Genomic DNA, 56,412 nt, shown 5'->3' on the forward strand with positions numbered 1-56,412 from the left:
GCGAAGGTCATGTCCACCTTGCTGTTGACCTGGGTCTGGCCCACCCCTTCGAGGTCATATTCGATGGGGTCTTCGACGGTCAGGATGTTGCGATCCCGGGAGTTGATCTCCGAGAGGGCCGCATAGAGGGTGGTGGACTTGCCCGAGCCGGTCGGGCCCGTCACCAGGATGATGCCGTGGGGCTTGCGAATGAGTTCGCTGATGATGTTGCGGTTGGCCAGCGTCATGCCGAGCTGCTTGAGCTCAAGGCGCACGTTGTTCTTGTCGAGCAGTCGCAATACCACCCGTTCGCCGTAGCTGGAGGGCATGGTGGAGACCCGCACGTCGACGGCGCGGCCGCCGATGCGCAGTGAGATGCGGCCATCCTGGGGCACCCGCTTCTCGGCGATGTCCATGCGCGACATGACCTTGATGCGCGACACCAGCAAGGAGGCGAGCTTGCGATGGGGGCGCAGGATCTCCCGCAGCACCCCATCGATGCGAAAACGGATCACCAGGGCCCGCTCGAAGGTCTCGATGTGGATGTCGGACGCCTCTTCTTTTATCGCCTCGCTCAACATGGCATTGATGAGGCGAATGATGGGGGCGTCGTCGTCGGCATCCAGCAGATCCTCGCTCTGGGGCAGCTCTTCGGCCAGGGCAAAGAAGTCCATCTCGTTGCCGAGATCCTCCATCAGCTGGCGCGCCTCGGAGGAGTCACGCTGATAGTGGGCCATCAGGAGCGTCTCGAACTCGTCGTTGCCAAGCTGCTCCACCGCGAAGGCACAGCCCGCCACCCGTCGCACCTCCAGCAGGGTCTGGGGGGAGATCCCCTGACGACAGAGCAGCACCGGGGCACCCTGGCGCTCGGTCAGGATGGCCCCGAAGTTGCGGGCAAACGCGAACGGCAGTTCCGGCAGGGGAGCCGACAGCTCGCTGCCATCGAGCTGGTAGGCGGCCATCAGGGCTTGCTCTGCACGAAGGGCTGCTCCTGCACCTGGGCGCGCACGCCGGTGGCGGTCGCCTGCTGCTGGGCCTGCATTCTCTGGATCTGCTGCTGCACCTCGGGGGACATCATCACGTCCTGGCCATAGGCGGGCAGCACCTGGCGAGCCGGCGAGGTGGCATAGCCCTCTTCCGCAGCCCGGCTCAGCTGTTCGGCCCTGAACAGGGTGTACTTGTTGCTGGAGACCCCGGAGTAGACATTGGCGTCACGCAATATGGTCGGGCGGATGAAGACCATCAGGTTGCGCTTGGCGGTGGAGGTCTTGGAGGAACGGAACAGGTAGCCCAGCACCGGAATGTCCCCGAGCAGGGGCACCTTGGAGATCTGCTCCTGGGTCTGTTCGTCCATCAGGCCGCCCAGCACCACTGTCTCGCCGCTCTTGACCAGCACGGCGTTCTTCACGGTACGGGTATCGAAGGTGGGGCCCAGGTTGGCGGTCCCGGTCGCCTGCTTCTGTGCCACGCTGGAGACTTCCTGCTCGATGTTGAGCAGCACGGAATCTCCTTCGTTGATCTGGGGCGTCACCACCAGCTTGGTCCCCACCGTCTTGCGCTCTATGGTGTTGAACACCTGATCGCTGGTGGTGGAGCTCTGGGAGCCGCTCTGCACCGGCACTTCCTGACCGACGTTGAAGGAGGCCTCCTTGTTGTCCATGGTGACGATGCTCGGGGTGGAGAGGATGTCGTTCTTGCTGTTGGTGGAGAGCGCCGTCACCAGCGCCGCCCAGTCCCCGTGATAGAAGCCTGCCGCCATGCCGCTGAAGCTGCCCGCCAGGGATGACAGACCGTCGGTGTTGCCGTTGTCTTTGTAATCCTTGGCGGCGATGGCCAGGGAGCCGATGGGCAGACCGGTGTCGGTGAACTGGGTGCCGCCGCCATTGGTGTTGGCCCACTGCACCCCGAGGTTCATGCCGTCACCATCCGATATCTCGACGATGATGGCCTCCACCAGCACCTGGGCACGGCGAATGTCGAGCTTGGCGATCACCTGCTCCAGCTCGGCCATCACGTCCGGCTGGGCGGTGATCACCAGGGCATTGGTGGTCTCGTCGGCGGAGATGGCGAGCTGGCCGCCGCCGATGCTGGCGCCGCCCGTGGCCGTGGCAGCCGCCCCGCCCTTCTTGTCGGCGGCGATGCTGGAGCTGACCCCCTTGAGGACGTCCACCAGATCCTTGGCCTTGCCATATTTCAGGTAGAAGACCCGGGTGTTGCCCTGGCTCTGCAGATCCCGGTCGAGCTGGCGCACCATCTGGATAATGCGGGCACGGGCCTTGGGCTCGCCGCTGATGACCACGGAGTTGGTGCGCTCGTCGGCCACCACCTTGGGGGAGAGCAGCAGCGAGGCGTTGGCCCCCTGATTGCTGCCATCCTTGTTGAGGTTGGTCACCAGCCGCACCATCTCGCCGGCGGAGGCGAACTTGAGCTTGATGACGTCCATGTCCTGATCCCCCGCCTTGTCCACCCGGCGAACCACCTCCACCAGGCGGTTGACCACGGCGGCGCGGCCGGTGATGAGCAGCACGTTGGAGGGCTCGTAGTGGACCACGTTGCCGCCGCCGGCGTTGTCGTTGAGCTGACGCAGCAGGGGGGCCAGTTCACGGACCGAAACATTGCGCACCGGCACGACCCGGGTCACCATCTCGTCACCCACGCCGGGGTTGGTGTCATCCACCACGGGGATGGCCGAGGTCTTGGCATCCTTGGAGCGCACCACCTTGAGCACGCCGTTGTTCATGGGCACCACGGCAAAGCCGTAAACGTCGAGCACGCTCAGGAAGAACTGGTAGTACTGATCCTCGTTGAGCAGGTCATAGCTGCGCACGTTGATCTTGCCGCGCACCGATGGCTCTATGATGATGGTTTTGTTCAGGTTCTTGCCGACCGTGTTGATGAACTCCTCGATGTCGGCGTTCTTGAAACTGGCGGAATACTCGGTGGCCCAGGCAGAACCGGCCATCATCAAGGCTGCCGCCATGGTGGCCAGACGCCAGCCCTTCCCTTTATTTGTCATTCTTGGTGCTACTCCAATTCATTATTCTGACAAGCCGACATAGACGTCGTAGAGCTGTCCTTGCCGCTCGACGGTGACGGTCATTTCCGTGGCGCCCGCCACCTGCTGCATCGCCTGCATGGCCTGGGCGTTGTCACGCAGATCCAGGCCGTTGATGCTGACCGCCAGATCGTTGGCGACCAGTCCGAGTTGATTGAACAGTTCCGGATTGCGACCCGGGTTGAGGCGATAGCCGGTCATGCGACCGTCCACCCGGACCGGAGAAATATTGAGGTAATCGGTGATCTTGCCCGGGTTGCCCAGCAGTTCGCTGCGCACGGAGGAGAGTCCCTCCTGGCGGGCCGGTTTGGGCAGGGGCTTGCCATACTCTTCCCCGTCCAGCATCAGGGTCTCGTCACGGCCGTCCCGGGCGATGATGACCCGATCGGCAAACACCTGGCGTATCCTGGCCTGGGTACCGTCGATGTAGTCCCCGATGCCGTAAGAGTTCTGTGTCCCGTTGTGGGCGATGATGGCGATGGACTTGGCGGGATCCGAGCTTGCCAGCACCCCGTTGAGCTGGGCGTTGAGCTGGGTTTTCGGGGCATCCGCCGCCACCGTCTCTGCCGCCTTGTCCGCCTGGGGTTGCAGCGCCTTGCCAAAGAGAGAGAGGCGGCTGAGGTTGCCCAGATCGAGGCGATCGCCGCCACTCCCCTGCACCGAGGTGACCGAGGGTTGCCAGGGGGTCAGGGGTGCGGGCTGGGCCAGTTCGTACAGGCGCCAGGTGAGCACGGCACACTGCTGGGCCAGCAACAGCAGCAGAAGCCAGAACAGGGGCTGGCTGAAACGGGAAAGTGGCATGGCCTTGCAGCGAGCCAGAAGGGAAGTCAACAAATCATCCCTGAACGGTAGCGTCATCTTTCTCAAAATTGTCTGGCATCCAAGTCGGTTGGCTATTGTGTACGGCAATGGACCCAGAGACAACCGACCGGATGGGACCAAGGGGTGAAAATTCAGTTTCCGTCACACCCGGATGCCCCCTGTTTCTATCCCGGGGCCCGCCTCTGGTATAATCAGGCACCTTTTCAGCCATCCCGGAGCCGATCCATGTCGAATCCAGCACAAAGCAGCACCCAGGTCCGTCTCGACAAGTGGCTGTGGGCCGCCCGCTTTTACAAGACCCGCAGTCTGGCGCGGGATCAGATCGACGGCGGCAAGGTGCACTACAACGGCCAGCGCACCAAGCCGGGCAAGGCGGTCGAGGTCGGCGCCCTGGTGCGATTCTGGCAAGGCCAGGACGAGCGGGAGGTGCGGGTGCTCGAGGTGAGCGAGCAGCGCAAATCCGCCCCGCTGGCCCAGCAACTCTATGAAGAGACAGAGGCCAGCCTGAAGAAACGGGCCGAAAACAGCGAAGCCCGCCGCTTCAACAGCCAGTTTGCCCCAAGCCCGGAGCGCCGACCCGACAAGCAGGAGCGACGCCAGCTTATCCGGGTCAAGCAATCCTAATCCGCGTCTGTGGCCCCTTTATGACGACAGGTGGAGGAATTAGTTCCTAACCACCTGTTTAACAATGTGTTTATTTTTCCCCAAGAACATCCTAGGAAACCATGATGAGTAACCAAGACCTCCTGTATCGCTATCTGTTCGAAGAGTACGAAGTGCGTGGGGAGCTGGTCCAGCTGGATCGTACCTACCGCCACATCATCGGCGCCCAGAACTACCCGGTACAGGTGCAGCACCTGCTGGGCGAGCTGCTGGTTGCCACCAGCCTGCTGACCGCCACCCTCAAGTTCGAAGGCTCCATCACGGTGCAGCTGCAGGGGGACGGTCCGGTGCGTCTGGCCGTCATCAACGGCGACAACAACCAGCAATTGCGCGGCGTTGCACGCTATGAAGGGGAACTGCCGACGGACGGCAAGCTGCAAAGCCTGATTGGCAACGGCCATCTGGTCATCACCATCACCCCGGATCAGGGAGAGCGCTATCAGGGCATCATCGCCCTGGAGGCCGACACCCTGGCGGCCTGTCTGGAGCACTACTTCGCCCAGTCCGAACAACTGGCCACCCGCCTCTGGATCCGCACCGGCCACCACGAGGGCGAGCCCCGTGCGGCGGGCATCCTGCTGCAGGAGCTGCCGGCCCAGAGCGAGGATCACAGCGAAGATTTCGACCACCTGGTCCAGCTCACCACCACCATCAAGGACGAAGAGCTGTTCGGTCTGGACGCGGAAGAGATCCTCTACCGCCTCTACCACCAGGACAAGGTACGGGTGTTCGATCCCCAGGCCATCGAGTTCCGCTGCACCTGCTCCCGCGCCCGTTGCGAAGGGGCCTTGCTGCAGATAGACAAGGAGGAAGCGGTATCCATGGTGCAGGAGCTCGGCAAGATCGACATGCACTGCGATTACTGCGGCGCCCACTACGAATTCGACGGGATAGACATCGAAACCCTGTTCAGCAGGGCTCCCGGTAATGATGCAAACCAGTTACACTAATCAAAGGCGGGCAAAACCCGCCTTTAACTTAAATAACAAAAAAATACCCTATTTTATAAAGTTTGATGGCGATCGCTAAAAACTACCACCTAGGTGGTAGCATGAACGTCAGATAGAACCCTACACACCTCTGAACCCAGGAGAATACAATGACAATCGTGGTAGAACCCACCCTGGCCCAACAACTGAAGCTGGACCAATACGGTATCAAAAACAGCCAGGAAATCGTTCGCAACCCCTCCTATGAGCAGCTTTTCGCTGAAGAGACCCGCTCAGACCTTGAGGGCTTCGAGCGTGGCGTCGTCACCGAGCTTGGCGCCGTCAACGTCAACACCGGCATCTTCACCGGCCGCTCCCCTAAAGATAAATATATCGTCAAAGATGCCACTACCCAGGATACTGTGTGGTGGTCTGACCAGGGTAAAAACGATAACAAGGCGATTACCCCGGAAGTGTGGTCACATCTGAAAGGGCTGGTCACCAAACAGCTCTCCGGCAAGCGTCTGTTCGTGGTGGACGGCTTCTGCGGCGCCAACCCGGACACCCGCCTGGCGGTGCGCATCATCACCGAGGTGGCCTGGCAGGCGCACTTCGTGAAGAACATGTTCATCCGCCCGAGCGAAGAGGAGCTGAAGGCCTTCAAACCGGACTTCGTGGTGATGAACGGTGCCAAGTGCACCAACCCGAACTGGAAGGAGCAGGGTCTCAACTCCGAGAACTTCGTCGCCTTCAACATGACCGAGAAGATGCAACTCATCGGCGGCACCTGGTACGGTGGCGAGATGAAGAAGGGCATGTTCTCCATGATGAACTACTTCCTGCCCCTGCGCGGCATCGCCTCCATGCACTGCTCCGCCAACGTGGGCAAGGATGGGGACGTGGCCATCTTCTTCGGCCTCTCCGGCACCGGCAAGACCACCCTCTCCACCGATCCCAAGCGTCAGCTGATCGGTGATGACGAGCACGGCTGGGATGATCACGGCGTGTTCAACTTCGAAGGGGGCTGCTACGCCAAGACCATCAAGCTCTCCGAAGAGGCCGAGCCGGACATCTACCACGCCATCCGCCGCGATGCGCTGCTGGAGAACGTGACCGTGGCCGCCGATGGCACCATCGACTTCGACGACGGTTCCCGCACCGAGAATACCCGTGTCTCCTACCCCATCTATCACATCGACAACATCGTCAAGCCGGTCTCCAAGGCGGGTCACGCCACCAAGGTGATCTTCCTGACCGCAGACGCCTTCGGTGTGCTGCCCCCGGTCGCCAAGCTGACCAAGGAGCAGACCAAGTACCACTTCCTGTCCGGCTTTACCGCCAAGCTGGCCGGTACCGAGCGCGGCATCACAGAGCCGACCCCGACCTTCTCCTCCTGCTTCGGCGCGGCTTTCCTCAGCCTGCACCCGACCAAGTACGGCCAGGAGCTGGTGAAACGGATGGAAGCGGCAGGGGCTGAAGCCTATCTGGTCAACACCGGCTGGAACGGCACCGGCAAGCGGATCTCCATCAAGGATACCCGTGGCATCATCGACGCCATCCTGGATGGTTCCATCGAGAAGGCGCCGACCAAGGTACTGCCGGTGTTCAACCTGGAAGTGCCGACCGAGCTGCCGGGCGTCAACCCCGCCATCCTGGATCCGCGAGACACTTACGCCGACCAGGCCGAGTGGGATGCCAAGGCGGCCGATCTGGCCGGGCGCTTCATCAAGAACTTCGAGCGCTTCACCGACAACGACGAAGGCAAACGCCTGGTCGCGGCGGGCCCGCAGTTGTAAGAAACGCGCCTCGCGTCTCGCAATCCCGTACCGGTCAGCCCTGCTGGCCGGTATTTTTTTGGCCGATGCGCGGCATATGGCTCCCGCCAAGCCTTGCCTTGACGGCCCTTGCGCGTTAGATTCAGCCAAACTTTATACAATATACAATTTTGCAACCTGCCCGTGACCCCAGCATGACCCCACCTTACAAGACCCGAACCCAGATGGTGATGGAGAACCTCCGCGGCCGGATATTGCGTGGCGAGTTTGCAGCGGGCGCCCCCCTGCGCCAGGACGCCATCGCCAAGGAGCTGGCGGTGAGCCGCATCCCGGTGCGGGAGGCCCTGATGCAACTGGAAGCCCAGGGGCTGGTGAAGTTCGAGGCCCATCGCGGCGCCGTGGTGACCATGCTGGATGCCTCGGCCATCGAGGAGCTCTTTTATTTGCGGGCACTGCTCGAAGCCGATACCCTGTTCCACGCCGTCGACCTGATGACGGAGGAGACCTTCGCCCAGGCGCAAGCCATCCTCGCCCAGTTTGATCTGGCGCTGGAGTCTGGCACCCAGATCGAACACTGGGCCGAGTTGAATCACCGCTTTCACGCCACCCTCTACCAGGCAGCCAATCGCCCCCAGGCACTGGAACTGATCGCCCAGATCAATCTGAGCTGCGACCGCTATGTGCGTTTCGAACTGCTGTTCGCCCAGGGCGGCGTGGACAAGGCCGAGCGGGAGCACGCCCGACTCCTTGAACTGTGCCGCGCCCGGCGCAAGCACGAAGCAGTGGTACTGCTCAAGCAACACATCGAGGCGGCAGGCCAATCGATCAGACAGATCCTGGCAAGCGGCCACCATCAATGAACACTCACATCACCACAAGCTGGCAATAACGACATGAACCATTTCGAGATTATTGAAACCCGCGTCGCCCAGGTCAGGGCCACACTGGCCACGCTGGAGCTGGACGCCTTCATCGTTCCCCACGACGACGAGCATCTGGGGGAGTACATTCCCGCCTATGCCGAGCGGCTGGACTGGATCACGGGTTTCAACGGCTCCGCCGGGCTCGCCATCATCATGGCGCATCGGGCGGCCCTGTTCATCGACGGTCGTTATACCGTGCAGGCGCGCATGCAGGCGCCGGCCGAGCTGTTCGAGTTTCTCCACCTCAATGAAGACCCCCACGTACAGTGGCTGGCGGAGCAGTTGCCCTCAGGCTCCCGGGTCGGTTTCGATGCCCGCCTGCACAGCCTGGCCTGGTATCAGAACGCCAACGCCGTGCTGACCGAGCGCGGCATCGAGCTGGTGCGCATCGACGAGAACCCCATCGATCTGCACTGGAGCGATCGTCCCGCTCCGACCAAGAGCCCTGTCATCCTCTACAGCGAGGAGCTGGCGGGCCAGTCCAGCCAGGCCAAGCGCGAAATGCTGGCCAGCGATCTGCGCAAGCGCGGGCTGGATGCGGTGCTGCTGACCCAGGCCGAGCCCATCAACTGGCTGCTCAACCTGCGTGGTCGCGACGTGGAACGCCTGCCGGTGGTGCTGGGCTTTGCGGTGCTCTACGCCAACACCACCATGGATTTCTTCGTCGATACCGACAAGATCGACTGCTTCGCCTTCAGTCAGCACGTGGGGCAGGATGTCTCCGTCTACCCCATCGACAAGCTGGGTGACGTGTTGCAGCGCATCGGCGAGGATCAGCAGAAGGTGCTGGCCGACCCCAACACCGCCAACGCCTGGACCCAGCTCGTGATGGAAGAGGCGGGCGCCATTCTGGTGGCCGGCCAGGATCCCACCATGCTGCCCAAGGCGTGCAAGAACCCCGTGGAGCTGGCCGGCATGCGTGCCGCCCACCTGCGCGACGGCGTTGCCGTCACCCGCTTCCTGGCCTGGCTGGATCGCCTGATCGCCAGCGGCGAGTTCGACGGTGTGGACGAAGGCACCCTGGCCGACCAGCTGGAAGCCTTCCGCCACGAGCAGGAGCACTATGTGGAGCCGAGCTTCGACACCATCTCGGCACTCGGCCCCAACGCCGCCATGTGCCACTACCGCCACACCAACGGTACCCCGCGGGCCTTCGGCCAGGACAGCATCTATCTGGTGGACTCCGGCGCCCAGTACCTGGACGGCACCACCGACATCACCCGCACCGTCAAGGTGGGTGAGGTGACCGACGAGCACAGGGCCATGTTTACCCGGGTGCTGCAGGGTCATATTGCCCTGGATCAGGCCCGCTTCCCCCGCGGCACTGCCGGCATCCAGCTCGACGTGCTGGCCCGCATGCCCCTGTGGCAGGCCGGTTACAACTACGACCATGGCACCGGCCACGGGGTCGGCCACTTCCTCAGCGTGCACGAAGGCCCGCAGCGCATCGCCCCCAAGGGCAGCCTGGTGGCCCTGCAGCCGGGCATGGTGCTCTCCAACGAACCTGGCTACTACCGGGAAGATGCCTTCGGCATCCGTTGCGAGAACCTGGTGGTGGTCACCGAGCAGGAGCAGATCGGCGAACTGCCGATGCTGGGCTTCGAGCGGCTGACCTATGTACCGTTCGATACCCGCCTCATCGATCGCAGCCTGCTGAGCCCGGCCGAGTTCCGCTGGATCAACGAGTACCACGCCGAGGTCTACCGCCGCCTGAGCCCGCTGCTGGAGGGCGAGGATCTCGCCTGGCTGGAGCAGGCGACCAGCCTCCTCTGATGACACAGGGCCTGCGGGCCCTGTTTCTTTATCTGCGGCATGCCACAAATGCCCCCCTTGCATCGACTCCCCGCCCCTTCTACCCTGTGCCTCCTTTTTGGCTGCCCCGCAGCAGAGACCCGATGAGAGGAGCCCCGATGCACTCGCCCCCCGTATTGCGCCTTGCCACCCACACCGACATGCACGCCATCTGGCAGATAGATGCCGATGTCTTCGGCGAGGATGTCTACCCCGGTTTCTTCTTTCGCCAGGCCATGGATCTGTGGCCCGAACTGCTGGTTGTCGCGGAGCGGGAAGGCCGGCTGCTGGGCTATGCCCTGGGCGGGCTTGGTCAGGATCGGTCGCAGGGCTGGCTGCTCTCCCTCGCGGTGCGCCCCGAAGCGCGCGGCTTCGGCCTGGCCGAGCAAATGATGTTGCAGGTGGAGCAGGGACTGCTGAAACTGGAAGTTGAGCGGGTCAGACTGACCGTTGATCCCGCCAATCCGGCCCAGCGCCTCTACTTCAGGCTGGGTTATCAGCAGTTGGCAGAAGAGAGAGGCTACTTCGGGCCAGGCGAGGATCGCCTGCTGCTGGAAAAAGCCCTGACCTGACCATCCACCACCGGCACGGGAGCCTTCCGGCCACATAATTGGTTACACTTTGCGGGTTTAATGCGCAATCTGGTTGGCGTAAAGTGCAATTCATCACCAGATTAATCCGATGCCCGCCCAGGAGGCCCATCATGTTCAAACGTATTGCTCTCGTCACCCTGCTGGCGGCCACCACCGCCATCACCGGCTGTGCCAACAGCGACGTCTACTCCGGCGATGTCTACACCAAGGATCGCGCCAAGCAGGTACAGACCGTCAGCTATGGCACCATCCTCTCCACCCGCCCCGTCAAGATCCAGGCCGATGAAAACTCGCTGATCGGCACCATTGGCGGTGCCGTGGTCGGCGGCCTGCTCGGCAGCACCATAGGCGGCGGTCGTGGCAGTGACATCGCGGCGGCCGGTGGCGCCATCGCGGGTGCGGCGGCCGGCAAGGCGGCAGGGGACAAACTCAACCAGGTTGACGGGGTCGAGCTCGAGATCAAGAAAGAGAACGGCGAATCCATCGTGGTGGTACAAAAGGCCAGCCCCACCTTTGTGCCTGGCGCCCGGGTCCGCATGACCCAGGGCAACGGCACCATCAACGTGGCCGTGGTGAACTGATAGCGCCGTTCAAGGTGCAACTGCCATAAAAAAGGTGAGCCCGGGCTCACCTTTTTGCGCTCTGCACCACTTAAGATTCACTCCCCCAGATGCAGCCAGGCCGCGATGGACAGCTGCAGGCCCACCAGGTCGGCATGGTGGAACAGGGCATGCAGTGATGCACGATCCCCGGCCACCTGCACCATCAGACGCTGTTGCGCCTGCAGGTCGGCCAGCCAGGAGGGGGGCACCGTCAGCGTGCCTGCCGCCTCGGCAACCAGGGATACCCCCTCGAGCAGGGCATGCAGCGCCCGTTGTTGTTCGCCAGCATCGCCACTCTCGAGCCAGAGCTGCTCATGATGCTGCCAGTGCAGCAGACCCAGGGTAATGCTGACCTTCCGATCTTTGCCCACAATCCTTTGCAGGGGCTGCACGGCCAGTGGCTTGCCAAGCCCAGCCAGCCTGTATCCGCGCTGCGCCTTGGACTGGGCACCCAGCCGCAATCCTCCCAGCGCCGCCAGCTTGCTCGCCAGGGTGAACAGGGCGCGGGCATCGCCGGATTTCAGCTCCAGCTCCAGCTCGTCGATCCCGATACGCCCCAGGGCACCGACAATCTCCCCCTGATCCCAGGCCAGCTCGATCTCGGCATCTCCGAATGCGATCAGCCAGTGGCGGCGCAGGAAATCGGTGCTGAACTGGGCCACCAGACGGCTCTGGAGTTCATCGCGCACCACCAGACTCGGCCAGATATCGGCAGGAAAGGCAGACAGGGTCGGAATGGTTCCCTCCACCGGGGTGTTGTACTCGGGTCTGGCGTGCAATCCGCCCACGACCTGCCCCCGGCACTTGATGGTCTGCTCGGAAAAATCATCGCTGCGACGAATGCGCAACCCCATCTCGAGCCCACGCAAACCCAGATCGGGCGTGTCGAAATAGACGTTGCCAAGAGCGGCTTGATTGGAAGAGATAATCTCTAGTGAATTCAGAAGGTTGGAGAGGGATTCTTGAATATTGCTGGTGACGAAAAACTTTATCTCGATCTCAGTTTGCATAGTCATTCCGGGCTGGCGGGCAACTTTGGGGGGCATGTTCGGGGTCGCGAGGATATAATGCCAGCGACAGTTCACGATTAATTCACGGTTTTATTGATGGCACAGTTCGGTTACCATGCGCCCCTCATAAAATCGTATCGAGTGTTTTTTCACCGACACAGGTTTGGCCATGCCAGTAAATACTATTTTGGGTCTTTTTGCCAAGTCCCCCATCAAGCCGCTGCAGAAGCATATCGTCAAGGTTCACGTGTGCTGCGAACAGCTCATTCCCTTCTTTGATGCCGTTGCCGAAGACCGCTGGGAAGATGCCGAGAAGATCCGGCAACAGATCGCCCAGCTGGAAAAAGAAGCGGACATCCTCAAGCGCGAAATCCGCTTGAAACTCCCCCGCGGCCTGTTCCTGCCGGTCGCTCGTACCGATCTGTTGGAGCTCTTGACCCAGCAGGACAAGATTGCCAACCGTGCCAAGGATATTTCCGGCCGCATGCTTGGCCGCAAGATGGAATTCCCCACCGAGATGCGCGCCGATTTCATGGCCTATCTCAAACGCTGTATCGATGCGACCGCCCAAGCCGAAAAAGCCATCGGAGAACTCGATGAGCTGCTCGAAACCGGCTTTAAAGGACGTGAAGTTGAAATGGTTGCCGAGATGATCCACCAGCTGGATCTCATCGAGGACGATACTGATACCATGCAGATCGGACTGCGCCAACAGCTGCAAGCCGTTGAGCACAAATACAATCCGATCGACGTTATGTTCCTCTACAAGATCCTCGAATGGGTAGGTGACCTGGCTGATCAGGCAGAGCGCGTTGGCGCCCGTCTGGAATTGATGCTGGCTCGTTCGTAATCGACTGACTGGGTAAACACTACTAATGGACATTATCGCAAATTACGGCACCACCCTGGTGCTCGTGGCGGCCTTGTTCGGCTTTTTGATGGCCTGGGGCATTGGTGCGAACGACGTCGCCAACGCCATGGGCACATCGGTCGGCACCAAGTCCCTGACCATCCGTCAGGCGATCATCATCGCCATGATCTTTGAATTTGCCGGTGCCTATCTGGCCGGTGGCGAAGTGACGGCCACCATCCGCAGCGGCATCATCGACAGCAACGCCTTTGCCGACACGCCGGATCTGCTGGTGCTCGGCATGATCGCCTCCCTGCTGGCTGCGGGTCTGTGGCTGATCCTGGCCTCCTATTTCGGCTGGCCCGTCTCCACCACCCACTCCATCATCGGCGCCATCGTGGGCTTCGCCGTGGTGAGCATCGGTCCGGAAGCGGTACAGTGGAACAAGTTTGGCGGCATCGTCGGCTCTTGGATCATCACGCCGGCCATCTCGGGCATCATCGCCTACTTCATGTTCATCAGCGTGCAGAAGCTCATCTTCAACACGGACAACCCCCTGGACAACGCCAAGCGCTATGTCCCCTTCTACATGTTCCTGACGTCCCTGGTCATCTGCCTGGTGACCATCAAGAAGGGGCTGACCCACGTCGGTCTGCACCTGAGCAATGGCGAGGGCGTCCTGCTCTCCGTCGCCATCTCCATCGCGGTGGCGTTTGCCGGCTGGATCTATATCCGCGGCCAGCAGTACAACCCGAAAGATGACAGCAAGATGCACTTCGCCAACGTGGAGAAGGTGTTCGGCATCCTGATGATCATCACCGCCTGTGCCATGGCCTTCGCCCACGGCTCCAACGACGTGGCCAACGCCATCGGTCCGCTCTCTGCAGTCGCCTCCATCGTGGCGGCCGGCGGCGAGATCGGCGGCAGCTCCCACATCGCCTGGTGGATCCTGCCCCTTGGCGGCATCGGCATCGTCATCGGTCTTGCCACCATGGGCGAGAAGGTGATGGCGACCGTCGGCACCGGCATCACCCACCTGACCCCGAGCCGTGGCTTCGCCGCCCAGCTGGCCACCGCCGCCACCGTGGTGATCGCCTCCGGCACCGGTCTGCCCATCTCCACCACCCAGACCCTGGTCGGTGCCGTCATGGGCGTTGGTCTGGCACGGGGCATCGCGGCCCTGAACCTGGGCGTGCTGCGCAACATCGTGGTCTCCTGGGTCATCACCCTGCCCGCGGGCGCCATCCTGGCCATCGCCATCTTCTACGTGTTGCAGGCCTGCTTCTCCTGAGCAGCCTACGCCGCACGACAAAAAGCCCGGGTCATTGACCCGGGCTTTTTTATGCTTCGCCCATATCACGCCGTCGATTGAGCGTCGATCGGCTGCGGCGTTTACTCCTCGATAAAGGTCCACTCATCGCGCACCCGGCTGATGGCATCGAGCCGCCGCTTGGCAAGCTGCTCGCGGATTACCTCCCCTTTGAAGCCTGCCGCCACTATCTCCTTGACCGGCACAGCCTGCGCCGCCTCCAGGGCCTGAGCGACGTAGTCCGGCTGACTGTAGACCTTCTCTTCGAAGCCGGTACGACCGTGGAAGTCGGCGCGACAGGCATCGAGCAGCTGGGCAAAGCGCTCCGGTCTGCGCCAGGCATCGGCCTTGTCGAATACCTTGAGCAGGGTCGCGGGCTTGAGCTCGAAGGCAATGTGGATATGGGTGTGCAGGTCGCTCACCAGCAGAGCCAGATCGCGACACTCGTTCGGCACCCGGAAGCGCTCGCAAAAATCCCGAATGAGCGGCAACCCCTTCTGGCCATGGCCGTGATGGCTCGGCCAGAAGGCGGGCGGAGTCAGCCCTTTGCCAAAGTCGTGGCAGAGGGACGCGAAGCGCACGGTCAGTTCGGGGGAGAGACGACATGCCTGCGCCAGCACCATCATGGTGTGGATGCCGGTGTCGATCTCCGGGTGCCATCTGGCAGGGGCCGGCACCCCGAACAGGGCATCGAGCTCGGGGAAAAGCGCCTTGAGGGCGCCACATTCGCGCAGCACCTCGAAGAAGATCTGGGGTGTCGGCCCCAGCAGCACTTTTTCCAGCTCCTTCCAGACCCGCTCCGGGGTCAGGTGGGCCAGCTCCCCAGCCTCCGTCATCTCGCGCATCAGCCCCAGCGTCTCGGGGGCCACCACGAACCCCTGGGCATGGAAACGGGCGGCGAAGCGCGCCACCCGCAGGATGCGCAGGGGATCCTCGGCAAAGGCCGGCGAGACATGGCGCAGCAACCGCGCCTCCAGATCCTGCACGCCGCCGTAGGGATCGTGCAGTTGCCCGTCCTCATCTTCGGCGATGGCGTTGATGGTGAGATCCCGGCGCAGCAGATCCTGCTCCAGCGTCACCTCGGGGGCGGCATGGCAGACGAAGCCGGTGTAACCCTGCCCCTGCTTGCGCTCGGTGCGCGCCAGGGCGTACTCCTGCTGGGTTTTGGGGTGAAGAAAGACCGGAAAGTCTCGGCCCACCTGGGTGAATCCGAGACCCAGCATCTGCTCCACCGTGGCGCCGACCACCAGGTGATCCCGATCCCCCTGGGGCAATCCCAACAGGCGATCCCGCACCGCCCCTCCGACCAGATAAATCTGCACGCGCACTCTCCCTCGATAAACTTGCCACGATGATACCGCTTTTGGCCAAGAGAGACGATGTGCACCCGTCGCACCAGGCTCGCCATCACTCGGCCGGGCGGCGGCTTCCCGTCATCGTCCCGGGCGACTCAGCCCGTGGTTCGCGCCAGCTCCCCTTATGGTATCCGGGTCTTTGACATCCCTTTTGGGAGGCTTTAACCTGCCGCCCATAACAATGGAATGGATCCTTATGTACACACAGTTCTTCGGTCTGTCGGAGCCCCCGTTCTCCATCTCGCCCAACCCCAAATACCTCTATATGAGCGAGCGTCACGGGGAGGCCCTCGCCCACCTCAACTATGGGTTGCAGGACGGTGGCGGCTTCGTGCTGCTGACCGGGGAAGTGGGTACGGGAAAGACCACCGTCTCCCGCTGTCTGCTGCAGCAATTGCCCGCCGACACCGAGATCGCCTACATCCTCAATCCCTCTCTGACCGAGCGGGATCTGCTGGCCGCCATCTGCGACGAATTCCAGTTGCCCTACGGCGAAGAGGCCAGCCTCAAGCAATTGTTCGACCTTATCCGGGATCATCTGCTGGCAAATCTGGCGGCAGGCAAGCGCAGCGTGGTGCTGGTGGATGAAGCCCAGCACCTGCTGCCCGGCGTGCTGGAGCAGTTGCGACTGCTCACCAATCTGGAGACAGACGAGAAGAAACTGCTGCAGGTGGTGCTCATCGGCCAGCCCGAGCTGCAACAGATGCTGCGCCAGCCCCTGCTGCGCCAGCTGGCCCAACGGATCACCGCCCGCTATCACCTGCTGCCGCTGTCGCGCCAGGATGTGGATGCCTATGTCCGCTTCCGGTTGCAGGTGGCAGGCTGCGTCCAGCCCATCTTCACCCCCAGGGCCATCCAGACCCTGCATCGCCTCTCCGGAGGCATTCCCCGTCTCATCAACCTCATCTGCGACCGCGCCCTCATCGCCGCCTTCGCCCGTGGCAGCCACAAGATAGTGCACGGGGACATCAGCCAGTCCGCGTATGAGGTGAGCGGCATTCGCGACGAGGGAAGCTGGCAATCCGGCCTCACGGTCGCCCTGGTGGGCGCCCTGCTGGTCGCCACCGGCTGGTGGGGCTGGCAATTCTTCGGATTCTTCCCAGCCCGCCCCCTGGTCAAGGTCGAGGTACCGGTCAAGGTGGATGACACGCCGGAGCAGCAAGCCCAGCTGACCCGCGCCATCAATCAGGCGCTAGAGCCGGACGTCGCCATGCAGAATCTCTACAAGGTATGGGGCTACCAGGCCGAGCTGGAGGAGGCAACCTGCGACAATGCCCCCCGTGCGGGCCTGCGCTGCCAGGAGGGAGAAGCCTCCCTGGCGCAATTGCAGGCGCTGCAATACCCGGCCCTCATCAGTCTCACCGACGAGACCGGCGGCCTCTATTACGCCACCCTGGTCAGCCTGGGGGCGGACAAGGCTTCCCTGCTCATCGGCAACCAGAGCTGGCAGGTGGACAGGCAGTGGCTCTCCGACGCCTGGGGCGGCAGCTACACCCTGCTCTGGCGCATGCCCAGGGGCAACGTGCCCCTGATAGCGAGCAATGCCGGGGCTGCCCAGGTGCAGTGGCTGGACAACGCCCTTAGCCGCGCCATGCAGCAACCCGATCGCAAGGTGAGCCGCTTTGATGCCACCCTCAAGAACAAGCTGCAACAGTTCCAGCGCGAGCAGGGACTGACCCCGGACGGCATCGCCGGCAGCAACACCCTGCTGCGGCTGAATGTGGCCTCCGGCGAACCCATGCCCAGGCTGGAGGATGAATCCCTGCGAGCCAGCACGCCGGTCGATCTCGACAGCGTGGCGGATGATGAGACGGATCCCATGGTCGAGGAGGCCTCCTGATGTCCACCCTGCTCAAGGCCCTGCGCCGGGCCGACCAGCCCCAGTTCACCCCCCATATGCCGCTCATGGGTCTGCCCGTGAGCCAGGAAGAGGAGCCCAACCGCCGCTGGATCTGGTGGGCCCTGGTGCCCCTGGCCCTGGTGATGGGCGCCGCCGCCAACTATGGCTGGCACCTCTATCACCTCAAACCCGTGGAACAGCAGGTCGAAGTGAAGGAAGTGGTGACTCCTCCCTTCGTGCGGGTCGAACCCAGGCCCATGATCACCCGGCCGCTGCCGCCCCCCCTGCCGGAGCCAGTGGTCGCTCCAAGACCTGCCGCAAGCCCGGCTGCGACTACCGCAAACCAGGGGGGACAGAGTCTGGCAGAACGGCTGATGGCCGCCCTCAACAACACGCCGCTGGTGGAAGAGAGTGCGCCCCAGGCTCAGGTCCAGACCAGTGCCATCCCCCTCGGCGCCCTGGCCCCGGCCCTGAAACAGCAGGTGCCGTCCCTGACCTATGGTGCCCACAACTACTCCTCCGACCCGGCCAAGCGGGCCGTCGTGCTCAATGGACGGGAGTGGCGCGAGGGCAATGAGATCGCCCCCGGCGTCATCCTGGCAGCCATCGCCCAAGACTACATCGTCCTGCAGGTCGACGGCCAGTATGCCAGCCTCAAGGCGCTGCAAGACTGGCGCGGCTGATCTGCCGGCATCCGGTGGCCCTCCCCCGGGAGGGTCACTGCCCATTCAGAGGGAGCCCGAGAGCTCCCCTTTTTAATCAATAACCTACACTCGACCATTGCCATGCGCCGGGTCGGGGATCGCCCTCCTGATGGCGGGCGGACTTATCATCAGAACATGAGCACACTGTGAGCCACTCAGACAACACCACCTTCGCCACCCGCATTCTGGACTGGTACCAGATCCACGGCCGCAAGACCCTGCCCTGGCAGCAGGACAAAACCCCCTACCGGGTCTGGGTCTCCGAGATCATGCTGCAACAGACCCAGGTTGCCACTGTCATCCCCTATTACGAGCGGTTCATGGCCCGCTTCCCCGACGTGCTGGCCCTGGCCAATGCCACCATCGACGAGGTGCTGCATCACTGGACCGGGCTTGGCTACTACGCGCGCGCGCGCAACCTGCACAAGGCTGCCCAGCAGATCCGCGATCTGCACGGCGGCCTCTTTCCGGAACAACTGGAAGAGGTGATGGCCCTGCCCGGCATCGGTCGCTCCACCGCCGGGGCCGTGCTCTCCCTCTCTCTGGGCCAGCCCCACGCCATCCTGGATGGCAACGTGAAGCGGGTACTCACCCGCTGGCTGGCGCTGGCGGGCTGGCCGGGCCAGAAGCAGGTCGAGCACGATCTCTGGGAGCTGGCGACCCGCCTCACCCCGCGCGTCGGGGTGGCCCAGTACAATCAGGCCATGATGGACATGGGGGCCACCGTCTGCACCCGCAGCAAGCCCGCCTGCGAGCGCTGCCCGGTGCAGGCCGATTGCCAGGGGCTGTCGCAGGGCAACCCCACTGCCTACCCTCACAGCAAGCCGAAGAAGAGCATTCCGGCACGCAACGGCATTATGCTGATCATCCGCCACGGCGATCAGCTGCTGCTGGAGAAGCGTCCGCCGCAAGGGATCTGGGGCGGGCTTTACTGCTTCCCGCAGGTGGAATCCCTCACAGAGGTGACCGGACGACTGCGGGAGTTGGGGCTGGAGGATGCCGCCTATCAGGAGCTCGCTGGATTTCGTCACACTTTCAGTCACTTCCACCTCGATATTCGCCCTTTGCTGATCGAAATAGCTGTTCCGCCCGCCCCCCTGCTCATGGAAGCGGATACCCGACTCTGGTATAACTTACGCCATCCTGCCGAGGTGGGATTGGCGGCGGCCACGGCCCGTCTGCTCGCCTACCCGGACTTACAACCAGACTTGCAACCACAGAGGTCAACATGAGCCGTACCGTATTTTGCCTGCGCCTGAAGAAAGAAGCGCCGGGTCTCGATTTCCAACTCTACCCCGGTGAACTCGGCAAGCGGATCTTCGACAACATCAGCAAGGAAGCCTGGACCGAGTGGCAGAAGAAGCAGGTCATGCTGATCAACGAGAAGAAGCTGAACATGATGAATCTCGAGCACCGCCAGTTGCTGGAAAAAGAGATGGTCAGCTATCTGTTCGACGCGGGTGAAGTCCAGATCGACGGTTACACCCCTCCCAGCCAGTGAGCGGGAATCGAGTCAAAGGGCCAGCGTCCCCCTGAGTCGTCGACATGCCGCAGGGTGACACCAATCCTGGCTCAGGCCAGTCAGTGACGGGCGGCCCCACCGCCCGGTTTGAGGATCTTATGGGTCGTTTTTTTGGGCTGCTGTGCGCCCTGCTGTTTCTCTCTGCCTGTTCATCCACACCCCAGACCAGCGGGAGTGGCGATGATGATCTGGTCAACGGCAAGGACGTGCGCGGTTTTGAACACATGATCAGTGCGCTCTCCCATAACGTGAACGAGATATGGGGGCGCGAGGCGCTGTTCGCGGGCAAGTTTGACTACGTCAAATACACGGATCAGTACAAGAGCCGCGCCCACATCGATTTCTCCAGTGGTCACATCATGGTGGAAACCGTCTCGGGTCTGGATCCCCGCGCCCACCTGCGCCGCGCCATCATCGAAACCCTGCTAACCCCGGACGATCCGGCAGAGGTCGACCTCTATTCCGACCGTGAGATCATGCCAGGTGGCGAGCCCTTCCTCTATGGCCAGGTGCTGGACAACCAGGGACAAGCGATCCGCTCCAGCTGGCGTGCAGAGCGTTATGCCGACTATCTGATCGCCAACGCGATGAAGAAGCGCACTCTCGGGATCCGCAACATCTTCTTCATCGACATTCCCATGGTGGCCAACCACGAAGACAGGCGCGGCTACAAATACGCCAGCATCATCCGCGACGCCTCCCGCAAGTACGGGGTCGCCGAAAGTCTCATCTACGCGGTGATCAAGACCGAGAGCAGCTTCAACCCCTATGCGGTCAGCCACGCCAACGCCTATGGCCTGATGCAGGTGATCCCGGCTACCGCTGGGCGGGATGTCTATGTGAGGGTCAAGGGCAAGGATGGCCAGCCGACCAGGGAAGATCTGTTCAATCCGGCCTACAACATCGATGTGGGGACCGCCTACCTGCACCTGCTGCAGACCGTCTATCTGGCGGATATCCAGGATCCCCAGTCCCGCCGCTATGCGGTGATCTCCGCCTACAACGGTGGTGCGGGAGGGGTGCTCAACACCTTCTCCAACGATCGCAAGGCGGCCCCCGGCATGATCAACCGCCTCTCCCCCGAGGCCGTCTATCAGGTACTGACCGAACAACATCCCAAGGCAGAGGCTCGCCGCTATCTCTACAAGGTCAATCAGGCCGAGAAGGGGTTCAAGCGAACCGTCGCAAGCCGGGCTGGCTGATGGCATGCAAGAAGGGCGCTCCCGGAGCGCCCTTCTCATTTACTGTGGCCTGAAAGCTTACTTGGCGATGAAGCCGCCCTTGCTCAGGGGCGCTGCCCCCACCTTCTCCAGGTGTTCCACCTCGACTTCGGTCTTGTTCCAGCTGTGGTCCACCTCGCCGCGCACGCGGATCAGATCGTCAGGACCCACCTCGGTACCGCGCCACACGTCACCGTCCACCTCCACTTCCACCTCGCCGCTGTCGTCACGGAACAGGTAGTTTTCGCCACCCAGGTGTTTGACCAGCTTGCCTTCCAGGGTCACCCACTGATCATCGGCCACGTCTTTCAACTGGGCGACCGATACCTTGTTCTGCTCCTTGGGGCCGGTGTAGGCCGCCATGGCGAAAGAAGAGACGGACATCAGGGCCACCAGGGCGATTGCTTTTGCGTTGTTCATTTCATGCTCCTGTCTTTGCGGTATGAGGGCATCTTGCCCGGGGGCGCGTGAAACAAACGTGAAGCCTCCCCATTCAGGGAGGAGTGATGTGATCGCAAGCGATTAACTGGCCACGGCATGCTGCAAAAATGTATTCGAATGGATACCTTTTCGTCTGGCCATGCGGGTTCCCAGCCCGCCGCCATCGAGGAACAGTCCGCAGGCCCGTCCTGCCCCATCCATGAGAACAGCTACATGAAAAAATGGCTTTTGTGTTTATTGGGACTCTTCGCCCTCACGGCCCATGCCGCCGAGACGCGCCCCCCCTTCTCCCGCATCGTGATGTTTGGCGACAGCCTCTCCGACACCGGCAAGATGTACGACAAGATGCGTGGTTACCTCCCCTCCAGCCCTCCCTACCATCAGGGCCGTTTCTCCAACGGCCCGGTCTGGCTGGAGCAGCTCAACCAGCACTTCCCGGGCCTCGCCATCGCCAACGAGGCGGAAGGGGGCGCCACTGCCGTGGCCTACAACAAGATCTCCTGGAATCCCAAGTATCAGGTCATCAACAACCTGGACTACGAGGTGACCCAGTTCCTGCAAAAGGATGGCTTCAAGCCCGACGATCTGGTGATCCTCTGGGTCGGTGCCAACGACTACCTTGCCTATGGCTGGAACACCGAGCAGGATGCCAAGCGGGTGCGCGATGCCATCAGCGATGCGGCCAACCGCATGGTATTGAACGGTGCGAGGCAGATTCTGCTGTTCAACCTGCCTGATCTGGGCCAGAACCCCTCGGCCCGCAGCCAGAAGGTGGTCGAGGCAGCCAGCCATGTCTCCGCCTACCACAACCAGCTACTGCTGAACCTGGCACGCCAGCTAGCCCCCACCGGCATGGTGAAATTGTTCGAGATCGACAAGCAGTTTGCCGAGATGCTGCGCGAGCCGCAGAACTTCGGCCTGAGCGACACCGAGAACGCCTGCTACGGCGGCGGCTATGTGTGGAAGCCCTTTGCCTCCCGCAGCGCCGCCACCGACAGTCGACTGGCCCCCTTCAATCCCGAGGAGCGTCTTGCCATCGCCGGCAACCCTCTGCTGGCTCAGGCCGTCGCAACGCCCATGGCGCGCCGCAGTGCGGGCGAGCTGAACTGTGAAGGCAAGATGTTTTGGGACCAGGTCCACCCCACCACAGTGGTACACGCCGCCCTGAGCGAGCGGGCTGCCGCCTTCATCGAACAGGAGTACGAGTTCCTCCCTCGATAACGGAGGCCATCCTGCCAGGGCCGGCGCTTCGCCGGCCCTCTTGCCGACAGGGGCAAGCAACTCCATATGACACCCATCACAGATTCGAGTCACGGTTCCCCGGCGGTCTTCTGTCTCCACTATGATGCAGATGGATATCACAATATGTTTTATATCAGTTGCTTGTAGATCGAGAAAAGCGAGCTACGTTTAAACGTGTTGTGGTCGAACACAGGCCCAACCCACGAGGCGAGGCGACATGAATTCGCGCTCCCCACACACAAGATTGCAGAGGCATCTATGAACAAAACACTGATTACCTTGCTGGTTTCAGGCTTGCTTGCGGCCAACGCCCAGGCAGCCGGACAAGACAACACCTGGTATGGCGGTGCCAAACTGGGTTGGTCCAACTTCTACGGTGTCGATGAGAGCAATTCCATCGCCATCACCGACAAAGACGACGATGAAGTCGGCGCCGGTGCCTTCGCCGGTTACCAGATCAACCAGAATCTGGGTGTCGAACTGGGTTATGACTACCTTGGCAAGCTCAAGTACAGCGGCACCCGCAATGGCGCGGCCTTCAATGACTCCGTGCAAGCCCAGCTGGCCCAGCTCACGCTGAAACTGGGGTTCCCGGTTGCGGACAATCTGGACCTTTACGGCCGTGTCGGGGGCGGCTATGGCTGGACCGACAGCGATCAGCTGGAAAACGACAGCCGCTTCACCTTCGTCGGCGCGCTCGGTGCGGAGTATGCCCTGAGCCTGGATTGGGCAGCCCGCCTCGAATACCAGTACAGCACCCCGTATGGCAGCCGTGACGATACCGGCCTGCGCATGGACAACGGCCTGCTCTCCCTGGCCGCCGTCTACCGCTTCGGTCAGGTTGCACCGGCTCTGCCGGTCGCAGCTCCCGCCCCCGCCCCCGCGCCCGAGCCCGTGATGGTCGACAAGCAGTTCACCCTGAGCTCGGACGTGCTGTTTGACTTCAACAAGGCCACCCTCAAGCCCCAGGCCGGCCAGGCGCTGGATACCCTCTACAGCCAGATTGAAGAGGAAAGGCCTAAAGACGGGTCGGCCACCGTCATCGGCTATACCGACCGCATCGGTTCCGAGGCCTACAACCAGAAGTTGTCCGAGCAGCGTGCCCGGACCGTGGCCGATTACCTGATTGGCAAGGGGCTGCCCGCCGGCAAGGTCAATGTGGAAGGGCGTGGCAAGCAGTCTCCCGTCATCGGCGACAGCTGCACCAGCAAATCCAAGCGCGAGCTGATCGTCTGCCTGGCCCCGGATCGCCGGGTAGAGGTCAAGGTACAGGGCGTCTCGGAAGTACAGCAATAACGACGACCCCAAACAAAACGGGAGGCCATGGCCTCCCGTCTTTTTTTATGCTTCCTCAGATGCGCGTGCGTACATCCGCCGCAATCTGATCGAGCAACAGTTGCCAGCCCTGTCCCAGCTCGTTCACCAGGGCGCCATACCCATCGGCAGGCAGCACCCGCTCCTGCTGGAAGGGAACATCTCTCAACACGACCCCCTCCTCCGTCAGCAGGCGCCAGCGACCGCTCAGCAGGGCGCGGCCGTCGTGCCGCCCCTGGAAACGCTCGACCGAGATGCTCAGCACAGGCCCCTTGCGGGCCCCGTCCTGACGCACCACCCAGCCAGGCAAGCGGCTGGAGAGGCCATTGAGGGTCAACTGGTTCAACTGGGCATCGAGGGAACCTGCCCAGCGATGGTACTCGGCAAAGTGCAGCTCCTTGCCCTCCAACTGATAGACCAGGCTCATCCGGTCAAGCTGACCGGACAGGGCGACGGGGCGCAGCACCAACTGGTGCTGCGGCTGCGCCGTGGTGACACTCGACGGCGCAGTGTCGGCATCCAGCGAATAGTAATGCAGCGTCGTCGGCGCACTGCCACATCCCGCCAGCAGGCCCAGCAAGGCCAGCGTCATCATCCGTTTTTTCATCATTTTCCTCGCTTGGGCTCGGGATCCCGCGGACGAGCGCGGTCAAAGATCAGTGAACTCGGCTGCTCGTTCAGTGAATGGACCAGAGGTTGCAACTCGCTCATCAGCTGGTTGAGGGATTGCACCGACTGGCGCAGTTCCTGATTGGTCTGGGAACCGGCATCATAGGTCTGCAACGTCTCCTGCAACTGCTTGAGGCTCTGGTTGAGGGAGGCCGGCAACTGCTGGGTCGACTGCTGACCAGTAAACTGCTCCAAATTCGCACTCACGGCACTGACATGCTTGAGCGTCTTGTCCAGCGTCATCAGGGTGCTGTTGACCTGAGTGAGGGTGGTGGCCATGTCCATGTCGACGAACTTGTCGAGGATGAGATTCACCTTGCGCTCGATCTGATCCAGCCCGGCCTGGGCGGTCGGGAAGACCTGATAGCCCGCCATCTTGAGCGGCTGATAGACTGGCGCATCCGGATAGAAGTTCAGATCGATCACCTTGCCCCCCGTCAGCAGGCTGGCGGTCTTGAGGCTGGCCCTCAGCCCTTCCTTGAACTGCTTGTTGAACAGGGCCCGCCACTGCTCCTTCTCCGCATTGGCATAACGGTGGGAGAGACGCTGCACCTCGATGCGCGCCAACACCGGGATCTGCCGGCTCTTGAACAGCTGGACGCCCTTGTCGTCGATGAGATAGGGAGCCGAGATGACGGTACCGACCCGGATGCCGCGATATTGTACCGCCGCGCCGGGATGCAGCCCGCCCACATCATTGTCGAACAGGAAGACATAGTCGATGAACTGATCCAGGCTACCGGCCAGCACGCTCTCCTCGTCCTTGAACAGCACGAACTCGTCGTTCTGTTTCACCGGTTCCCCCGGCAACCAGCCGGGAGGCAGCCCCATGGTGATGCCGCCGTTGATCAGGCTCTCCAGCGAGTCCATCTTCACCTTCATCCCCTCGCTGCTCATGGAGACCTCGAAGCCGGGCGTCAACCAGAACCGGGAGTTGCTGCTCACCAGGACGTCATAAGGCGCGTTGATGAAGAGCTGATACTGCATCTCGCTCTTCTCGGGCAGGAAGTTCGCCTCCTCCACCTGACCTATGGTGAAGCCCTGGTAGTTGATGGGCGACCCCACCCCCAGGGCGCTCGCGTCGCTGCTGGTGAGGGAGAGCCGCAGCCCCTTGGCGTCCAGCGACGCCAGCGGCGGCCTGTCCAGCATGGCATATTCACCGCGGGCCCGGCCCTTCTTGCCGGGGGAGAGCTCGATGTAGGCGCCGGAGAGCAGGGTACCGAGGCCGGAGACCCCCTCCCGCCCGACCCTGGGTTTGACCACCCAGAACTGGCTGTCCTTCTTGAGCATGCCGGCGGCGGCATTGGTCAGGCGCGCCCTCAGCACGGCGTGGCTGTAGTCGTCGCTGAGCTCCACCGTCTCGATACGGCCCACCTCCACTTCACGAGAACGGATCACCGTCTTGCCCGCCACTATGCCCTCGGCGGTCGCCACCGTCAGGGTGAAGCTCGGCCCTTGTGAATACCAGTGCTGGAACAGCATCCAGGCGCCGATGAAGAGCGCCAGCAAAGGCACCATCCAGATAGCGGCAGCCGAACTCATGAAATCAGAGCCCGGTTTCCACCTTGTCTTACGCTCACTCACGTTCGCGTTCTCCTTGTTGTAAATCCCAGATCAGGCGGGAATCGAAACTCATGGCAGCCACCATGGTGACCAGTACGACCCCGGCAAAGGCGACGGCCGCAGGGCCAGGGTAGATGGTCATCAGATTGTCGAGCCGGATGAGACCGGCCAGGATGGCCACCACGAAGACGTCGATCATCGACCAGCGCCCCACAAATTCGGTCATGCGATAGAGTTTTAGCTTGCCGAGGGGAGATGTCCCCTGGCCGCGCTGCACCACGTAGCAGAGCCACAGCAGCGCCAGGATCTTCACCAGCGGTACCACCACGCTCGCGAAGAATATGACGGCGGCAATGGGGTAGGAGCCCATGGCCCACAGCAGCACCACCCCGCCCATGATGGTCGAGGGGCTGTCATCCCCCAGGAACACGGTGTCCATGATGGGATACAGGTTGGCTGGGACATAGAGGATCACCGAGGTGATCAGCAGGGCCCAGGTGCGGTTCAGACCACCCGGCTTGCGGCTATGCAGGTGATCCCCGCAGCGAACGCAACTATGGGCATCTTGCTCGTTCAGGGCGCCGCAGATGTGACAGCCCACCAGACCGCACGACAGGGCGCTCTCCTCGGGATCCAGCTCCCTCGCCGCCGTCGGGCCGAACAGCCGCTGCCACAGCCACATCCGATCCAGAGAGGAGATCATCTTGATGAGCAGCAGGGTGTAGCCAACGAAGGCCCAGAACGACAGCCCCATCTTGATGTCGGCCATCCCCATCAGCTTGACCAGAGAGATGAGCACCCCGATGAGGAAGACGTCCACCATCAGCCAGGGCTTGATCCGGCACAGCAGGCGGCCAAGGGAGCGCAGGGCCTTGCTGTGCAGATCCTTGTCCAGGCGCCACAGCACCAGCATGATGGAGCCGATATAGACCAGCGGCAACCCGATCAGGGTAATGCTCAGCACGGCCCCGAGGAACAGGTAGCCTTGATCCACCAGGGTGGTGATGCACTGCAGGAAGGTCATCTCCTGCCCCACCCCCTTGGCCGAGAACGACATGAAGGTAAAGGCGTTGGAGAGCACGAACATGATGATGGCCGCAAAGCCATAGGCGATGGGCCTGCGCTCCTGCTCCGGCAGATGACGAGTCAGGGTATGGCCGCAGCGCGGACAACTGCTCGTCTCCCCCACGGCCAGCTCGGTGGCCGGCACCAGCAGGTCACATTCTTCGCAGGCGGTCGCGTCATGGGTATAGGTGGGTGGATGTTGGTGTGAAACCGGATGCAAGATAAGACCCCAGCATGAGGCCCGCCACGGGGCCAGAGCCGCCAATTATTGCAGCAGCGGCCCCTGCCGACCAGCCCTGTCGTTGTCCATCCTGCCCGGGAGTGAGAATGACTTTGACAAGGCAGTGACCATTTAGCACAATCAAACGCCACTTTTTTTCCGCGGGACAATAATTTATGACAACTGAATCCCCAAGCTACTCCACTATCGAGCAGGCCTTCTCCCTCGGGAACGGGCAAGATTCTGCCCTCAACTGGTTGCGCAAAAACCGTAGCCAGGTCGCCATCTTCCTGGTGAGCGGCATCAAGCTGGAGGGGACCATCAGCGGTTTTGACCAGTACAGCGTGCTGTTGACCGATGCCCATGGCAATCAGCAACTGGTCTACAAGGCCAAGATTTCCACCATTGCCATGCACTCCGGCCGTCCTGCCGTCAGCATCCAGCGGGCCCGCAAGCCACGGGTTTCCATGGCGCCGCGCCCCCATGGCGCCCCCAGCCGTTATGACGACAACCAGGGTGGTGGCAGCGAGCAGTAAATCTCGCCACTGCCCATCCTGACGGTGTCGCTGCGTCAGCCAGTGACACCTGCTCCCCACTCTCATGTTTCGCCTGTCCCGTATGAGAGTGGGGCTTCTCTCCCGAGCAGGTTGTTGACCCGCTCGTCTTCGTCACTCAGTAGGTCAACCCGACCGGTTTTCCCTCTCTGACCATGCAAACCTGCATGCCGGCCGCTTCACCGGCCTGTGCGCCTATGCCCGTGTCCTCGAACACCAGACATTGACCGGGCTCGACCCCCAGGCGTCGCGCCACCAGCAGGAAGGTGTCTGGATGGGGTTTGTGCAGCTCCACGTCGTCGGCGGTAACCACCACGGAGAAATACCGATCCAGCCCTGTGTTGCGCAGCACCGCTTCGGCATTGATACGGGGGGAGCCTGTCCCAATGCCCATGGGGATCCGGCCGTGATAGCGTTCCACCAGATCCAGCATGGCCGGGAAGGGGGTGGCCTTGTGCAGGTTGGCGACATAGTGTTCGGTCTTGCAGCGTGTCACCACCAGGGGATCCAGCGCGATCTGCTGCACTTCGGCCACCAGCAGGGCTATCTTGCGGCTGGGCATGCCTCCCAGCTCATAAAACCAGTCGGCGTCGAACCGAAAGCCAAACTCGCGGGCGGTGTGCTCCCAGGCGGCCAAGTGCAAGGGCATGGAGTCCACCAGAGTGCCGTCGAGGTCGAAAACCAGGCCTTGAAATCCGGATAGGGTCATGGTGCAGGATCTGTCTGTGAAAAATGGGCCCCCATTCTAGCCAGAGCGCGGGCGCATCGCCATGCGCCAGATGGCGAGAAACGCTTGCCACCTCATTTATACAGGGCGGCGTGGATCTGAAAGCCCGCACGTATACAGATCAGCATGGATCTGATGCCGGGCAGGCAGCCTCCACGCAGGTGTCAGCGATAGGCCAGGGTACAGGCCCGCCCTTGGGATTTGGCGTGATAGAGTGCCTGATCCGCCTGCTCGGTCAGGGTTTGCCACTCCTTGTCCGATGACGGGACCAGATAGCTGAACCCGATGCTGACGGTGAGTGTCGCCGCCACCCGGGAGGCCGGATGGGGAATTTGCAAGGCGTCAAGGCCGTGGTGGATCTGCTCCGCCAGCCGCTCCGCTTCTCCCGGCTGCGGTGAACACAGCAGGATGACAAACTCCTCCCCCCCATAGCGGGCCACCAGGTTGGTGCGCCGCCGCTCGGTGTCCTGCAGCAGTGCCGCCACCCGCTGCAGGCACTGATCCCCCTTGCCGTGGCCGAAGTGATCGTTGTAGGACTTGAACTCGTCCACATCGATCATCAGCACCGCCAGCACGCCCTGATGGCGGCGAGCCCGCTCCCACTCCCGTTCCATGGTAATGTCCCATTGGCGGCGGTTGGCGATGCCAGTCAGGGGATCTTCCAGAGACAGCAGAGAGAGGCGCCGGTTGGCCTCCTCCAGCGCCCGGTTGGTATCGGCCAGTTGCCGGGTCCGCTCCTGCACCCTCAGCTCCAGCTCCCGATTGAAGCGCTCAAGCTTCTCCTGGGTGCGCTGGCGGATCAGCAACTGGGAGAGCACGGCGGCATACTGCTTGAAGATCTCGCTCTGATACGCCTTGAGGGGGCGCCGCCAGAGCAGGTTGTCGGCGGCGATCCAGCCGATGGGGGTACTCCCGTCCCAGAGCGACACCATGGCGTTCCAGCCGCGACCCACCTCCTGCTTCTCGTAATAGAGAGGCGTGTCCTCCAGCACCAGGACATAGTCCTTGCGACGCAGCGCCTCCTGCACCGTGGGATGATCCGGAATGGGGCTGATGAAATGGCGCTCGTCGATGAGCTCACCCGCCTCGTTGGTACCCCAGGTACCGTGCATGGTCTTGAATTCACGGTCAGTCAGGAAGATGGCGATGCGATCGAACTGCAACTCCTGGCGGGCCAGTGCCACCGCGTCGTGCAGCAGACGATCCTCACTCTCGCAGCGGGAGAGCTTGACCCCCACCTGATGCAGCGCCTGCAGCATGCTGAGGAAAGAGTCCTGCAGGGCCTGGCTGCGCACGAGGTCTGCCTGGGTGTGGAGCCGCTGATCCCGCTCCAGATCCACCTGTCCCGCGAGTCGCCGACTCTCGAGCTCGGCGGCGAGATAATGCATGAGCAGCTGGATGCTCTGCTGCTGGCGTCTTGGCAGGCGATCGAGACGACGGCGGGTTTCCAGATAGACCACGGCCTCCAGCCCCTTGTGACGCTTGAGGGGGAAGCTGGCGCGCAGGCGCGGGATCTCGGGTTCGACGCTCTCCCTCTCCCAGATGGCACGGGTCGGCGCGATGGGCTCCACCAGCAACTGGCCGAGCGCAAGGGAACGTTCGATGAAGAGGATGGGCAACTCGAGGGAAGAGAGGATGTCAGCGCTCAGGCAGAGCAGACCCTGTTCCGGGCGATAGTGATAGAGCTGGGGCGTCGGAGCACGCAGCCACAGATAGATCTGTTCAGCCTCTGTTTTTTCCCTGACCGCAGACAAGGTCACTTCACAGAGATGTTCAAAACTGGTGAAGTGCTCCGGATCCCATTCTTCCATGCCAAATCATCCTTGGTTGTATCCAAGCGAGTATATCGGCAAAGCCCGGCCATTAATTGACCGGGCAATCAAAAGCGAGATCCAGAGCCCAGTTTTTACAACAGATTCAATGCCTGCATGGCACTGCGGATGCGCTCGCGGGTGGCCTCGGAGAGCGGCATCACCGGCAGACGGCACTCTTCGCTGCACAGACCCAGCAGGGAGACCGCATACTTGGCCCCTGCGGGGCTCGGCTCGGCGAACATGGCCTGGTGCAGCGGAATGAGCTTGTCCTGCAATTCGCGGGCAGCTTGCCACTCACCGGCCAGCGCCAGGTTCTGCACCTCGGCCACCAGCTTGGGGGCCACGTTGGCCGTCACCGAGATGCAACCCTGGCCACCACCGATGTTGTAGGCCACGGCGGTGGCGTCTTCACCGGAGAGCCAGGCAAACGGCTTCTTGATGAGCTGGCGTTCAACCCAGGGGCGGGCCAGATCACCGGTGGCATCCTTCACGCCGGCAATGCGCGGCAACTCGGCCAGACGGGCCAGGGTCGCCGGCTGCACGTCAACGATGGCGCGGGGCGGAATGTTGTAGACGATGATGGGTTTGGTGGTGGCGTCGTGCACCGCCTTGAAGTGGTGGTAGAGCCCTTCCTGATTGGGGCGGTTGTAGTAACCGGCCACATGCAGGGTGGCATCCGCTCCCATCTGCTCGGCATAGCGGGTGTATTCAATGGCTTCAACCGGGTTGTTGGAGCCTGCACCTGCGATCACGGGAATGCGCCCGGCCACCAGCTTGACCACCAGCTCCACTACGCGGCAATGCTCATCGTGGGTCAGGGTCGGGCTCTCCCCGGTCGTGCCGACCGGCACTATGCCATGGGTTCCCTGCTCTATGTGCCACTCAACCAGGCGAGCCAGTGCGGCCTCGTCCAGCTGGCCCTGTCGAAATGGGGTGATCAGGGCAACTATCGAACCTTGAAACATGGGATTTCCTTCTCCTAAACAGATGGATTGGTCAATAAAAAGCCCCGGTACGGGAGTCGCTACCGGGGCTTGAATCGTCTCAGGGATGAGAGGTTACGCGCGCACGCCAGCAGGCCCGATTGTCAGGCTGTGTTTATGCTTTCGTTTCGATACGCATGACCGCATTGCATCATCTCTGGGTAAATAAGGCGTCTGGGCATATTTCGGGAACACGGCATAAATGTCAAGGCGAAAGCGGCCATGTATAATGGCCGCCCAAAAATGCGTGGAGAGACCCAATGAGCCGTCCTGTCAGTGCCGTCAGCCAGATGCTGGAACGTAACCAAGCCCTCTTTGTCGGCAAGCGGCTGTTGGTGTGCGGTGCCCTGGAGGATGATTATCCTCGTCAACTGGCCGAGCTGGCACAAAGCCTGACCGTCTTCACCACGGATTACTGCTATTACCGCAGCCAGCAGGCCGTTCTGGGAGACGCCATCCTGTTCGATCACCAGCTGGGTGGCGCCCCCCGATTCGATGCCCTGCTGCTGCTGATGCCCAAGGCCAAGGCCGAGGCGCAATACCTGCTGGCCATGATGACGCCGCTGCTCGAAAGCGGGGCCGACCTGTTCCTCGCCGGCGAGAACCGGGGCGGCATCAACGGGGCAGACAAGCTGCTGGCACCTTATGGCGAGAAACCGATCAAGCGCGACTCTGCGCGCCGCTGCTCTCTCTACCACGGCATGCTCGACAAACCGGTCGTCCCCTTCGAGCTTGATGCCTGGTTCAGTCGCTATGAGTGCCAGGCGGGCGACACCACCCTGACCGTCATGGCCCTGCCCGGGGTCTTCAGTGCAGACGGCCTGGATCTCGGCACCCAGATGCTGCTGGCGAGCCTCCCCCCCGTAACGGGCAAGCTGCTCGACTTTGGCTGCGGCGCCGGCGTCATCGGTTCCGTGCTGGCCAAGCGCAACCCGGCCCTGGCCGTCACCATGGTGGATATCAATGCCCTGGCACTGGAGTCCAGCCGCCGAACCCTGGCGGTCAACGGTCTGAGCGGGCGTGTTCATGCCTCCGATGTCTATTCCGACATTGCCGAAACATTCCAACAGATTGTCTCGAATCCCCCCTTCCATGCCGGGCTCAAGACCTTCTACGCCGCCACCGAAACCTTCCTGGCAAAGGCTCCTGAGTACCTGACCGCAAATGGCGCCCTGACCATAGTCGCCAATGCCTTCCTGCGATACCAGCCTATACTGGATGCGCACTTCAAACAGACCGAGGTGATCGCGGGCGATACCAAATTCAAGGTGTATCTGAGCAAAGCTTAAAGAAGTGCAACGGTTGTAATAAAACAAGTAGAGAGTGCCAGACGGGATCTGTTAAGGTACCAAGAGAACGTTTACCACCCCTTTAGGGGTGTTTTTTTCGCAGTAACATGAAAACCTTTTCAATATCATGATCTCAGGGAGAGAACGACGATGGCAGGCATACTCACCATGATACTGGCAGGCGGTGAAGGTACCCGACTGCAACCGCTGACCACCACCCGCAGCAAACCCTCCGTACCCTTTGGCGGCAGTTACCGGTTGATCGACTTCGTGCTCAACAACTTCGTCAACGCCGACTTCCTGCGCATCTATGTACTCACCCAGTTCAAGTCCCAGTCCCTTTATCTGCACATGAAGAAGGGCTGGAACATCGTCGGCATCACGGATCGCTTCATCGACCCCATTCCGGCCCAGATGCGAATGGGCAAACGCTGGTATGACGGCACCGCAGACGCCATTTACCAGAACCTGCGCTTCATCGAGATCTCCGACCCCGAGCACGTCTGCATCTTCGGCTCCGATCACATCTACAAGATGGACGTGAGCCAGATGGTGAGCTTCCACAAGCAGAAAGCGGCCGCCCTGACCGTCGCTGCCCTGCGCATGCCCATCGAGGAAGCAAGCGCCTTCGGGGTGATCGAGGTTGATCAGGAAGGGCGCATGATTGGCTTTGAAGAAAAGCCCCGTCACCCGAAACACATCCCCGGCGACCCCACCCAGGCCCTGGTCTCCATGGGCAACTACATCTTCGAGACCGAGGCCCTCTATCGGGAGCTCAAGCGGGATGCCGCCGAGGAGAACTCCAGTCACGATTTCGGCAAGGACATCATTCCCAGCCTGTTCCCCCGTGCCCCCGTCTATGTCTACGACTACAGCACCAACGTGATCCCGGGCGAGAAGCCCAATGTCTACTGGCGCGATGTGGGGACGCTCGACTCTTACTGGCAGGCGCACATGGACCTGGTGGCCGACGATGCCCCCTTCTCTCTCTACAATCGCAAGTGGCCGCTGCACACCCATTACCCGCCCCTGCCCCCCGCCACCTTCATCGATACCGACGACTGCAAGGTCAAGATCGCCAACTCCCTGATCTCCGGTGGCTGCTTCATTCAGGGCAGCCAGATCCAGCGATCCATACTGGGATTTCGCTGCAACATAGGCCCCTGCAGCCACATCAGTGAATCCGTGCTGCTGGGGGATGTGAAAATCGGCGAAGGTTGCTCCATTCGCCGCGCCATCATCGACAAGAACGTTGAAATTGCACCCGGCACCGTGATCGGTGAGAATCTGGACCATGACAGAGAGCGGTTTACCGTATCCGAAGGCGGTATCGTCGTGGTACCTAAGGGAGCAAGAGTTGGCTATTAACCCACTGAAAATCCTGTTTGTAGCCTCGGAGGTTGAGGGGCTGGTGAAGACCGGGGGCCTGGCGGATGTGGCCAAGGCCCTGCCGCAGCATCTCGCCCGTCAGGGGCACGATGTGCGCATCATTATGCCCTTCTACAAGACCATCAAGCGCCGGGACGAGGCCACCCTCCTCGCCTCGCGCTGGCTCCCCACCCCCCAGGATCGCAGTGATATCAGCTATCGCATCCATCAGCTGGAACTGGACGGGATCTGCGTCTATCTGCTCGATTGCCCGCACTATTTCGACCGCCCCCAGCTTTATGCCGAGAACAACCAGGCCTATCCCGACAACGGTGAACGCTTTGCCTTTCTGGCCGCGGCGGCCCTGCATGCGTGCGAACAGCTGGGTTTCGCTCCCGACATCGCCCACTGCAACGACTGGCACACCGGTCTGCTGCCGCTGCTGCTGAAAACCCGTCATGCCCACAACCCCTTCTTCCAGCGCACCCGGTCGGTCATCAGCATTCACAACGCGGCCTTTCAGGGCGTGTTCGATCGCCAGCAGTTCTGGGCCGTGCCGGAAATCCACGACTACGAGCAGCGCATCAACTACGACTATGGTCACATCAATCTGCTCAAGTGCGGTGTGCTCTATGCAGACAAGATCAATGCAGTCAGCCCCAACTACGCCAGCGAGCTGCTGACGCACCTGGGCGCTCACGGCATGGCCAGCGTATTCCAGCAGCGGGCAGCTGACCTGCGTGGCATCCTCAACGGCTGTGACTATCAGGACTGGGATCCCGCCTTCGATCCTCTGTTGCCCGCCACCTATGATGCCGACAACCTGGATGGCAAACACACCTGCAAGCGCATCCTGCAGCAGGAGACGGGGCTCCCCGTCGGCAACCTCCCCATCTATGGCATGGTGTGTCGACTGACCGAGCAGAAAGGTGTACACCTGCTCATCCCGGCGCTGGACAAATTCTTGCAGCACCAGGTTCAGGTAGTGATCGTGGGTTCCGGTGATCCCTCTCTCGCCGCTCAGTTGCAAAGCATTGCCCAGCAGCATCCCGACAAGTTTGCCTTCATCAATGCCTATGACGACCGTCTGGCCCACCTGGTGGAGGCTGGCGCCGACTTCTTCCTGATGCCTTCTCTGTTCGAGCCATGCGGGCTCAACCAGATGTACAGTCTGGCCTATGGCACCCTGCCCCTGGTGCGGGCCGTCGGCGGATTGAAAGATACCGTCGTGGACTGGGATGCTGACCCGGCGCACGCGACCGGTTTCTGCTTCAACGATCCCACTGCCAGCACCTTGCTCGATGCCATGCGCCGCAGCTTGCTCCATTATCTGCAGGAACCGGCACGCTTTGCCCGTGTGCAGCACCACGCCATGAACACCCGCTTCGACTGGGCAGACTCCGTCATCTTGTACGAACAGATGTATCAGGATGCGCTGGCCACCGTCTGACGCCGATTGCTGAAGTTTTGTGCCCTTGGCACGCCTTTATCCGTCAACAGCGAAAAAAGTCCCCTTTGGCTGTTGACGCCCCCCCAAAACTCTATAGAATCCCCCACCGCAGTGATGCGAAGGTGGCGGAATTGGTAGACGCGCTAGCTTCAGGTGTTAGTGTCCCACGGATGTGAGGGTTCGAGTCCCTCTCTTCGCACCATACTGCAACATGCTCTTATCAGACGGCATGTAAATTCAGACTGATAACCCGATGTGCGAAGGTGGCGGAATTGGTAGACGCGCTAGCTTCAGGTGTTAGTGCCCCCCGGGTGTGAGGGTTCGAGTCCCTCTCTTCGCACCATGCTTTTGTCAGACAGCATGTAAATCCAGACTGATAACCCGATGTGCGAAGGTGGCGGAATTGGTAGACGCGCTAGCTTCAGGTGTTAGTGCCCCCCGGGTGTGAGGGTTCGAGTCCCTCTCTTCGCACCATGCTTCTGGCATGTAAAACACAGAAAATGCGCTCCAACCGCATTTAAAAACCAGCTGGAGAAAATCAGTGTGCGAAGGTGGCGGAATTGGTAGACGCGCTAGCTTCAGGTGTTAGTGTCCCACGGATGTGAGGGTTCGAGTCCCTCTCTTCGCACCATCATTCTGCAAAGGCCCGTTACGAGAGTAACGGGCCTTTTGTGTTTTCATGCCCCATGGCTATGCTGTTGAAGATGCTGCGCCACCACGGGGGTTTTCTCATGATCCTGGATACCGATATTCACAACTTCTATGAGCATCTGGTGCTCAAGGAGATAGAAAAACAGGGGTTGGCTCGAACATTGACCCCCTATCAGCTGGCAGACCTCTGCTGCCTGACACTCAACCAGCTTCCTTCCCACTACATCCGCCACGATGTCGACATGATCTACTTCACGACAGACGCCGAACGCAGCGAGATGGAGAAGAAGGTCATCGCCTCCCTGCGCCAGGCCTACGACAAGATCCAGGCCGTCCCCACTCGCCAGGCTTAATGCCAGCCCTGCTGCCAGAGCAGAGTGACGACCCCTGTCATTCCCGCAACCGGCAGCAGGATCAACACCGGTCTCAGCCTGGGTTCCAGCATGACCCAGGCAGCCAGCAAGAACCCCAGGCTCCAGAACCCGTATTCCTTCTCCTGACCCCAGACCAGCACCGCCAGAAGGGCGGCCAAGAGCAGAGCGCGTGCTATCCAGTTCATTGGCATTGGTCCGAAAAAATATTAATGATAACCATTATCATCTTTGGTGTTGCCATCTGCAATCGAACTTGCCTATGGATCTCCGGCTATCAAACGGTGTCGATTGAACAGTGAAAAATGCCGATTAGATCAACTATTTTGTGGGATTTTAAAATTTTAAAGCTGTTTTGCCGAATGAGCAGGGATTTTACACCTCCGCTTTATGGTAGATTGCGCCCTCTTTTGGTAAGCCTCTCGGGATAGACACATCCGCAGGACGAGAGGGGCTGACCTTGGCGAGCAAGAGTTTAGGGAGCGTCTATGCAAAACCAACAACACCACATCCGATTGCCGGGCATGTCGCAAGTATTTGCCTGCCTGGCCATTTTCCTGGCCCTGGCCTTCTCCTTCACCAGCGTGCTGGATCTGCCAATCCAGCTGGCACTGTTCATCGCCTGGTTCGTCATCATGGGACTCGGCATCAAGCTCGGCCACGATTACAAATCCCTGGAGCAGGCGGCAGTCGACGGCGTCGCCAAGGGGATGGGGGCCATCCTGATACTGCTCTCCGTCGGTGCCCTGGTGGGCACCTGGATTGCCGGCGGCATCGTCCCCAGCATCATCTACTTCGGCCTCAAGGTGATACACCCCTCCATCTTCCTGCTGGCGACCCTGATCATCTGCTCTCTCACCTCGCTGGCCACCGGCACCTCCTGGGGCTCGGCGGCCACCGCCGGCATCGCCATGATGGGCATAGGCCACAGCCTGGGGGTACCCGCGCCGCTGGTAGCCGGTGCCGTGCTCTCCGGCGTCTACTTCGGTGACAAGCTCTCCCCGCTCTCCGACTCCGTGGTGCTGGCCTCGACCATGTCCAACGTCGACGTGATGGAACACATCAAGGGGATGCTGCCCATAAGCCTGTTCTCCTACGTCATCACCGCCGCCCTGTTCACCGTGGTCGGCATGCAGTACTCCGGCAACGTCAGCCTGGAGCAGGTCAATCTGGTGATGGACGCCCTCGACAAACAGTTCAACATCACCCCCATGGCCATAGTGCCCGTGGTGCTGGTGCTGGGCCTGTTGGCCAACCGCAAGCCCGCCTTCCCGGTGATCAGCTTCGGCGCCTTGCTGGGTCTTGTCTGGGCCATCGTTTTCCAGGACATGGATCCGGTGAAGGCGATGCACTCCGCCTACAGCCCCTTTGCCATCACCTCAGGCGTCGATTTCATCGACAACATCCTGGGCCGTGGCGGTATGGAGTCCATGCTGGGCTCAGTGGCCGTCATCATCTTCGGCTTGGGCTTCGGCGGTCTGCTGGAGAAGGTCGGCATCCTGGAAGTGATCGCCAGCGCCTTCGAGAAGCGCATCAACAGCGCCGGCAGCCTGACCAGCCACACCATAGGCACCGCCTTCCTGGCCAACGTGTTCGGTTCCGCCATGTATGTATCGCTGATCCTGACCCCCAAGATCATGGCCAAGAACTACGACCGGCTGGGGCTTGCGCGCAAGAACCTCTCTCGCAACGCCGAGTTTGGCGGCACCCTCACCTGCGGCATGGTGCCCTGGAGCGACAACGGCATCTTCATGGCCGGGGTCCTCGGGGTAGCGACCCTCGACTACCTGCCCTACATGTGGCTCAGCTTCACCTGCATCATTGTGACCATCACCCTCGCCTATCTGGGCAAGGGAGTGAACCGTGTACCGGTCACAGAGGCGGTGACAGCCCGCTAATTTCCGTAAAAACAACGACAAAGGCGCCATCACGGCGCCTTTTGTCTGGGTATGATTCGAGGTTAAGCTGGCACTCACCTTGATCGCACGTGGCAGGACGCCCAGATGAACTTCACCTTTCGCCAGATCCGCTATTTCGTGGCGGTGGCCGACAGCTTCTCGGTGAGCCGCGCAGCCGCCGAGCTGCACATCTCCCAGTCGGCGGTCACCAGCGCCATCCGCGAGCTGGAGACCGAGCTCGGCGCCGCCCTGTTCGAGCACAATCCGCGCGGGGTCAGCCTCACCACCCAGGGCCACCAGTTTCTGCTGCACGCCCGTCGCATCCTAAGCGCCATGACCGAAGCCAGCCAGTCCCTCAAGGCGGTAGCCCAGCAGGATCAGGGGCGGCTTACCATAGGCGTAACCACGCTGGTGGCAGGCTACTACCTGTCGGAGGCCCTCGGCCGCTTTCGCCGCGCCTTCCCGGCGGTGCAGATCGAGGTGAAGGAGGATGAGCAGCCCTATCTCGAGCACCAGATCGTCAATGGTGAGGTGGACGTGGGGATCCTGATGACCAACCGCACCATCCGCCAGGAGGCGTTCGATACCGAGCTGCTGACCCGCTCGCCGCTGCGGGTCTGGCTCGCCGCCAACCACCCCCTCTGCGCCGAGTCGACCCTCTCCCTCAAGGCGCTCGGCGAAGAGCCCATGATCTCGCTGACCGCCGACCAGCTGGATCAGATCATCGGCGGCGGCCTGCGCCGCTACGGCATCGCGCCACGCATCGTGCTGCGTACCGCCTCGGTGGAAGCGGTCCGCAGCTTGGTGGCGAGCCAGCTCGGGCTCGCCCTGCTGCCGGATTTTGCCTACCGCCCCTGGTCCCTGGAGCAGGAACGGGTCGAGGCCCGCGCCATCAAGGAGCCGATCCCCGCCATCGACATCGGCCTGGTGTGGCGGCGCGGCTCGCGGCTGGACTGGACCGCCCGCGAGTTCATCGACATCGCCAGGGATCAAAGCCGGCTGCGGGCCCGCCAGCACCTTCCCCGCTGAGTGGAGCCTCCTGCTCCGTCACGGGGTCTCTTGCAGAAATTCAGATTCATCTGCACTCGATATCAATTTTTAAGATACCTCTGGCGTTAAAAATTGAAATTCTCATTGCTCACGGCTTCTCCTACGCTCATGACTGGTTAACAGGATGTTAATTGTCAGCGTGGCATCACAACCGTGCCCGCCCCAGCAAGGAGAGCAAGATGAAACTGACCCCCCTCACCCTGGCCCTGATCGCCCATGCCCGTCAGGAGGATGAAATTGTGCGCCGGGAGGTATTTGGCCCGGTGGTGTCGGTGACCCGCTTCAGCGACGCCGAGCAGGTGGTGCAGTGGGCCAACGACTCGGACTACGGCCTCGCCAGCTCGGTCTGGACCCGGGATCTCGGCCTTGCCAGCAAGGTAGCCAGCCACCTGCAGTACGGCTGCACCTGGATCAACACCCACTTCATGCTCACCTCCGAGATGCCCCACGGCGGCATGAAGATGTCCGGCTACGGCAAGGATCTCTCCCTCTGTGCGCTGGAGGACTACACGGTACCGCGCCATATCATGGTCAAGCTCTAGGCTCCACTCCGTCCCCCTGAAAACAAGATGGCCCCAAGGGGCCATCTTGTTTTGCATCAGGTCTGTGCATCCCTGCTGTGCACCGACGCAGCGTCACCATTCACCCGACCTCGACCCGCATCAACGTCATGACAACCGCCACAGCCAGTGGTGATCCAGAATCAGCAGACCAAACAGCAACATCAGGTGATAGATGGAGAAACGGAAGGTGCGCATCGCCTGGCCGGGCCGATCCCCGTACTTCAACAGCCAACCATGCCAGCAGAATCCGAGGTTCAACCCAAGGCTGCCGACCAGGTAGACAAGCCCCGACATACCGATCAGATAGGGCAGCAGACAGACGAGCGTCAGGATCAGCAGATAGAGCAGGATGGCGGTCTTGGTGAAATCGGTGCCGTGGGTGACGGGCAGCATGGGAATATCGGCACCGGCATAGTCATCGCGCCGGTGGATGGCCAAAGACCAGAAATGGGGCGGCGTCCAGGTAAAGATGATCATCACCAGCAGCCAGGGCTCGGCCGAAAGCTGCCCCGTGATGCTGGTCCAGCCCAAGAGCGGTGGCATGGCTCCCGCCAATCCGCCGATGACGATATTCTGCGGCGTGGCCCGCTTCAGCAGCAGGGTATAGACGACCGCATAGCCGAACAGGCTGGCCAGGGTTAGCCAGGCAGTCAGGGGATTTACGCCCCAATGGAGCAGAACAAACCCCGACAGTGCCAGACAGATCGCGAAACTCATCGCCTGCCCCGGCGTGATCCGTCCCGTGGCGACCGGGCGCCAGCGCGTTCTTGGCATCCGGGCATCGATGCCGCTATCCAGAGAATGGTTCATGGCTGCCGCCCCGGCAGCGAGCAGTCCAATCCCCGACAGGCCCAGTATCATCTTGTCCAGAGAGGCGCGTGTCGGCTCGGCCAGCAGCATGCCCACCCAGGCGGTCAGGAGCAGCAGGGCGACCACCTTTGGTTTGGTCAACTGACAATAATCGTGCACCCGGCGGAGGGCGAAGCGCTGTACCCGCCCTCTCCCATTCATGTCCGGCTCCTGACCATCCCAGGGGATGCCAAGGGGTCGTGATGATGCAAAGAGAGGCTCCCGCGCGCCAGCACACAACAGGCCAGCAGGTGGGCGGCCACCAGATTGTGTGCAAGGGCGTTGGCCAGCGGCAGGGCCAGATGGACGTTCGCCAATCCCAAGGCAATCTGCACGGTCAGCAGACCCAGCAACAACCAGCCAAATCCTCTCAGGGGCGTCCGCTGGCAGAGCAGCGCGAGGGCGAAAGCCCCCACCAGCAAGGCCGTGGTCAGCGCTCCCAGGCGATGGGCGATGTGAATGGTCTGGCGCGCCTCCTTGCCCAGCACGCCGAACTCATAGCTGGCGTGCCCCAGAGGGAGATGAAAGGCTTGCGCCCAATTCAGCTCTGCCTGCCAGTTGCCCTGGCACAAGGGAAACTCCACACACGCCATGGCCGCATAGTTCGCCGACGTCCAGCCCCCCAGCGCGATCTGCAGCAGCAACACGCCACAGGCCATGCTGCCAAGCCAGGAAACGCCCTGGTGTACGGGCGGGGGTGAAGGGAAACCTGCCAATTCGGCCCGATAGAGCCAAAGCAAGGTCAGGATGGCGAAGCCGCCCAGCAGATGAGTGGTCACCACCAGGGGATGCAGGGCCAGGGTCACCGTCCACATACCCAGTGCCGCCTGACCCGCAACCAGCACCAGCAAGATGAGCGAGAGGTGGCGCAGTCGGCCGCCTGTACGCCAGCCCAAGCCGGACAGGAGCACAATCACGCCTCCCAGCACCCCGGCGAAGTAGCGATGCACCATCTCGCTGCGCGCCTTGTGAGGAACAAGCGGGCTGGCCGGATAGCGCTGTGCCGCCAGTTCCGCATGCTCGGCGCGGGGAATGGCAAGGGAACCATAGCAACCTGGCCAATCGGGGCATGCCAGCCCGGCATCCGTCAACCGGGTATAAGCACCGAGCGCGATGACAAGAACTGCCAGCGCAATGGCCACGGAGGCCAGCCTCTTGTGCATCTTCATATGCCGCCTCGTTGACCGTGCAGTAGCCAGAAGATGCGAGTCCCATGTCGGCTGCATCGTCACTGCACCCCACGCTGATATTTGAGCAGTTGCTGCAGATCCGACAGTACCGCCTTGCCAAGCAACGGCCAGGTCGTCGTGCTGCCGGGCACCTCGTAACGCAAGATGGCCAGCCCGCGGGCGTCCACCAGCAGTATATCCCCCTCCCTCATTTCACTGTTTGCCTCGTGAGGTGGCGTCAACTGGACCAGCTCCAGCTTGTCCAGATTACGGCCAAGTGCGGCCTGGATACGTGCCATCAGCGCGGGGACCTGCCGGCATTGCCCCTCGCAGCGAGGGGCCACCAGATAGACCAGTCGCCATTGGTGCTGATGGGCAGGAAGCGGTTGCAACAGGTAGATCTCCTGGTGCAGCCAGTGCCCCTTGCTGCGCGTGCCGGTTTCATACCAGCCCTGGTGAAGAGTCAGAGCCGCCAGCACCACAGGCAGCAGGATCACCGCTGCAAAGAGCGCTGGCACCCGCCAGCGTCGCCATCCGCTCATGGGGAGCACCTCCTCGTCAGCATGACCCCCCCTGACAGAACCACCAGCGCCAAGCCGAGCCATTGCACCGCATAGGCCCGGTGTTTTTCGGGAGGCATGACATTGTGCTGGTAGTGATAGAGGAGTGGGGTTCGTCTTTGATACAACACGGCGTCTGCAAGCGGGGCTCCGATTGCCTGTCGCAGGGTCTCGACCCTGATGGATTGCAGCCGGTTCGGGTAGGGGCCTGGTTCTATGTTCTGTCCCAGCAGGAAGCCACCGGGAGCCATGCGCAGCACACCTTCAAGGGTCATAGCGGCGGGGATGGCGGGATTGGGCAATTGCGACCTGTCGGATGGCGCGGGCACCCATCCCAGGTTGACCAGCAACAGTGAGGATCCCCCCTCTGCGCGTACCGGGATGAGCACGTCATAGCCAACCTCCCCGTTGACGATCTGGTTGTCCAGCAACCAGACATAAGGGCTGACCCACTCGGCTTTCCCTTGCAGAGGCTGGCCATCCAGTGACTCCGGGTGTTGCCAGTCGATCTGGGCCAATGTCCTTGGCCCGGCCTGCTGCATCTTTGCCATCTGCGCCAGCCAGGCCGTTTTTTCCATTCCGCGCTGCCACTGCCAGAACGCCAGCTTGCACAAACCGGCCGTCACCACCAGAGTGAACAACAAGACGAACCAGCGTCTGTGATGCCATGGTCGTCGCTTGTCTCGTGCAGCCGAATCGCGCATATCGAGGAGGATCCCAAGATGTTGATCAAGGTCGTTCTGATACTCATGCTGCTGCTCATCATCGGCCAGCTGTTTCACGCCCTCTGGCTGATGCTCAGTGCAGGCAATACGCAAAAGATGTCGGTACCTCTGGGCCGACGCGTCTTCTTCTCCCTGCTGGTGGTCATCATACTGCTGCTCTCTCTCGCGATGGGCTGGCTGGAGCCCAACCCTCGCCCCTACTGAGCACGGCATCAAAGCAGGTAGACAAAGACGAACAGACAGAGCCAGACCACATCGACGAAGTGCCAGTACCAGGCCGCAGCCTGGAAAGCGAAATGACGCTGTGGGGTGAAATGATCCCTCAACATGATGCGCAGCCAGATGATGGTCAGGAAAAGGGTGCCCAGCAGCACGTGCAGTCCATGGAACCCGGTCAGAATGAAGAAGGTATTGCCATAGATGCCGGAATCCAGCCGCAACCCGAGATCCCGATAGGCATGCAGATACTCATAGCCTTGAAACCACAGGAATGTCAGCCCGAGCACCACGGTGGCCAGCAACATCCCCTTGAGCCGCATGCGTCTGCCGTTTTCCAGACTCATGTGTGCAAACAGCAGGGTCACGGAGGAGCCGAGCAGGATCAAGGTATTGATGAGGGGGATCCCCAGCCAGGGCATGGCCTGGGTCGTGGCCCCGCCGGGCGTCTTGAGCAGGGGCCAGTGAGCGGTGAAATCCGGCCACAGCAGCTGGCCCGTCATCACCCTGTGGCCCGCACCATCCAGCCAGGGCACCGCAAGCTGGCGTGCATAGAACAGCACTCCGAAAAAAGCCAGAAAGAACATCACTTCGGAGAAGATGAACCAGACCATGCCCTGCCTGAAGGATCTGTCCATCTGGGCGCTGTAGAGCCCGGTCATGGACTCCCGGATGATGTGACGGAACCAGCCAAACAACATGAATGCCAGCAGGGCGACACCGGCCATCATCAGATACCGGCCGAAACCGGTCTGCCCACTCGCCACTTCATTGACCAGATGTCCCGCCCCCAACGCCAGGAAAAACAGTGCAATGGCACCAATGATGGGCCAGCGACTCTGGTCCGGGACATAATAGGTCTGGTTCACCTTGGCCATGGTCATTTCCTCTGTGCGAGTGCCGGTGCAGGTACGGACTCCGTGATGTCATAGAGCGAGTAGGAAAGCGTGATGGTATTGATGCTGCCCGGTAGTGCCGGATCGATATAGAACTTGAGCGGCATCAGCTTGCTCTGCCCTGCCCTCAGCTCCTGGCGATTGAAGCAGAAACACTCCACTTTCTTCAGATAGGCTGCGGCGGGACCGGGAGAGACCGACGGGACCGCCTGACCCACCATGGCCCGCTCCGTGGGATTGAACACCCGAAAGTTGACCATCTTCACCTCCCCCGGCCGCACCGACAGCCGAGCCGTCTCACCGCTGAACTCCCACGGCATCCGGGTATCCGCATGAGCAAGAAACTCGATCTGGATGCTCCGCTTGCTGTCGATCACCGCCCGCTCCGTACTGGCCGCTTGATCAGACGTCTTGCCATTGAGGCCGGTGATCCGGCAGAAGACGTCATAAAGCGGCACCAGCGCAAAGGCAAAACCAAACATGACGAGCACGACCAGAGCCAGTTTTCTGAGCAAGGGGGCATGACTGACCTGGGTCATATGACCTCCCTAACGCTCTTCCGACCGGATATCCGGCGGAGTCTGGAAACTGTGATAGGGAGGGGGAGAAGAGAGCGTCCATTCCAGCCCCTCGGCCCCCTCCCATACCCGATCGCTCGCCTTGGCTCCGCCTCTGATGCATTTGACCACGCCCCAGACAAACAGCAGCTGGGACAGGCCGAAGGCGAAGCCCCCCAGGCTGATCAGCATGTTGAAGTCGGCAAATTGCAGGGCGTAATCGGGAATGCGGCGAGGCATGCCCGCCAGCCCGACAAAATGCATGGGGAAAAACAGCACATTGACCGAGACGAGCGAACACCAGAAATGCCATTGGCCGAGCCGCTCGTCATACATGTGCCCCGTCCATTTCGGCAACCAGTAGTAGGCAGCGGCCAGGATCGAGAAGACGGCACCGGTCACCAGCACATAGTGGAAATGGGCCACTACGAAATAGGTGTCGTGATACTGAAAATCAGCCGGTGTCATGGCCAGCATCAGCCCGGAGAAACCGCCAATGGTGAACAGAGTGATGAAGGCGATGGCAAACAGCATGGGGGTCTCGAATGTCAGAGAACCACGCCACATGGTGGCAAGCCAGTTGAACACCTTTACCCCTGTCGGCACCGCGATCAGCATGGTGGTGTACATGAAGAACAGCTCCGCCACCACGGGCAATCCGGTGGTGAACATGTGGTGAGCCCAGACCATGAAGGAGAGCAAGGCGATGCTGCTGGTGGCATAGACCATGGAGCGATAACCGAACAGCTTCTTGCGGGAGAAGGTCGGAATGATGCTGGAGACGATGCCGAAAGCCGGCAATATCATGATGTAGACTTCCGGGTGCCCGAAGAACCAGAAAATGTGCTGAAACAGGACAGGATCCCCCCCACCGGCCGCATCGAAGAAACTGGTCCCGAAATACTTGTCCGTCAGCACCATGGTCACCGCAGCCGCCAGCACCGGCATGACAGCGATGAGCAGAAACGCCGTGATGAGCCAGGTCCAGACAAACAGCGGCATCTGCATCCAGCCCATGCCCGGCGCCCGCAGGTTGAAGATGGTCACGATGACGTTGATGGCCCCCATGATGGAGGAGATCCCCATGATGTGAATGGCAAAGACAAACAGGGCCGTGCTGTTGCCGCTGTACTGGGTGGACAGGGGGGCATAGAAGGTCCAGCCAGAACTGGGGCCGCCTCCCTCCATAAACAGGCTCGACAGGAGGATGAGGAAAGCAAACGGCAGGATCCAGAAGCTCCAGTTGTTCATGCGGGGCAGCGCCATGTCAGGGGCCCCAATCATGATGGGGATCAGCCAGTTGGCGAGGCCGGTGAAGGCGGGCATGACGGCACCAAAGACCATGATGAGGCCGTGTACTGTGGTCATCTGGTTGAAAAACAGGGGTTCCACCAGTTGCAGTCCGGGCTGGAACAGTTCTGCCCGGATCACCATGGCCATGGCGCCACCGGTAAAGAACATGGTGAGGGCAAAGCACAGATAGAGGGTACCGATGTCCTTGTGATTGGTGGTGTAGAGCCAGCGCCTCAGACCGGCCGCCGGCTGGTGGACATGTTCGCTGTGCAGGGTATCCGTGATTCCATCACTCATGCCGACGCCTCACTTGTCCTTGTCCGGATTGGCCGGGTTGAGAAGGGACTGCACCTCGGCTGGCTGCACAAGGTCACCGGTCTTGTTATCCCAGGCATTGCGTTCATAGGTGATGACGGCGGCCAGTTCCTTCGCCGTCAACTGTTTGCCAAAAGGTTGCATCGCCGTACCACTCCGGCCGTGCAACACCGTATCCAGATGCTGGGCACGATGCTCAGCCTGTGTGGTCACCTTGCTGCCATTGAGCGCCGGGAAGATGCCCGGCAATCCGGTACCCGCGGGCTGATGACAGGCCGCACAGTGGCCCAGATAGACTTTCTCCCCCTGCGCCATGGCTTGTGGCAACGTCATGGTCTCCGCTGCCTGCGCCTGTTGCTGTGCCTTGGCAGTTGCCTGCTCGTCTCCCTTTCTGGCAATCCACTTCTCGAACTCCTCTGCGGATTTGGCCACCACAACCACGGGCATGAAACCGTGATCCTTCCCGCACAGCTCGGCGCACTGCCCACGATAGGTGCCCGGCTTGTCGATCCGGGTCCAGGACTCGTTGATGTAGCCAGGATTGGCATCTTTTTTCACGGCGAAGGCGGGAACCCACCAGGAGTGAATGACATCGTCCGAGGTCATCAGGAAACGGATCTTCTTGCCGACCGGCAATACCAGAGGGTTATCCACCTCCAGCAGATAATTGCCGCCCTTGGGGGCATCACCGGAGATCTGCTGTTTGCTGGTCGCCAGCAGGGAATAAAACGCCACCGGATACTCGAGGTATTTGTAATGCCATTTCCATTGCGAGCCCGTGACGAGGACGGTGAGATCGGCCTTGGAGGTATCCTCCATCTTCAACAGGGTCGAGGTTGCCGGTGCCGCCATCGCGATCAGTATCAACACGGGGATGGCCGTCCACAGCAACTCGATGCGGGTGCTTTCGTGAAACTGGGCGGCTTTGGCACCGCGCGATTTTCGATGGTGCACGATGGACCAGAACATGATGCCGAAGACGAGCAGACCGATGACGCAACAGATATAGAAAATCGTCATATGCAGGTCATAGACCTGCTGACTGATGGCGGTGGCTCCGCGCGTCATGTTGAACCGGATCTCATTGGCAAAGGCGCTGCTGCTGATGAACCACATCATCATTCCGGCACCTGCCTGAGCTGCATCGTTTCTCACATTGCACTCCCTGTGCACGTTGGAGAAGATGGCCTGCGTTCAATACACCCAACGCTAACCATCTGAAAATAATGCATTTATTAAAATTCATTTCACATTCAAGTATTAGTCCATATTCAGAAAAAACCAAAATGCAGATAGCCCTGACCAGGCTCATCAGAGCAGTGGCAATAGGCAAAACGCGAGCAGGGAAGAGGGAGAAACGGGTCCCGGGGTGGCCGCGCCTTGAACGGGGAGAGCTTCAGCCATGGTGAGTCGAATCGATGTGCAGAACCCGGGAGGGGCCATGGGTTCCTCCCGGGCTCCGTGGTTTTCTGCCGTGCCAGAGGTGGGGTCAGCCCGCTGGGGCTTGCTGAGCCAGCAGTCTGGCCAGCAGGGAGCGCAATACTTTTATCAGGGCGGGTTTGCCCGCGACACCCTGTCGGGCAGCCAGCTCGGACCAGGACGCATATTGCCAGATGGTGGCGATCAGCAACCGTCGTTCATCCTGACTCAACCCGTCCAGCATCATCACTCGCCGGAGCAGCCAGCGTTGCAGTGTCGCCTGGCACAATTCGAATGGCTTGTGATGGTGGGCAAAACAATCGAGTTCCCGATGCTCGAATTCATCCAGATCCGGCACATGAGTGACAGGTCCGCCTCTGAGGGATAGCCAGACCAGTTCGGTATCCAGCCTCTTGAGTTCACCCGCCAGCAGGGCCGGCAACTGGCTCATGAAACGCTGTCGCCATTGCGCCAGCTCGGCGTGATATTCCGATTGCAGCGGCATCAGCAGCAAAGCTGCATGACTGCCACTGGCCGCATCGCGCTGCAGACCCAAACGCAGCACCTTCAATCCCGCCTTGAGCCAGAATGGCAGCAGATCTGGGCTGGCGGAGAAGGCAGAACCCAGATAATCGACCCCTAATGCCCGGTAATGTGATACCAGCTTGTCCAGCAACCTGGACCCCAGCCCGAGACGATGAAGGGCAGGATGGATGGCGATGCGCATCACCCTGGCATAAGAGCGCTCCCCCGCCGTCACGAAACCGGCGTGGGCCAGCAGCGACTGGGGCAGCAGATGTCCACGAGGGCGCCTTCGTCCGGCCCAGATCGCGTGCGCCAGATCAGGGGGGATATTGCCCTCCCGCGCGACCAGCGCCACCCCGAGCAACTCCTGTCCCTGCTCCATCAGATGAATGTCGAGATCCGGCCCCTCCAGCAAATACCGCAGATCACTGGGGCTGGTCTGGTAGTGAGCCAGTACGAGCAGGCCGAACACCCGATTGAGCAGCGCGTCATCACGGGCCAGCTCATCTTGTCCGACCAGGCGCCAGGTCGGTGATGTCGGGGGATGAGGTGCCGATATGTCGGCATTCAGACCAAGGAGCCGGAAGATCAGAGGCTCCAGCGGATCGCTCAGGCTCCAGCGAATGGGCTCCACCAGGTGCAGCTCCTGCCAATCCGGGGTTTGCTCATCGAGTACCCTCTTGAAGCGCAGATGAAAGCCGCGCCCCGTCCCCTCATAGCCGTGCTCCGTTGTAGCGAAGACAATGCGACTGTGACGGGCCAGCATGGCCTCCAGCAGTGGGGTCGGGATAGCGGCGGCCTCATCCACCAGCAGCAGATCCGCCAGTACGTCTCCTTGAGCCACCCGATCAGGGGACACATAGCTCAGACCGGCCAGCCGCTCAGGCATCTCTGCCAGCGCGCGCTCTGCATGGGCAAAAAGTGTCGCCACTGTAGCATGGGAAGGGGCAGTCACCGCTATCGTCAAGGCCGGATCCCGACTCAGCAAGTCGGCGCTCGCCAGCCCCAGCACGGCGCTCTTGCCACGACCGCGATCGGCGCTCAACACCAGGGGGCGACGGCGATGGCCGTGCAACACGTTGTGGATGGCGGGCAGCGCACGGGCCTGATCCGCGCTTAGCGGCCGGTCCCCGTCGAGAGGCTGCCAGGTAATATCACAAGAGGCAGGCGTCAGATCTCGCGCCGGATCTTCTTCCAGCAACCGTACCAGACGGGAGATGAACCCCTGCCCGGCACGATCGACCTCCTCTGGCTGGGCGACCAGCCTCTGACGATCAGGGTCTGGGTAGGTCGGCCATGCCTCCCGCGGCGGGGTCAGCAGAAGCAAGAGCCCCCCAGCCCTCAATGTCCCCGCCAAGGCACCGAATGCATCGGGGTGAAAACCACTGAAGGCATTGAATACCAGGGTGTCGCACTCCTGACCGAGCCGTTGAAGCGCCTTGGCGGCAGGCTGCGGAGCATGACGCTCAGGACCCTGCCCCAGCCAGAACACCGCCCCCCACAGCAAGGATTCGGCACGAACGATGCAGTCATCCTGCTCCCCTTCCAGCCAGATCAGACGTCGCTCGCCGGCATGAGCGATAGCGTGGCGCAAGGCGAGCAGCTCGGCTGACATCATGGAGCTGGGCTGGCGTCTGGCTTCACACGGGGTTCAAACATGCGCTCCCCCATCTGGTCGATGAAGGTATGGGCCTTTTGCACCATGAAGCGCTCGGCATCCGCCGGGTTGGCAAAGAGATCGGAGCGGATGAAGCGATGGGTCTGTAATTGCCCGTCTATCTCCCTGGTGATGCGACCTGCCAGCCTGTATTGCCCCCCTTCCGCCATGGGCTCGGGATAGATGAGATAGCCCATGTATTCGATGGGCTCAACCTCGGGGCTCTGGGCGATCTCTCCCTTGAACAGGGCATTGAATAGTTTTTTGAACATGTTCGCATCCTCTCTGATAAAGGCATTCTCCCCAAGGGTGGAATCACTGGCAAGCACGGGATCTTATTACCATTCGTTCTTTGCACTACGAACCATTCTCATTTAGATTTCATCTCATTCCAGCATGAGGTCCAGATTATGTACGTGTGTTTGTGCCGCGGCATCACAGATAACCAGATCCGCAAGGCGGTACAGGCAGGCAAGACTGAATTCCGACAGTTGAAACAGTCGCTGGAAGTCGGTGCCCAATGTGGTAAATGTGTTCGCATGGCGATGGAGATCATCGCTACCGAAATCGACAAGATGGAGTCAGAGCAGGCACCGCTCTATTACGAAGTGGCGTAAAACCGCCGACTTCTCGTCTTCATCTCTCCTTCTGCCCTCCAGGGGACGACTTTCCCCATCACGTTATGGTCATGTTTCTGGACTAAGCTCTAGTGATCGTTGCCTAGGCTCGAAAACGAGGAGTAATGTCGATGAAAGGAGATCCCAAAATCATTGCCCACCTCAACAAGGTGCTGGCCAATGAGCTGGTTGCCATCAACCAATACTTCCTGCATGCCCGCATCTATGATGACTGGGGCCTCAAGGGGCTGGGGCACAAGGAGTATCACGAATCCATCGATGAGATGAAACATGCCGACGAGCTGGTCAAGCGGGTGCTGTTTCTGGAAGGGCTGCCCAACTTGCAGGATCTGGGCAAGCTGCGCATCGGTGAGACGGTGGAAGAGATGCTGCGCTGTGACTTGTCTCTGGAGATGGACGCCATCCCCGACTTGAAAGTCGCCATCACCTATGCCGAGTCTGTGCAGGACTACGTCAGCCGCGACCTGTTCCAGGAGATCCTGGAAGATGAAGAGGAGCATGTGGACTGGCTGGAAACCCAGCTCGATCTCATCGCCCGTATCGGTCTGGAAAACTACCAGCAATCCCAGCTCCATGCCGAGTCATCCTGAATCGCGATGACATCAAGAGACAATCCCAACCCGCCCAGGCGGGTTTTTTCATGGCACCAGCGGCAGAGATCTTGCCCAACGATACGGTAGCCAACCTGGTTGCTGACAAGGCAGGCCAGAGGCTGTCAGGATGGCAGGCGCCGGATTGAACCGCCTCCGGGATCACAGTTACGATGCATGGGGCAGCGGCAGGCGCCGCTTTCGATTAGGATACGACCCCATTCCCATCATTTTGCTACGGATGACCTCCATGGAACTGATTGCACGCGAGATGGCGCCCCACAAACGGGTTGCCCTGGTGGCTCACGACAACATGAAAGCCCCTCTGCTGAACTGGGTGCTGCGCCGCAAGGAAGAGCTCAAGCTCCACCACCTCTATGCGACCGGCACCACGGGCACCCTGCTCGGCAAGAAGGCGCAGCTGCCCATTACCTGCCTCTTCTCCGGCCCCATGGGAGGGGATCAACAGCTCGGCGCCCTCATCGCCGAAGGGAAGATAGACGTGATGATCTTCTTCTGGGATCCCCTCAATCCCGCCGCCCACGATCCTGACGTCAAGGCCCTGCTGCGCCTCGCGGCCGTCTGGAACATCCCGGTCGCCACCAACGAGGCGACGGCGGACTTCATCATGGACAGCCCGCACATGCAGCAGGCATTCAGCGTCCAGGTGCCCGACTACGCCGGCTACCTCAAGGCCAGAACCGAATAAGCAACGCCAGACAGCAAAGAGCCGGAACAGATGTCCGGCTCTTTTCTTTCATGGGTGGAGAAGGTCAGCGCTGGAGGCTTTTCTGCGCGAATTTGGGCCTGGCATTCATGATCTGCTCCACCTGCTCGTCGCTCATCTTGCCCCGCGACAGCCCCAGAACCTTGTAGGTCAGCAGAGGGCGCGCTGGCAGGGCGATCATCAGGGCGCGGATCTGGTTCTCGTCCTCCTTCTCTCGCGTCGGCTTGCCGTAGGCGTAGGTGAGCACGCCGGCATCCATCAGGTTTTTGACGGCGGGTTCGGTGATCGGCAGGTTTATGACGCTTTTCCGTTGCAGTACGAACTCCCGCAGCACCGCCTTCTCGTTGAAGTCGAGGAAGCCAATCATCTGGGCCAGTTGATCCTGCTGGCGGCGGGACTGCCACTCGTCACAGGCCCACTCCCAGGCGATCAGGAAGCCCTGACTGCAGAAATAGGAGATGGCGATCAACATGCCGACCCCAAGCCAGGCCGCATGAGCCGTGGCCCACTGGCTCACGGCACCTTTCATCAATCCGGCCGGAAACAGCAGGATGATGCTGCAGCAGAGCAGCAGCCAGACCATCAGCCAGTTGAGGCGATTAAGCTGGTAAAAATGTTGGATCCACCGTTTCATCGTTCACCCTTCCCAAGTCAATGTGGACAGTAGCCAACTCGTAGCAATCGCTGTGCCAGCACAAGGATCCCCGTAAAAAGATCAGGATCCCGGACGGGAGAGTCGAGGGGGTTGTCACATCCTTTTACAACTTGTCGCGCGGATCATCCCCTGTTGGCCTTGCGCCTCACCGAGCCACTTGGTAAAAAGCCCGCACTGTCACTGGGGAGTAGCAACCCGCCCGAAATCCGGGCAGGGCCCATGTCAACACTCTTGGATCCACAGGTCCATGGCATGGGCGGCGATAGCACCTGTCGTCCTGCAAGACCTTTGGCCTCGATATGCACGCCAGCCGGGCGAGCCGTATCGGGTCCATCGGTTGTTCTGCTCGCCTGGCGGTTACTCATCATGCTGATCACCCTGCTGTTATTTCTGATCTCTGCCGTCACCATCTATCTGGCCTGCGGATACTTCGTCAACGGCATCGAATGGACCGGCCATCATTTCAAACTGTCCCGAAGCGCCACCGGTTCTCTGCTGGCCGCCCTCGGCACGGCCCTGCCCGAATGCATCGTCACCCTGACCGCCCTGCTGATGGGGGATGCCCCCGCCCAGCAGCAGATAGGCATAGGTGCGGCCCTCGGCGGCCCGCTGGTGCTGGCTACCATAGGCTATGCTGCCGTCGGCGTGACCCTGCTGCTGTACATGAGCCGGGAGCACAGAGCCATCAATGGCGAGGTGCAGCGCGAAATAGGCCGCGATCAGGCCTGGTTTGCCGGCATCTTCCTGCTGGCGATGCTGCTCGGCACCCTGGCCTTCACCGGCAAAGCCTGGCTGGCCTCCCTGTTCGTGCTGGTGTACCTCGCCTACGTGAGGCGCGAGCTGAGGCAGACCGACCGCCACGAGGTCGAGCCGCCCGAACCGCTCAAGCTGGATCCGCACGCCAGGATCCCGACGCTCGGCAAGGTACTGCTGCAGACCCTGACAGCCCTGATGGCGATGGCGCTGGCGGCCCAGCTGTTCGTCCACCAGCTGGAGAGTCTGGGGGAGCTGGCCGGCCTCTCTCCCGTGCTGGCAGCCCTGCTGCTGAGCCCGGTCGCCACCGAGATGCCGGAGCTGATGAACGTGTTGCTCTGGGTACGGCAGGGCAAGTACCGGCTGGCGCTGGCCAATGTCTCCGGCGCCATGATGATCCAGGGCACCATCCCCAAGGCATTCTGCCTGTTGTTCACCCCCTGGCTGCTGGACGACGTCATGATGGCCTCGTCCCTGGTGACGCTGCTGGCGGTGGTGCTCCTGTGGTGGGGCTTTCGGCGGGAATGGATGACGGCGGGCAGGCTCGCCCTGGCGGGACTCTTCTATCTGGGCTACTGCGGCTGGCTGATCGCAAGCTGACGAGCGCCATGAACAAGGGCGGGTATCCCCGCCCCCTTCATGGCCGGCACCCCGCGTCAGCCAACGCGGGGCGGGCTGCTTAGAACTGCTGGAACCAGCGCTGGATCTGGGCCGGATCCTTGCTCTGGGTCAGAGCGAGCATCAGCAGGATACGCGCCTTCTGCGGGTTCAGGGTCTCGGCCGCCACGAAGCCGTACTTGGCGTCGTCGATCTCCGCATCCAGGGTGGTGGAGCCAGTCGGCACGCGGGCGGAGCGCACCACGCGAATGCCGTCCTTACTCGCCTGGGCCAGGGTGTCGAACAGGGTGTGGTAGAGGTTGCCGTTACCCACCCCGGCGCTGACGATGCCGTCAAACTTGGCATCCACCAGGGCCTTGGCCGGCAGATCCGAGGCGTTGGCATAGCTGTAGACGATGCCGACCTGGGGCAGCTTGTCGAGCTTGCTCACGTCGAACGGCGTCTGACTGGTGTGCTGCCGGGCCGGGCTGCGCTGGTAGTCGATCTTGCCGTTGTGGATGTAGCCGAGCGGGCCGAAGTCGGGGGCCGCAAAGGTCTGCACGCCGGTGGTGTTGGTCTTGGTAACGTCGCGGGCATCCAGCACGGTGTCGTTCATGGCGACCATGACGCCACGTCCCTTGGAGGCGGGATCGGAAGCCGTGACCACGGCGTTGTAGAGGTTCATGGGGCCGTCGGCGCTCATGGCGGTAGAGGGGCGCATGGCGCCGACCAGCACCACCGGCTTGTCACTCTTGACGGTGAGGTTCAGGAAGTAGGCGGTCTCTTCCATGGTGTCGGTGCCGTGGGTAATGACGATGCCGTCCACGTCGTCCTTGGCCAGCAACTCGTTGACCCGCTTGGCGAGCTTGAGCCACACCTCGTCGTTCATGTCCTGAGAACCGATCTTGACGACCTGCTCACCCTGCACGTCCGCCACGTTCTTCATCTCGGGCACGGCGGCGATCAGGGTCTCGATGGCAACCTTGCCCGCCTCGTAGTTGGACTGGGTGGCGGACTGGCCAGCACCGGCGATGGTGCCACCGGTGGCCAGTATGTGCACGTTCGGCAGCGCCATGGCCATGGGGGAGAGGGTCAGGCCGAGCACGGCGGCGAGCAGGGTCTTGCGGATAGGGAGGGTCATGCTGCAATCCTTCTTATGGGTTGATTGCAGCATTTTTATTTTTTTTAAACGGAATTTAAGTGATCGTTCTCACCAATAAAAAGAAGTAAACAGAATATTGGTCTGTTTTTTACCACTTAGGTGATAAGTCATTCCGCAGTGAAGCCACTGGCCTCGATCAGGGCGATCAGCTCCGCCTTGCCCAGCTCGCTCTCGATGACGGCCTTGCGGCTGGTGAAATCGACGCTGGCGGTGCTGACGGCAGGCTGGGCCAGCAACGCTTTTTGCAGGCTGGCGGCGCAGCCACCACAGGACATGCCGGAAACGGTGAGTTCGATGGTCATGGGGTATCTCCTCTCTGAATGTCCCCCCAGCCTAAAGCTGACGGTCACAGCAAGGTCAAGCCCTAGCGGGCCAGTACCGACTCACGCACCACCAGACGCCCCTGGAACTTCTGCGGTTCGTCGGCCGGACGCAGGCCTTGTGCCAGCTGTGCCAGCAGCACGCGCACGCTCTCCTGGGCCAGCCGTTCACTCGGGTATTCGATGCAGGTCAATGGCGGAGTCAGCTGGCTTGCCAGGGTGGCCCCCTCCAGGCTGATGACGGACACATCCTGGGGAACGTGGAGGTTGAACTCACGCAGCAGTCGCATGGCATCGGCCGCCTGGGCATCCTGCTGCACCACCAGGGCGGTGAAGGGCAGATAGCGGTTGAGCAGGCCGAGCAGCGCCTGCTGGTTGTCGGCACCGTCGATCACCAATTGGCCGTTGTAGGGCAGGGATTGCTGCTGCAGTGCCTGCTGATAGCCCGTGATGGCACTCTTGCCCGCCGGCGACAGCTTGTCGTCCAGCATCAGCACCAACTGGCGATGCCCCTTGCCAAGCAGGAAGCGGCAGGCGCTCTCGGTGGCAAACGTCAGGTCGTAGCAGAGATTGAGGTTGTCCGAATCGCTCACCCCATCGAGCTGGATGAGGCGC

The 56,412-nt window shown here is 61.3% G+C and carries 55 protein-coding genes, 4 tRNA genes, 1 pseudogene and 1 riboswitch (2 of these 61 running past the window's edge); of the genes and pseudogenes, 33 read left to right on the forward strand and 27 right to left on the reverse strand.

The features are described from left to right. The 3 genes in view from exeE to exeC are tightly spaced (at most 21 nt apart) and all read right to left on the reverse strand, a layout consistent with a single transcriptional unit that may run on beyond the window. Positions 1-941 carry the 5' portion of a GspE family T2SS ATPase variant ExeE gene (exeE, locus tag PG883_RS03040; protein WP_270806950.1) on the reverse strand. It extends 565 nt beyond the left edge of the window, so the window shows 941 of its 1,506 coding nt (coding positions 1-941); it begins with the start codon at positions 939-941; its stop codon lies beyond the left edge, outside the window. Further along, positions 941-2,995 (reverse strand): GspD family T2SS secretin variant ExeD, encoded by a 2,055-nt coding sequence (gene exeD, locus PG883_RS03045; protein WP_010675726.1) that lies wholly within the window; start codon positions 2,993-2,995, stop codon positions 941-943. Before exeD ends, exeE begins: the two co-directional genes overlap by 1 nt. A 21-nt stretch (positions 2,996-3,016) precedes the next feature. After that, positions 3,017-3,865, reverse strand: a complete 849-nt coding sequence (gene exeC, locus PG883_RS03050; protein ID WP_372587280.1) for a GspC family type II secretion system variant ExeC — start codon at positions 3,863-3,865, stop codon at positions 3,017-3,019. A gap of 216 nt (positions 3,866-4,081) precedes the next feature. On the opposite strand from exeC, the gene hslR reads away from it, so the two are divergent. The 7 genes from hslR (at position 4,082) to PG883_RS03085 (ending at position 11,111) form a co-directional block, all read left to right on the forward strand. After that, positions 4,082-4,480 (forward strand): ribosome-associated heat shock protein Hsp15, encoded by a 399-nt coding sequence (gene hslR / locus PG883_RS03055; RefSeq protein WP_010675728.1) that lies wholly within the window; start codon positions 4,082-4,084, stop codon positions 4,478-4,480. A 104-nt stretch (positions 4,481-4,584) separates the two neighbouring features. Beyond that, positions 4,585-5,469: an Hsp33 family molecular chaperone HslO gene (hslO, locus tag PG883_RS03060; RefSeq protein WP_270806951.1), complete on the forward strand. Its 885-nt coding sequence runs from the start codon at positions 4,585-4,587 to the stop codon at positions 5,467-5,469. 149 nt (positions 5,470-5,618) lie between these two features. Further along, positions 5,619-7,244: a phosphoenolpyruvate carboxykinase (ATP) gene (gene pckA, locus PG883_RS03065; RefSeq protein WP_069784268.1), complete on the forward strand. Its 1,626-nt coding sequence runs from the start codon at positions 5,619-5,621 to the stop codon at positions 7,242-7,244. A 173-nt stretch (positions 7,245-7,417) separates the two neighbouring features. Then, on the forward strand, positions 7,418-8,083 hold the full coding sequence (locus tag PG883_RS03070; protein WP_029314822.1) for a GntR family transcriptional regulator: 666 nt from the start codon (positions 7,418-7,420) through the stop codon (positions 8,081-8,083). A gap of 33 nt (positions 8,084-8,116) precedes the next feature. After that, positions 8,117-9,919 (forward strand): aminopeptidase P family protein, encoded by a 1,803-nt coding sequence (locus PG883_RS03075; protein WP_270806952.1) that lies wholly within the window; start codon positions 8,117-8,119, stop codon positions 9,917-9,919. Positions 9,920-10,056: 137 nt separating this feature from the next. After that, positions 10,057-10,509: a GNAT family N-acetyltransferase gene (locus tag PG883_RS03080; protein WP_270806953.1), complete on the forward strand. Its 453-nt coding sequence runs from the start codon at positions 10,057-10,059 to the stop codon at positions 10,507-10,509. A gap of 131 nt (positions 10,510-10,640) precedes the next feature. Continuing rightward, positions 10,641-11,111 (forward strand): glycine zipper 2TM domain-containing protein, encoded by a 471-nt coding sequence (locus PG883_RS03085; protein WP_010675734.1) that lies wholly within the window; start codon positions 10,641-10,643, stop codon positions 11,109-11,111. 77 nt (positions 11,112-11,188) lie between these two features. Here the strand turns inward: PG883_RS03085 and PG883_RS03090 are convergent, their stop codons facing one another. Continuing rightward, positions 11,189-12,142: a CYTH domain-containing protein gene (locus PG883_RS03090; protein WP_270806954.1), complete on the reverse strand. Its 954-nt coding sequence runs from the start codon at positions 12,140-12,142 to the stop codon at positions 11,189-11,191. A gap of 169 nt (positions 12,143-12,311) precedes the next feature. Between PG883_RS03090 and PG883_RS03095 the strand changes: the two genes are divergently transcribed. Both PG883_RS03095 and PG883_RS03100 read left to right on the forward strand, forming a co-directional pair. Then, a complete protein-coding gene (locus tag PG883_RS03095; protein ID WP_010675736.1) occupies positions 12,312-12,992 on the forward strand; it encodes a TIGR00153 family protein in 681 nt (226 codons plus the stop codon). Positions 12,993-13,017: 25 nt separating this feature from the next. Continuing rightward, positions 13,018-14,283, forward strand: a complete 1,266-nt coding sequence (locus PG883_RS03100) for an inorganic phosphate transporter (protein ID WP_010675737.1) — start codon at positions 13,018-13,020, stop codon at positions 14,281-14,283. A 101-nt stretch (positions 14,284-14,384) separates the two neighbouring features. Here the strand turns inward: PG883_RS03100 and PG883_RS03105 are convergent, their stop codons facing one another. Further along, positions 14,385-15,623 carry a multifunctional CCA addition/repair protein gene (locus PG883_RS03105; RefSeq protein WP_270806955.1) on the reverse strand — a complete coding sequence of 413 codons (1,239 nt, stop codon included), beginning with the start codon at positions 15,621-15,623 and terminating at the stop codon, positions 14,385-14,387. Between the two features lie 229 nt (positions 15,624-15,852). On the opposite strand from PG883_RS03105, the gene PG883_RS03110 reads away from it, so the two are divergent. From PG883_RS03110 to mltC, 5 genes are all read left to right on the forward strand, one after another. Further along, on the forward strand, positions 15,853-17,496 hold the full coding sequence (locus tag PG883_RS03110) for an ExeA family protein (protein ID WP_010675739.1): 1,644 nt from the start codon (positions 15,853-15,855) through the stop codon (positions 17,494-17,496). After that, the gene (gene exeB / locus PG883_RS03115; RefSeq protein ID WP_128312972.1) at positions 17,496-18,179 is read left to right on the forward strand and encodes a GspB family T2SS assembly factor variant ExeB; all 684 of its coding nucleotides are present in this window, start codon (positions 17,496-17,498) and stop codon (positions 18,177-18,179) included. The genes PG883_RS03110 and exeB overlap by 1 nt, the downstream gene beginning before the upstream one ends. 167 nt (positions 18,180-18,346) lie before the next feature. Continuing rightward, positions 18,347-19,432 carry an A/G-specific adenine glycosylase gene (gene mutY, locus PG883_RS03120; RefSeq protein WP_223919368.1) on the forward strand — a complete coding sequence of 362 codons (1,086 nt, stop codon included), beginning with the start codon at positions 18,347-18,349 and terminating at the stop codon, positions 19,430-19,432. Beyond that, on the forward strand, positions 19,429-19,701 hold the full coding sequence (locus tag PG883_RS03125) for an oxidative damage protection protein (RefSeq protein WP_010675742.1): 273 nt from the start codon (positions 19,429-19,431) through the stop codon (positions 19,699-19,701). Before mutY ends, PG883_RS03125 begins: the two co-directional genes overlap by 4 nt. A gap of 119 nt (positions 19,702-19,820) precedes the next feature. Further along, complete coding sequence (gene mltC, locus PG883_RS03130) at positions 19,821-20,924, forward strand: membrane-bound lytic murein transglycosylase MltC (RefSeq protein ID WP_010675743.1); 1,104 nt, start codon at positions 19,821-19,823, stop codon at positions 20,922-20,924. Between the two features lie 57 nt (positions 20,925-20,981). On the opposite strand, the gene PG883_RS03135 is transcribed toward mltC, so the two are convergent. Further along, positions 20,982-21,362, reverse strand: a complete 381-nt coding sequence (locus PG883_RS03135; RefSeq protein ID WP_039040598.1) for a YgiW/YdeI family stress tolerance OB fold protein — start codon at positions 21,360-21,362, stop codon at positions 20,982-20,984. 234 nt (positions 21,363-21,596) lie between these two features. On the opposite strand from PG883_RS03135, the gene PG883_RS03140 reads away from it, so the two are divergent. Then, positions 21,597-22,604 carry an SGNH/GDSL hydrolase family protein gene (locus PG883_RS03140; RefSeq protein ID WP_103261949.1) on the forward strand — a complete coding sequence of 336 codons (1,008 nt, stop codon included), beginning with the start codon at positions 21,597-21,599 and terminating at the stop codon, positions 22,602-22,604. Positions 22,605-22,883: 279 nt separating this feature from the next. After that, positions 22,884-23,921, forward strand: coding sequence for a porin OmpA (gene ompA / locus PG883_RS03145; RefSeq protein ID WP_270806956.1), 1,038 nt, complete (start codon positions 22,884-22,886; stop codon positions 23,919-23,921). Between the two features lie 55 nt (positions 23,922-23,976). On the opposite strand, the gene PG883_RS03150 is transcribed toward ompA, so the two are convergent. From PG883_RS03150 to PG883_RS03160, 3 genes are read right to left on the reverse strand one after another with little or no spacing between them, the layout of a single operon-like run. After that, a complete protein-coding gene (locus PG883_RS03150) occupies positions 23,977-24,546 on the reverse strand; it encodes a PqiC family protein (protein ID WP_039040600.1) in 570 nt (189 codons plus the stop codon). Continuing rightward, positions 24,546-26,192, reverse strand: a complete 1,647-nt coding sequence (gene pqiB / locus PG883_RS03155) for an intermembrane transport protein PqiB (protein WP_268451440.1) — start codon at positions 26,190-26,192, stop codon at positions 24,546-24,548. Before pqiB ends, PG883_RS03150 begins: the two co-directional genes overlap by 1 nt. Beyond that, entirely contained in the window at positions 26,185-27,456 is a 1,272-nt protein-coding gene (locus PG883_RS03160; protein ID WP_043152840.1) for a paraquat-inducible protein A, read from the reverse strand. Before PG883_RS03160 ends, pqiB begins: the two co-directional genes overlap by 8 nt. Positions 27,457-27,632: 176 nt before the next feature. Here PG883_RS03160 and hfq point away from each other — a divergent pair, with 176 nt between their 5' ends. After that, a complete protein-coding gene (gene hfq, locus PG883_RS03165; RefSeq protein ID WP_039040603.1) occupies positions 27,633-27,992 on the forward strand; it encodes an RNA chaperone Hfq in 360 nt (119 codons plus the stop codon). 136 nt (positions 27,993-28,128) lie between these two features. Here hfq and PG883_RS03170 read toward each other — a convergent pair whose 3' ends face one another. The 3 genes from PG883_RS03170 to dapA form a co-directional block, all read right to left on the reverse strand. Next, positions 28,129-28,719, reverse strand: a complete 591-nt coding sequence (locus PG883_RS03170; RefSeq protein WP_270806957.1) for an HAD family hydrolase — start codon at positions 28,717-28,719, stop codon at positions 28,129-28,131. A 182-nt stretch (positions 28,720-28,901) separates the two neighbouring features. Then, the gene (locus PG883_RS03175; protein WP_223915035.1) at positions 28,902-30,548 is read right to left on the reverse strand and encodes a sensor domain-containing diguanylate cyclase; all 1,647 of its coding nucleotides are present in this window, start codon (positions 30,546-30,548) and stop codon (positions 28,902-28,904) included. A 95-nt stretch (positions 30,549-30,643) separates the two neighbouring features. Then, positions 30,644-31,516, reverse strand: a complete 873-nt coding sequence (dapA, locus tag PG883_RS03180) for a 4-hydroxy-tetrahydrodipicolinate synthase (protein ID WP_039040606.1) — start codon at positions 31,514-31,516, stop codon at positions 30,644-30,646. A 278-nt stretch (positions 31,517-31,794) separates the two neighbouring features. Here dapA and rsmC point away from each other — a divergent pair, with 278 nt between their 5' ends. The 8 genes from rsmC (at position 31,795) to PG883_RS03220 (ending at position 36,645) form a co-directional block, all read left to right on the forward strand. Further along, the gene (gene rsmC / locus PG883_RS03185) at positions 31,795-32,823 is read left to right on the forward strand and encodes a 16S rRNA (guanine(1207)-N(2))-methyltransferase RsmC (RefSeq protein ID WP_109111767.1); all 1,029 of its coding nucleotides are present in this window, start codon (positions 31,795-31,797) and stop codon (positions 32,821-32,823) included. Positions 32,824-32,973: 150 nt separating this feature from the next. Further along, positions 32,974-34,191, forward strand: a complete 1,218-nt coding sequence (gene glgC, locus PG883_RS03190; RefSeq protein WP_010675755.1) for a glucose-1-phosphate adenylyltransferase — start codon at positions 32,974-32,976, stop codon at positions 34,189-34,191. After that, a complete protein-coding gene (glgA, locus tag PG883_RS03195) occupies positions 34,181-35,641 on the forward strand; it encodes a glycogen synthase GlgA (protein WP_104452232.1) in 1,461 nt (486 codons plus the stop codon). Before glgC ends, glgA begins: the two co-directional genes overlap by 11 nt. 116 nt (positions 35,642-35,757) lie before the next feature. Beyond that, positions 35,758-35,843: transfer RNA gene (locus PG883_RS03200), tRNA-Leu, on the forward strand. A gap of 55 nt (positions 35,844-35,898) precedes the next feature. Beyond that, positions 35,899-35,984 (forward strand) — tRNA-Leu (locus PG883_RS03205). A 45-nt stretch (positions 35,985-36,029) separates the two neighbouring features. Next, positions 36,030-36,115, forward strand: a tRNA-Leu gene (locus PG883_RS03210). A 71-nt stretch (positions 36,116-36,186) separates the two neighbouring features. Further along, positions 36,187-36,272 (forward strand) — tRNA-Leu (locus tag PG883_RS03215). 100 nt (positions 36,273-36,372) lie between these two features. Further along, positions 36,373-36,645, forward strand: a complete 273-nt coding sequence (locus tag PG883_RS03220; RefSeq protein ID WP_029314828.1) for a late competence development ComFB family protein — start codon at positions 36,373-36,375, stop codon at positions 36,643-36,645. Here PG883_RS03220 and PG883_RS03225 read toward each other — a convergent pair. Next, on the reverse strand, positions 36,642-36,851 hold the full coding sequence (locus PG883_RS03225) for a hypothetical protein (protein WP_010675758.1): 210 nt from the start codon (positions 36,849-36,851) through the stop codon (positions 36,642-36,644). The two genes, PG883_RS03220 and PG883_RS03225, sit on opposite strands and share 4 nt — an antisense overlap. 300 nt (positions 36,852-37,151) lie before the next feature. Between PG883_RS03225 and nhaC the strand changes: the two genes are divergently transcribed. From nhaC to PG883_RS03240, 3 genes and pseudogenes are all read left to right on the forward strand, one after another. After that, a complete protein-coding gene (nhaC, locus tag PG883_RS03230) occupies positions 37,152-38,561 on the forward strand; it encodes a Na+/H+ antiporter NhaC (protein ID WP_270806958.1) in 1,410 nt (469 codons plus the stop codon). 105 nt (positions 38,562-38,666) lie between these two features. Beyond that, positions 38,667-39,590: a LysR family transcriptional regulator gene (locus tag PG883_RS03235; protein ID WP_270806959.1), complete on the forward strand. Its 924-nt coding sequence runs from the start codon at positions 38,667-38,669 to the stop codon at positions 39,588-39,590. 227 nt (positions 39,591-39,817) lie between these two features. Continuing rightward, positions 39,818-40,153: pseudogene (locus PG883_RS03240) on the forward strand (aldehyde dehydrogenase family protein); the annotation flags it as partial. A 126-nt stretch (positions 40,154-40,279) separates the two neighbouring features. Here the strand turns inward: PG883_RS03240 and cyoE are convergent. From cyoE to PG883_RS03260, 4 genes are read right to left on the reverse strand one after another with little or no spacing between them, the layout of a single operon-like run. Further along, complete coding sequence (gene cyoE / locus PG883_RS03245) at positions 40,280-41,185, reverse strand: heme o synthase (protein WP_200164351.1); 906 nt, start codon at positions 41,183-41,185, stop codon at positions 40,280-40,282. Further along, positions 41,182-42,192 (reverse strand): COX15/CtaA family protein, encoded by a 1,011-nt coding sequence (locus tag PG883_RS03250; protein WP_200164350.1) that lies wholly within the window; start codon positions 42,190-42,192, stop codon positions 41,182-41,184. Before PG883_RS03250 ends, cyoE begins: the two co-directional genes overlap by 4 nt. A gap of 59 nt (positions 42,193-42,251) precedes the next feature. Then, the gene (locus PG883_RS03255; protein WP_200164349.1) at positions 42,252-42,734 is read right to left on the reverse strand and encodes a hypothetical protein; all 483 of its coding nucleotides are present in this window, start codon (positions 42,732-42,734) and stop codon (positions 42,252-42,254) included. Further along, entirely contained in the window at positions 42,731-43,396 is a 666-nt protein-coding gene (locus PG883_RS03260; protein ID WP_226044741.1) for an SURF1 family protein, read from the reverse strand. The genes PG883_RS03255 and PG883_RS03260 overlap by 4 nt, the downstream gene beginning before the upstream one ends. A 78-nt stretch (positions 43,397-43,474) precedes the next feature. Between PG883_RS03260 and PG883_RS03265 the strand changes: the two genes are divergently transcribed. Further along, positions 43,475-43,681, forward strand: a complete 207-nt coding sequence (locus PG883_RS03265) for a DUF2909 family protein (protein ID WP_043152873.1) — start codon at positions 43,475-43,477, stop codon at positions 43,679-43,681. A gap of 8 nt (positions 43,682-43,689) precedes the next feature. Here PG883_RS03265 and PG883_RS03270 read toward each other — a convergent pair whose 3' ends face one another. The 6 genes from PG883_RS03270 to PG883_RS03295 all read right to left on the reverse strand — a co-directional run bounded on the left by PG883_RS03270 (position 43,690) and on the right by PG883_RS03295 (position 50,627). After that, positions 43,690-44,571 carry a cytochrome c oxidase subunit 3 gene (locus PG883_RS03270; protein WP_128312924.1) on the reverse strand — a complete coding sequence of 294 codons (882 nt, stop codon included), beginning with the start codon at positions 44,569-44,571 and terminating at the stop codon, positions 43,690-43,692. 2 nt (positions 44,572-44,573) lie between these two features. Next, entirely contained in the window at positions 44,574-45,128 is a 555-nt protein-coding gene (locus tag PG883_RS03275) for a cytochrome c oxidase assembly protein (protein WP_200164348.1), read from the reverse strand. Positions 45,129-45,137: 9 nt separating this feature from the next. Further along, positions 45,138-46,736 carry a cytochrome c oxidase subunit I gene (gene ctaD / locus PG883_RS03280; protein WP_223915048.1) on the reverse strand — a complete coding sequence of 533 codons (1,599 nt, stop codon included), beginning with the start codon at positions 46,734-46,736 and terminating at the stop codon, positions 45,138-45,140. A gap of 9 nt (positions 46,737-46,745) precedes the next feature. Next, positions 46,746-47,876 (reverse strand): cytochrome c oxidase subunit II, encoded by a 1,131-nt coding sequence (coxB, locus tag PG883_RS03285; protein WP_270806960.1) that lies wholly within the window; start codon positions 47,874-47,876, stop codon positions 46,746-46,748. 367 nt (positions 47,877-48,243) lie between these two features. Then, on the reverse strand, positions 48,244-50,316 hold the full coding sequence (locus tag PG883_RS03290) for a tRNA(Met) cytidine acetyltransferase TmcA (RefSeq protein ID WP_270806961.1): 2,073 nt from the start codon (positions 50,314-50,316) through the stop codon (positions 48,244-48,246). Then, entirely contained in the window at positions 50,313-50,627 is a 315-nt protein-coding gene (locus PG883_RS03295; protein WP_041211748.1) for an HlyU family transcriptional regulator, read from the reverse strand. Before PG883_RS03295 ends, PG883_RS03290 begins: the two co-directional genes overlap by 4 nt. 138 nt (positions 50,628-50,765) lie before the next feature. On the opposite strand from PG883_RS03295, the gene PG883_RS03300 reads away from it, so the two are divergent. The 3 genes from PG883_RS03300 (at position 50,766) to PG883_RS03310 (ending at position 52,292) form a co-directional block, all read left to right on the forward strand. Continuing rightward, positions 50,766-50,972, forward strand: a complete 207-nt coding sequence (locus PG883_RS03300; RefSeq protein ID WP_010675777.1) for a bacterioferritin-associated ferredoxin — start codon at positions 50,766-50,768, stop codon at positions 50,970-50,972. Positions 50,973-51,103: 131 nt separating this feature from the next. Further along, a complete protein-coding gene (bfr, locus tag PG883_RS03305) occupies positions 51,104-51,583 on the forward strand; it encodes a bacterioferritin (protein WP_010675778.1) in 480 nt (159 codons plus the stop codon). Between the two features lie 250 nt (positions 51,584-51,833). Then, positions 51,834-52,292, forward strand: coding sequence for a methylglyoxal synthase (locus tag PG883_RS03310; RefSeq protein WP_041211864.1), 459 nt, complete (start codon positions 51,834-51,836; stop codon positions 52,290-52,292). A gap of 64 nt (positions 52,293-52,356) precedes the next feature. On the opposite strand, the gene PG883_RS03315 is transcribed toward PG883_RS03310, so the two are convergent. Further along, positions 52,357-52,944 (reverse strand): superinfection exclusion B family protein, encoded by a 588-nt coding sequence (locus PG883_RS03315; RefSeq protein ID WP_010675780.1) that lies wholly within the window; start codon positions 52,942-52,944, stop codon positions 52,357-52,359. A gap of 191 nt (positions 52,945-53,135) precedes the next feature. Further along, positions 53,136-53,243, forward strand: a riboswitch (yybP-ykoY riboswitch). An 88-nt stretch (positions 53,244-53,331) separates the two neighbouring features. Here PG883_RS03315 and PG883_RS03320 point away from each other — a divergent pair. Continuing rightward, a complete protein-coding gene (locus tag PG883_RS03320; protein WP_270806962.1) occupies positions 53,332-54,318 on the forward strand; it encodes a sodium:calcium antiporter in 987 nt (328 codons plus the stop codon). Positions 54,319-54,397: 79 nt separating this feature from the next. Here the strand turns inward: PG883_RS03320 and ansB are convergent, their stop codons facing one another. The 3 genes from ansB to PG883_RS03335 form a co-directional block, all read right to left on the reverse strand. Beyond that, positions 54,398-55,456 carry an L-asparaginase 2 gene (gene ansB / locus PG883_RS03325; protein ID WP_270806963.1) on the reverse strand — a complete coding sequence of 353 codons (1,059 nt, stop codon included), beginning with the start codon at positions 55,454-55,456 and terminating at the stop codon, positions 54,398-54,400. Positions 55,457-55,584: 128 nt separating this feature from the next. Then, entirely contained in the window at positions 55,585-55,779 is a 195-nt protein-coding gene (locus PG883_RS03330; protein ID WP_270806964.1) for a heavy-metal-associated domain-containing protein, read from the reverse strand. 62 nt (positions 55,780-55,841) lie between these two features. Further along, positions 55,842-56,412, reverse strand: partial view of a LacI family DNA-binding transcriptional regulator gene (locus tag PG883_RS03335; RefSeq protein ID WP_041211752.1) — the 3' portion only. Its footprint extends 392 nt past the window's final position; only the last 571 of its 963 coding nucleotides appear in the window; its start codon lies off the right edge, out of view — the gene reads right to left on this strand; it ends in the stop codon at positions 55,842-55,844.

The organism is Aeromonas sp. QDB25 (assembly GCF_027707725.1).
GTDB lineage: Bacteria > Pseudomonadota > Gammaproteobacteria > Enterobacterales > Aeromonadaceae > Aeromonas > Aeromonas caviae.

Bases quoted from the DNA above. Each gene is read 5' to 3' on its own strand.
- PG883_RS03220 (WP_029314828.1), top strand. From the start codon at position 36,373: ATGATCCTGGATACCGATATTCACAACTTCTATGAGCATCTGGTGCTC.
- PG883_RS03100 (WP_010675737.1), top strand. From the start codon at position 13,018: ATGGACATTATCGCAAATTACGGCACCACCCTGGTGCTCGTGGCGGCC.
- PG883_RS03290 (WP_270806961.1), bottom strand. From the start codon at position 50,316: ATGATGTCAGCCGAGCTGCTCGCCTTGCGCCACGCTATCGCTCATGCC.
- PG883_RS03265 (WP_043152873.1), top strand. From the start codon at position 43,475: ATGTTGATCAAGGTCGTTCTGATACTCATGCTGCTGCTCATCATCGGC.
- PG883_RS03110 (WP_010675739.1), top strand. From the start codon at position 15,853: ATGTACACACAGTTCTTCGGTCTGTCGGAGCCCCCGTTCTCCATCTCG.
- PG883_RS03320 (WP_270806962.1), top strand. From the start codon at position 53,332: ATGCTGATCACCCTGCTGTTATTTCTGATCTCTGCCGTCACCATCTAT.
- cyoE (WP_200164351.1), bottom strand. From the start codon at position 41,185: ATGAATGGGAGAGGGCGGGTACAGCGCTTCGCCCTCCGCCGGGTGCAC.
- PG883_RS03275 (WP_200164348.1), bottom strand. From the start codon at position 45,128: ATGACCCAGGTCAGTCATGCCCCCTTGCTCAGAAAACTGGCTCTGGTC.
- pckA (WP_069784268.1), top strand. From the start codon at position 5,619: ATGACAATCGTGGTAGAACCCACCCTGGCCCAACAACTGAAGCTGGAC.
- exeB (WP_128312972.1), top strand. From the start codon at position 17,496: ATGTCCACCCTGCTCAAGGCCCTGCGCCGGGCCGACCAGCCCCAGTTC.
- PG883_RS03080 (WP_270806953.1), top strand. From the start codon at position 10,057: ATGCACTCGCCCCCCGTATTGCGCCTTGCCACCCACACCGACATGCAC.
- PG883_RS03225 (WP_010675758.1), bottom strand. From the start codon at position 36,851: ATGAACTGGATAGCACGCGCTCTGCTCTTGGCCGCCCTTCTGGCGGTG.
- dapA (WP_039040606.1), bottom strand. From the start codon at position 31,516: ATGTTTCAAGGTTCGATAGTTGCCCTGATCACCCCATTTCGACAGGGC.
- nhaC (WP_270806958.1), top strand. From the start codon at position 37,152: ATGCAAAACCAACAACACCACATCCGATTGCCGGGCATGTCGCAAGTA.
- PG883_RS03140 (WP_103261949.1), top strand. From the start codon at position 21,597: ATGAAAAAATGGCTTTTGTGTTTATTGGGACTCTTCGCCCTCACGGCC.
- PG883_RS03135 (WP_039040598.1), bottom strand. From the start codon at position 21,362: ATGAACAACGCAAAAGCAATCGCCCTGGTGGCCCTGATGTCCGTCTCT.
- PG883_RS03170 (WP_270806957.1), bottom strand. From the start codon at position 28,719: ATGACCCTATCCGGATTTCAAGGCCTGGTTTTCGACCTCGACGGCACT.
- PG883_RS03315 (WP_010675780.1), bottom strand. From the start codon at position 52,944: ATGAAACGGTGGATCCAACATTTTTACCAGCTTAATCGCCTCAACTGG.
- PG883_RS03090 (WP_270806954.1), bottom strand. From the start codon at position 12,142: ATGCAAACTGAGATCGAGATAAAGTTTTTCGTCACCAGCAATATTCAA.
- coxB (WP_270806960.1), bottom strand. From the start codon at position 47,876: ATGATGATGTGGTTCATCAGCAGCAGCGCCTTTGCCAATGAGATCCGG.
- PG883_RS03125 (WP_010675742.1), top strand. From the start codon at position 19,429: ATGAGCCGTACCGTATTTTGCCTGCGCCTGAAGAAAGAAGCGCCGGGT.
- glgC (WP_010675755.1), top strand. From the start codon at position 32,974: ATGGCAGGCATACTCACCATGATACTGGCAGGCGGTGAAGGTACCCGA.
- ctaD (WP_223915048.1), bottom strand. From the start codon at position 46,736: ATGAGTGATGGAATCACGGATACCCTGCACAGCGAACATGTCCACCAG.
- PG883_RS03235 (WP_270806959.1), top strand. From the start codon at position 38,667: ATGAACTTCACCTTTCGCCAGATCCGCTATTTCGTGGCGGTGGCCGAC.
- PG883_RS03295 (WP_041211748.1), bottom strand. From the start codon at position 50,627: ATGTTCAAAAAACTATTCAATGCCCTGTTCAAGGGAGAGATCGCCCAG.
- PG883_RS03330 (WP_270806964.1), bottom strand. From the start codon at position 55,779: ATGACCATCGAACTCACCGTTTCCGGCATGTCCTGTGGTGGCTGCGCC.
- PG883_RS03150 (WP_039040600.1), bottom strand. From the start codon at position 24,546: ATGAAAAAACGGATGATGACGCTGGCCTTGCTGGGCCTGCTGGCGGGA.
- PG883_RS03075 (WP_270806952.1), top strand. From the start codon at position 8,117: ATGAACCATTTCGAGATTATTGAAACCCGCGTCGCCCAGGTCAGGGCC.
- ansB (WP_270806963.1), bottom strand. From the start codon at position 55,456: ATGACCCTCCCTATCCGCAAGACCCTGCTCGCCGCCGTGCTCGGCCTG.
- hslR (WP_010675728.1), top strand. From the start codon at position 4,082: ATGTCGAATCCAGCACAAAGCAGCACCCAGGTCCGTCTCGACAAGTGG.
- exeD (WP_010675726.1), bottom strand. From the start codon at position 2,995: ATGACAAATAAAGGGAAGGGCTGGCGTCTGGCCACCATGGCGGCAGCC.
- bfr (WP_010675778.1), top strand. From the start codon at position 51,104: ATGAAAGGAGATCCCAAAATCATTGCCCACCTCAACAAGGTGCTGGCC.
- PG883_RS03175 (WP_223915035.1), bottom strand. From the start codon at position 30,548: ATGGAAGAATGGGATCCGGAGCACTTCACCAGTTTTGAACATCTCTGT.
- ompA (WP_270806956.1), top strand. From the start codon at position 22,884: ATGAACAAAACACTGATTACCTTGCTGGTTTCAGGCTTGCTTGCGGCC.
- PG883_RS03270 (WP_128312924.1), bottom strand. From the start codon at position 44,571: ATGGCCAAGGTGAACCAGACCTATTATGTCCCGGACCAGAGTCGCTGG.
- PG883_RS03085 (WP_010675734.1), top strand. From the start codon at position 10,641: ATGTTCAAACGTATTGCTCTCGTCACCCTGCTGGCGGCCACCACCGCC.
- PG883_RS03250 (WP_200164350.1), bottom strand. From the start codon at position 42,192: ATGAAGATGCACAAGAGGCTGGCCTCCGTGGCCATTGCGCTGGCAGTT.
- PG883_RS03070 (WP_029314822.1), top strand. From the start codon at position 7,418: ATGACCCCACCTTACAAGACCCGAACCCAGATGGTGATGGAGAACCTC.
- PG883_RS03095 (WP_010675736.1), top strand. From the start codon at position 12,312: ATGCCAGTAAATACTATTTTGGGTCTTTTTGCCAAGTCCCCCATCAAG.
- PG883_RS03310 (WP_041211864.1), top strand. From the start codon at position 51,834: ATGGAACTGATTGCACGCGAGATGGCGCCCCACAAACGGGTTGCCCTG.
- rsmC (WP_109111767.1), top strand. From the start codon at position 31,795: ATGAGCCGTCCTGTCAGTGCCGTCAGCCAGATGCTGGAACGTAACCAA.
- mltC (WP_010675743.1), top strand. From the start codon at position 19,821: ATGGGTCGTTTTTTTGGGCTGCTGTGCGCCCTGCTGTTTCTCTCTGCC.
- hslO (WP_270806951.1), top strand. From the start codon at position 4,585: ATGAGTAACCAAGACCTCCTGTATCGCTATCTGTTCGAAGAGTACGAA.
- PG883_RS03255 (WP_200164349.1), bottom strand. From the start codon at position 42,734: ATGAGCGGATGGCGACGCTGGCGGGTGCCAGCGCTCTTTGCAGCGGTG.
- hfq (WP_039040603.1), top strand. From the start codon at position 27,633: ATGACAACTGAATCCCCAAGCTACTCCACTATCGAGCAGGCCTTCTCC.
- PG883_RS03300 (WP_010675777.1), top strand. From the start codon at position 50,766: ATGTACGTGTGTTTGTGCCGCGGCATCACAGATAACCAGATCCGCAAG.